General features: G+C 73.3%; 53 protein-coding genes, 2 pseudogenes and 1 riboswitch (1 of these 56 only partly in view). Of the genes and pseudogenes, 31 read left to right on the forward strand and 24 right to left on the reverse strand.

What is annotated here, in order from left to right; all coding sequences use genetic code 11:
* From AB0M99_RS16465 to AB0M99_RS16475, 3 genes and pseudogenes are all read right to left on the reverse strand, one after another.
* A pseudogene (locus tag AB0M99_RS16465) lies at nt 1-212 on the reverse strand (hypothetical protein); the annotation flags it as partial.
* A 182-nt stretch (nt 213-394) separates the two neighbouring features.
* A complete protein-coding gene (locus tag AB0M99_RS16470; protein ID WP_365920829.1) occupies nt 395-649 on the reverse strand; it encodes a hypothetical protein in 255 nt (84 codons plus the stop codon).
* A 195-nt stretch (nt 650-844) separates the two neighbouring features.
* Complete coding sequence (locus tag AB0M99_RS16475; RefSeq protein WP_365920831.1) at nt 845-2,686, reverse strand: endonuclease/exonuclease/phosphatase family protein; 1,842 nt, start codon at nt 2,684-2,686, stop codon at nt 845-847.
* Nucleotides 2,687-2,977: 291 nt separating this feature from the next.
* Between AB0M99_RS16475 and AB0M99_RS16480 the strand changes: the two genes are divergently transcribed.
* Together AB0M99_RS16480 and AB0M99_RS16485 are read left to right on the forward strand one after the other, a co-directional pair.
* A complete protein-coding gene (locus tag AB0M99_RS16480; RefSeq protein ID WP_365920833.1) occupies nt 2,978-4,570 on the forward strand; it encodes a hypothetical protein in 1,593 nt (530 codons plus the stop codon).
* A gap of 165 nt (nt 4,571-4,735) precedes the next feature.
* Nucleotides 4,736-6,175 (forward strand): alkaline phosphatase PhoX, encoded by a 1,440-nt coding sequence (locus AB0M99_RS16485; protein WP_365920835.1) that lies wholly within the window; start codon nt 4,736-4,738, stop codon nt 6,173-6,175.
* A 102-nt stretch (nt 6,176-6,277) separates the two neighbouring features.
* Here AB0M99_RS16485 and AB0M99_RS16490 read toward each other — a convergent pair whose 3' ends face one another.
* The 4 genes from AB0M99_RS16490 to AB0M99_RS16505 all read right to left on the reverse strand — a co-directional run bounded on the left by AB0M99_RS16490 (nt 6,278) and on the right by AB0M99_RS16505 (nt 9,640).
* Entirely contained in the window at nt 6,278-6,454 is a 177-nt protein-coding gene (locus AB0M99_RS16490) for a hypothetical protein (protein WP_365920836.1), read from the reverse strand.
* 102 nt (nt 6,455-6,556) lie between these two features.
* A complete protein-coding gene (locus tag AB0M99_RS16495; RefSeq protein ID WP_365920838.1) occupies nt 6,557-7,732 on the reverse strand; it encodes a TerD family protein in 1,176 nt (391 codons plus the stop codon).
* 53 nt (nt 7,733-7,785) lie between these two features.
* A complete protein-coding gene (locus tag AB0M99_RS16500) occupies nt 7,786-8,007 on the reverse strand; it encodes a hypothetical protein (RefSeq protein WP_365920840.1) in 222 nt (73 codons plus the stop codon).
* Nucleotides 8,008-8,050: 43 nt separating this feature from the next.
* Entirely contained in the window at nt 8,051-9,640 is a 1,590-nt protein-coding gene (locus tag AB0M99_RS16505) for an aldehyde dehydrogenase (NADP(+)) (protein WP_365920842.1), read from the reverse strand.
* Between the two features lie 147 nt (nt 9,641-9,787).
* On the opposite strand from AB0M99_RS16505, the gene AB0M99_RS16510 reads away from it, so the two are divergent.
* From AB0M99_RS16510 to AB0M99_RS16545, 8 genes are all read left to right on the forward strand, one after another.
* Nucleotides 9,788-10,606, forward strand: coding sequence for an IclR family transcriptional regulator (locus AB0M99_RS16510; protein WP_365920844.1), 819 nt, complete (start codon nt 9,788-9,790; stop codon nt 10,604-10,606).
* A gap of 144 nt (nt 10,607-10,750) precedes the next feature.
* Nucleotides 10,751-11,761 carry a hypothetical protein gene (locus AB0M99_RS16515; protein WP_365920846.1) on the forward strand — a complete coding sequence of 337 codons (1,011 nt, stop codon included), beginning with the start codon at nt 10,751-10,753 and terminating at the stop codon, nt 11,759-11,761.
* Nucleotides 11,761-13,086, forward strand: a complete 1,326-nt coding sequence (locus AB0M99_RS16520) for a histidine kinase (protein WP_365920848.1) — start codon at nt 11,761-11,763, stop codon at nt 13,084-13,086. The genes AB0M99_RS16515 and AB0M99_RS16520 overlap by 1 nt, the downstream gene beginning before the upstream one ends.
* Entirely contained in the window at nt 13,083-13,742 is a 660-nt protein-coding gene (locus AB0M99_RS16525) for a response regulator transcription factor (protein WP_365920849.1), read from the forward strand. The genes AB0M99_RS16520 and AB0M99_RS16525 overlap by 4 nt, the downstream gene beginning before the upstream one ends.
* A 73-nt stretch (nt 13,743-13,815) precedes the next feature.
* Nucleotides 13,816-15,273: a penicillin-binding protein 2 gene (locus AB0M99_RS16530; protein ID WP_365920851.1), complete on the forward strand. Its 1,458-nt coding sequence runs from the start codon at nt 13,816-13,818 to the stop codon at nt 15,271-15,273.
* A gap of 52 nt (nt 15,274-15,325) precedes the next feature.
* Nucleotides 15,326-15,847 carry a GNAT family N-acetyltransferase gene (locus AB0M99_RS16535; RefSeq protein ID WP_365920853.1) on the forward strand — a complete coding sequence of 174 codons (522 nt, stop codon included), beginning with the start codon at nt 15,326-15,328 and terminating at the stop codon, nt 15,845-15,847.
* A 53-nt stretch (nt 15,848-15,900) separates the two neighbouring features.
* Nucleotides 15,901-16,620: a DsbA family oxidoreductase gene (locus AB0M99_RS16540; RefSeq protein WP_365920855.1), complete on the forward strand. Its 720-nt coding sequence runs from the start codon at nt 15,901-15,903 to the stop codon at nt 16,618-16,620.
* A 69-nt stretch (nt 16,621-16,689) separates the two neighbouring features.
* On the forward strand, nt 16,690-17,742 hold the full coding sequence (locus AB0M99_RS16545; protein WP_365920857.1) for an aminotransferase class V-fold PLP-dependent enzyme: 1,053 nt from the start codon (nt 16,690-16,692) through the stop codon (nt 17,740-17,742).
* A gap of 23 nt (nt 17,743-17,765) precedes the next feature.
* Here AB0M99_RS16545 and AB0M99_RS16550 read toward each other — a convergent pair whose 3' ends face one another.
* Nucleotides 17,766-18,848 (reverse strand): aminotransferase class V-fold PLP-dependent enzyme, encoded by a 1,083-nt coding sequence (locus tag AB0M99_RS16550; protein ID WP_365920859.1) that lies wholly within the window; start codon nt 18,846-18,848, stop codon nt 17,766-17,768.
* 64 nt (nt 18,849-18,912) lie between these two features.
* Here AB0M99_RS16550 and AB0M99_RS16555 point away from each other — a divergent pair, with 64 nt between their 5' ends.
* From AB0M99_RS16555 to AB0M99_RS16580, 6 genes are all read left to right on the forward strand, one after another.
* On the forward strand, nt 18,913-20,025 hold the full coding sequence (locus AB0M99_RS16555; RefSeq protein WP_365920861.1) for an amidohydrolase family protein: 1,113 nt from the start codon (nt 18,913-18,915) through the stop codon (nt 20,023-20,025).
* Between the two features lie 294 nt (nt 20,026-20,319).
* Complete coding sequence (locus AB0M99_RS16560) at nt 20,320-21,258, forward strand: SCO1860 family LAETG-anchored protein (protein ID WP_365920863.1); 939 nt, start codon at nt 20,320-20,322, stop codon at nt 21,256-21,258.
* Between the two features lie 228 nt (nt 21,259-21,486).
* Entirely contained in the window at nt 21,487-22,671 is a 1,185-nt protein-coding gene (locus AB0M99_RS16565) for a helix-turn-helix transcriptional regulator (protein ID WP_365920865.1), read from the forward strand.
* A gap of 108 nt (nt 22,672-22,779) precedes the next feature.
* Nucleotides 22,780-23,118 (forward strand): hypothetical protein, encoded by a 339-nt coding sequence (locus tag AB0M99_RS16570; RefSeq protein ID WP_365920867.1) that lies wholly within the window; start codon nt 22,780-22,782, stop codon nt 23,116-23,118.
* A 142-nt stretch (nt 23,119-23,260) separates the two neighbouring features.
* Nucleotides 23,261-23,500 (forward strand): hypothetical protein, encoded by a 240-nt coding sequence (locus tag AB0M99_RS16575; protein WP_365920869.1) that lies wholly within the window; start codon nt 23,261-23,263, stop codon nt 23,498-23,500.
* Between the two features lie 170 nt (nt 23,501-23,670).
* Nucleotides 23,671-23,898, forward strand: a complete 228-nt coding sequence (locus AB0M99_RS16580) for a radical SAM protein (RefSeq protein ID WP_365920871.1) — start codon at nt 23,671-23,673, stop codon at nt 23,896-23,898.
* A gap of 2 nt (nt 23,899-23,900) precedes the next feature.
* Here the strand turns inward: AB0M99_RS16580 and cobC are convergent, their stop codons facing one another.
* The gene (gene cobC / locus AB0M99_RS16585) at nt 23,901-25,322 is read right to left on the reverse strand and encodes an Rv2231c family pyridoxal phosphate-dependent protein CobC (protein WP_365920873.1); all 1,422 of its coding nucleotides are present in this window, start codon (nt 25,320-25,322) and stop codon (nt 23,901-23,903) included.
* A 98-nt stretch (nt 25,323-25,420) separates the two neighbouring features.
* Here cobC and AB0M99_RS16590 point away from each other — a divergent pair, with 98 nt between their 5' ends.
* Nucleotides 25,421-26,185, forward strand: coding sequence for a ZIP family metal transporter (locus tag AB0M99_RS16590; RefSeq protein ID WP_365920875.1), 765 nt, complete (start codon nt 25,421-25,423; stop codon nt 26,183-26,185).
* Between the two features lie 56 nt (nt 26,186-26,241).
* On the opposite strand, the gene AB0M99_RS16595 is transcribed toward AB0M99_RS16590, so the two are convergent.
* The 7 genes and pseudogenes from AB0M99_RS16595 to AB0M99_RS16625 all read right to left on the reverse strand — a co-directional run bounded on the left by AB0M99_RS16595 (nt 26,242) and on the right by AB0M99_RS16625 (nt 34,823).
* Nucleotides 26,242-27,639: a cobyrinate a,c-diamide synthase gene (locus AB0M99_RS16595; RefSeq protein ID WP_365920877.1), complete on the reverse strand. Its 1,398-nt coding sequence runs from the start codon at nt 27,637-27,639 to the stop codon at nt 26,242-26,244.
* On the reverse strand, nt 27,633-28,232 hold the full coding sequence (gene cobO, locus AB0M99_RS16600; RefSeq protein WP_365920879.1) for a cob(I)yrinic acid a,c-diamide adenosyltransferase: 600 nt from the start codon (nt 28,230-28,232) through the stop codon (nt 27,633-27,635). Before cobO ends, AB0M99_RS16595 begins: the two co-directional genes overlap by 7 nt.
* Nucleotides 28,232-30,376 carry a putative cobaltochelatase gene (locus AB0M99_RS16605; RefSeq protein ID WP_365920881.1) on the reverse strand — a complete coding sequence of 715 codons (2,145 nt, stop codon included), beginning with the start codon at nt 30,374-30,376 and terminating at the stop codon, nt 28,232-28,234. The genes cobO and AB0M99_RS16605 overlap by 1 nt, the downstream gene beginning before the upstream one ends.
* A 139-nt stretch (nt 30,377-30,515) precedes the next feature.
* Nucleotides 30,516-32,033: pseudogene (locus AB0M99_RS16610) on the reverse strand (cobyric acid synthase); the annotation flags it as partial.
* The gene (locus tag AB0M99_RS16615) at nt 32,030-33,019 is read right to left on the reverse strand and encodes a cobalamin biosynthesis protein (protein ID WP_365920883.1); all 990 of its coding nucleotides are present in this window, start codon (nt 33,017-33,019) and stop codon (nt 32,030-32,032) included. The gene AB0M99_RS16615 and the pseudogene AB0M99_RS16610, both read right to left, overlap by 4 nt.
* A 35-nt stretch (nt 33,020-33,054) precedes the next feature.
* Nucleotides 33,055-33,184: riboswitch (cobalamin riboswitch) on the reverse strand.
* A 114-nt stretch (nt 33,185-33,298) separates the two neighbouring features.
* Nucleotides 33,299-33,520, reverse strand: a complete 222-nt coding sequence (locus AB0M99_RS16620) for a hypothetical protein (RefSeq protein WP_365920885.1) — start codon at nt 33,518-33,520, stop codon at nt 33,299-33,301.
* A 28-nt stretch (nt 33,521-33,548) separates the two neighbouring features.
* A complete protein-coding gene (locus AB0M99_RS16625) occupies nt 33,549-34,823 on the reverse strand; it encodes an inorganic phosphate transporter (RefSeq protein ID WP_365920887.1) in 1,275 nt (424 codons plus the stop codon).
* A 294-nt stretch (nt 34,824-35,117) separates the two neighbouring features.
* On the opposite strand from AB0M99_RS16625, the gene AB0M99_RS16630 reads away from it, so the two are divergent.
* Nucleotides 35,118-36,260, forward strand: a complete 1,143-nt coding sequence (locus AB0M99_RS16630) for an alpha/beta fold hydrolase (RefSeq protein WP_365920889.1) — start codon at nt 35,118-35,120, stop codon at nt 36,258-36,260.
* A gap of 206 nt (nt 36,261-36,466) precedes the next feature.
* A complete protein-coding gene (locus AB0M99_RS16635; protein WP_365920891.1) occupies nt 36,467-37,867 on the forward strand; it encodes a hypothetical protein in 1,401 nt (466 codons plus the stop codon).
* A 77-nt stretch (nt 37,868-37,944) separates the two neighbouring features.
* Here AB0M99_RS16635 and AB0M99_RS16640 read toward each other — a convergent pair whose 3' ends face one another.
* Entirely contained in the window at nt 37,945-38,340 is a 396-nt protein-coding gene (locus AB0M99_RS16640) for a VOC family protein (RefSeq protein WP_365920893.1), read from the reverse strand.
* 84 nt (nt 38,341-38,424) lie between these two features.
* A complete protein-coding gene (locus AB0M99_RS16645; RefSeq protein ID WP_365920895.1) occupies nt 38,425-39,318 on the reverse strand; it encodes a neutral zinc metallopeptidase in 894 nt (297 codons plus the stop codon).
* A gap of 279 nt (nt 39,319-39,597) precedes the next feature.
* Here AB0M99_RS16645 and AB0M99_RS16650 point away from each other — a divergent pair, with 279 nt between their 5' ends.
* The 8 genes from AB0M99_RS16650 to amaP all read left to right on the forward strand — a co-directional run bounded on the left by AB0M99_RS16650 (nt 39,598) and on the right by amaP (nt 45,034).
* Nucleotides 39,598-41,196 (forward strand): ABC-F family ATP-binding cassette domain-containing protein, encoded by a 1,599-nt coding sequence (locus AB0M99_RS16650; RefSeq protein ID WP_365920897.1) that lies wholly within the window; start codon nt 39,598-39,600, stop codon nt 41,194-41,196.
* A gap of 341 nt (nt 41,197-41,537) precedes the next feature.
* Nucleotides 41,538-41,759 carry a helix-turn-helix domain-containing protein gene (locus AB0M99_RS16655; protein ID WP_018518904.1) on the forward strand — a complete coding sequence of 74 codons (222 nt, stop codon included), beginning with the start codon at nt 41,538-41,540 and terminating at the stop codon, nt 41,757-41,759.
* A gap of 153 nt (nt 41,760-41,912) precedes the next feature.
* Complete coding sequence (locus AB0M99_RS16660) at nt 41,913-42,692, forward strand: enoyl-CoA hydratase/isomerase family protein (RefSeq protein ID WP_365920899.1); 780 nt, start codon at nt 41,913-41,915, stop codon at nt 42,690-42,692.
* Nucleotides 42,693-42,825: 133 nt separating this feature from the next.
* Complete coding sequence (locus tag AB0M99_RS16665) at nt 42,826-43,257, forward strand: Asp23/Gls24 family envelope stress response protein (RefSeq protein WP_365920901.1); 432 nt, start codon at nt 42,826-42,828, stop codon at nt 43,255-43,257.
* Nucleotides 43,258-43,317: 60 nt separating this feature from the next.
* A complete protein-coding gene (locus tag AB0M99_RS16670) occupies nt 43,318-43,515 on the forward strand; it encodes a hypothetical protein (protein ID WP_365920903.1) in 198 nt (65 codons plus the stop codon).
* 9 nt (nt 43,516-43,524) lie between these two features.
* The gene (locus AB0M99_RS16675; protein WP_365920905.1) at nt 43,525-43,929 is read left to right on the forward strand and encodes a hypothetical protein; all 405 of its coding nucleotides are present in this window, start codon (nt 43,525-43,527) and stop codon (nt 43,927-43,929) included.
* Entirely contained in the window at nt 43,926-44,471 is a 546-nt protein-coding gene (locus tag AB0M99_RS16680; protein ID WP_365920907.1) for a DUF6286 domain-containing protein, read from the forward strand. The genes AB0M99_RS16675 and AB0M99_RS16680 overlap by 4 nt, the downstream gene beginning before the upstream one ends.
* On the forward strand, nt 44,468-45,034 hold the full coding sequence (gene amaP / locus AB0M99_RS16685) for an alkaline shock response membrane anchor protein AmaP (RefSeq protein ID WP_365920909.1): 567 nt from the start codon (nt 44,468-44,470) through the stop codon (nt 45,032-45,034). Before AB0M99_RS16680 ends, amaP begins: the two co-directional genes overlap by 4 nt.
* 25 nt (nt 45,035-45,059) lie before the next feature.
* Here amaP and AB0M99_RS16690 read toward each other — a convergent pair whose 3' ends face one another.
* From AB0M99_RS16690 to AB0M99_RS16710, 5 genes are all read right to left on the reverse strand, one after another.
* Complete coding sequence (locus AB0M99_RS16690) at nt 45,060-45,815, reverse strand: SDR family oxidoreductase (protein ID WP_365920911.1); 756 nt, start codon at nt 45,813-45,815, stop codon at nt 45,060-45,062.
* Nucleotides 45,816-45,825: 10 nt separating this feature from the next.
* Nucleotides 45,826-46,623, reverse strand: a complete 798-nt coding sequence (locus AB0M99_RS16695; RefSeq protein WP_365920913.1) for an SURF1 family protein — start codon at nt 46,621-46,623, stop codon at nt 45,826-45,828.
* A gap of 136 nt (nt 46,624-46,759) precedes the next feature.
* Nucleotides 46,760-46,993, reverse strand: coding sequence for a hypothetical protein (locus AB0M99_RS16700; RefSeq protein ID WP_112453882.1), 234 nt, complete (start codon nt 46,991-46,993; stop codon nt 46,760-46,762).
* 83 nt (nt 46,994-47,076) lie between these two features.
* The gene (locus AB0M99_RS16705) at nt 47,077-48,054 is read right to left on the reverse strand and encodes a DEDDh family exonuclease (protein WP_365920915.1); all 978 of its coding nucleotides are present in this window, start codon (nt 48,052-48,054) and stop codon (nt 47,077-47,079) included.
* A gap of 43 nt (nt 48,055-48,097) precedes the next feature.
* The gene (locus AB0M99_RS16710; RefSeq protein ID WP_365920917.1) at nt 48,098-48,775 is read right to left on the reverse strand and encodes a TetR family transcriptional regulator; all 678 of its coding nucleotides are present in this window, start codon (nt 48,773-48,775) and stop codon (nt 48,098-48,100) included.
* Nucleotides 48,776-48,900: 125 nt separating this feature from the next.
* On the opposite strand from AB0M99_RS16710, the gene AB0M99_RS16715 reads away from it, so the two are divergent.
* Genes AB0M99_RS16715 through AB0M99_RS16730 form a run of 4 tightly spaced genes read left to right on the forward strand, consistent with a single transcriptional unit; the run spans nt 48,901 to nt 53,099 of the window.
* Nucleotides 48,901-49,698, forward strand: coding sequence for an acetoacetate decarboxylase family protein (locus tag AB0M99_RS16715; protein WP_365920919.1), 798 nt, complete (start codon nt 48,901-48,903; stop codon nt 49,696-49,698).
* A gap of 1 nt (nt 49,699) precedes the next feature.
* A complete protein-coding gene (locus AB0M99_RS16720; RefSeq protein ID WP_365920921.1) occupies nt 49,700-50,584 on the forward strand; it encodes an SDR family NAD(P)-dependent oxidoreductase in 885 nt (294 codons plus the stop codon).
* Between the two features lie 11 nt (nt 50,585-50,595).
* The gene (locus AB0M99_RS16725; RefSeq protein WP_365920923.1) at nt 50,596-51,882 is read left to right on the forward strand and encodes an amidohydrolase family protein; all 1,287 of its coding nucleotides are present in this window, start codon (nt 50,596-50,598) and stop codon (nt 51,880-51,882) included.
* A complete protein-coding gene (locus AB0M99_RS16730) occupies nt 51,879-53,099 on the forward strand; it encodes an amidohydrolase family protein (RefSeq protein WP_365920925.1) in 1,221 nt (406 codons plus the stop codon). The genes AB0M99_RS16725 and AB0M99_RS16730 overlap by 4 nt, the downstream gene beginning before the upstream one ends.
* A gap of 23 nt (nt 53,100-53,122) precedes the next feature.
* On the opposite strand, the gene AB0M99_RS16735 is transcribed toward AB0M99_RS16730, so the two are convergent.
* A protein-coding gene (locus AB0M99_RS16735; protein ID WP_365920927.1) for an NACHT domain-containing protein crosses the window boundary here: on the reverse strand, nt 53,123-55,759 show its 3' portion. The gene runs 447 nt beyond the window's last position; 2,637 of the gene's 3,084 nt are visible here — the last part of the coding sequence; the start codon falls outside the window, past its right edge; its stop codon occupies nt 53,123-53,125.

Raw genomic sequence — 55,759 nt, forward strand, 5'->3', positions numbered from 1 at the left:
TGGTTGTTGGCGGTGGTGCTGCCTCCGGCGACGGTCGCGCACTTCCCGGTCTGGACGTTCACGATCTGGAACGTGCCTTCCGTGATCCGTGCCGCTGCGATGCCGGGCGTCGTCGGCTGCGCCACCGTGGGAGCGGGCAGCAGCATGAGGCCTCCGGCCGCGAAAACCGACGAAGCCGCCAGGAGACGACGTACACGAGTCTTCTTGCGCATGGGAGCGCTCCTCTTGCCTCGATGACGAGGTGGGAGTCGGGAGAGTGGGAGTCGCGGCCCCTTGTCCAGGGGCTCCTGCCGCTGATGATCAAGGTGCGGCCGCTCCTCCCACTATCGGCGCCGGGGACCGGCCCCGCAACCGAGGGTCCCGGATCCCCGCACCGGCGCAGCGGCCCGCGGGATCAGCTCAGGGGGATGGTGCGGATCAGGCCGGCGAAGGCCTGCTGCTCCGCCTCGGTCAGCTCCACCGACTCCATCGGGTGCGCGGCCGAGGTGCGCTGGGCCGGGATGACCGCGAGGCCGTCGAAGGCGCCGGGCTCCGGGTGGTGGAAACGGCTGTCCCACAGCATGTGGCCGAGGCCGACGACCCAGACGAGAGCAGCCACGAGCAGGACGGCGAGGCCGATCTCCTGGGCGAGGGAGATGGAGGGGAACACGCGGTCCTCCAGAGGGTGCGGGCGGTCCGGGGCTGTGCAAGATCGAGCGTGGGGACACTCAACACCAGAACCGGCCGAATGGGTAGCGATGTGGCGAGCCTCACGCCAGGGCCGAAAGTCCCCACGTGGCCCGAGGGCCCGGCCGCCGGGGAGGCGGCCGGGCCCTCGGCCGTGCGCGTGGCTACGCCTGTGTGACTACGGGCGGAAGCGCAGCACCTGCGGGTCGTGGTCGCTGTTCTGGTTCGCGAACTCGGCGTTGATGTGCACGCTGTCGTACGTGAACGACTTGATCGCCGGGCTCGTCAGGATCTGGTCCAGCACCTGCGCGTTGCCCTGGAAGACGTACGAGTACCGCTCCGACTTCGGCAGCGACTTGATCGCCGGGTACAGCGCACCGCCGTCGGCCAGCGCGTTCGTCGTCGCCGAGAACTCGAAGTCGTTGATGTCGCCGAGGACGAGGACGTTCGCGTTCTTGTCCGCCGCCAGGATCTCCTTGACGAAGCCGTTCACGGCCTGCGCCTGGAGCAGGCGCTTCTCCTCCGACTTGCGCACCGGCGGCTGGTGGTGCGAGGCCAGGCCCTCGTCGCCGCCCTTGGAGCCGAAGTGGTTGGCGATCACGAAGACCGTCCGGCCGCGGAAGACGAACTCGCCGGCCAGCGGCTTGCGGCTGTCCGCCCACGCCGGGTTCGCCGGGTCGATGCGGCCGGGGGAGTGGGTCAGGGCGGCCTTGCCGTTCTCCTTGACCACGCCGGTCGCCGTCACCGCGTCGCCCGGGGCGCGCTCGGTGAAGGAGACCCGCGCCGGGTTGAAGAGGAACACCTGGCGGATGTTGCCGCCGGGCTCGCCGCCGTCCTTCTTGTCCTCCGGGTTGACGGTCCGCCACTGGTAGGCCGGGCCGCCCGCCGCGGCGATCGCCGCGGTGAACTTCGTCAGCGTCTGCTCGGCCGAGACGGTGCCGTCGTTCTTGGCGCCGTTGTCGTCCTGGATCTCCTCCAGGGCGAGGATGTCGGGGGAGGCCAGGTTCTCGACGACCGCCTTGGCGAGGTTGTCGAACTTCTCCTGCGGGTCGGTCGGGTCGAGGTTCTCCACGTTGTACGTGGCCACCGCGAGCTCGCCGGGGGACTGCGGCTTGGTCTTCTCGGGGGCCAGGGTGCCCGCCTTGACGGTGCCGAGGGTGCGGGCCACCAGCGTGTAGCCGCCGAACTGGTTGAAGTCCAGCGGGCCTTCGGTGGTGCCGGTCAGCTTGTCGCCGACGTTGGCCACGGGGAAGGGCTGCTGCGCGATCGGCGCGAGCTGCTGGATCTGGAGGCGGCCGGTGTTCTGGGACTCGTACGAGCCGTAGACCGTGCCACCGCGCTTGGCGGCGTTCTCCCAGCCCTTCACCGTGACCCACAGCTCCGAGTACGGGTCGGTGGCGCCGACCACGCGCGAGGTGCCGATCTTGACGTTCATGCCCTCGAGGGACTCGTAGTAGTCCAGGGCGTAGCGCGAGGGGTCCAGGGTCAGGCCGTTGATGCTGCCCGCGGCGGCCGGGTCGCCGGCGGGGGCGTACTCGGCGGGGACCGTGTACTCGTTGACGGCGGTGGCCCCGGGCAGCGCGTTGCCCGAGGAGACGACGGTCACGACCGGCTTGGAGATCTGGGTGGCCGACTGGTTGCCGGAGGCGACGCCGCCCGGGACGTACTCGCCGACCAGGCCGGAGACCTTCACCGCGTCGCCCACGGCGACGGTCGGGACCGAGCTGGTGAAGACGAACACGCCCTCGCTGGTGGCGGCGTTGTCGTCCGCGTCGGGGTCCTGGATCCAGAAGCCGCGCGAGCCGTACGTGCGTACGCCCGTCACGATGCCCTCGACGTCGGCGACCTGCTTGCCGTTGAGCGGGGATATCCGGGTGGTGCCCTGAATGTCGTGGATGCGTATCGGATCGGCCGACGCGGCACCCTCGGCGGCGTCGGCGGAACCGGCGAGCAGGCCGGTGGCCAGCGCGGTGGCGACGAGGGCCGCGACGGCGGCGGAACGGGGATGCGAGGAGCGCATGGGCAGGAACTCCGGTGTGGGATGGGGAAGGCGTATATCTACGCGCGTCAATTTCGTTCCTGGCCTGCAAAGTTGTCAACCCCTCCAGGGGATACGAAAGCTGTCTGTGGGATGAACCAAAGGGGATGGCCCGTCGGGCCCGCCCGAATTGCGTCTACGCTGGGGCGCCGCAAGAAGGTCACGACCGCCTGCCGCCCGGCCGTACGACCGTCGGGCCGACCCGCCGCAGGGCTGTCCGAGGGCCGTCCGGCCGCACGACCGCCCCACCGCGCCCGCGAGGAGAACCGCCCCATGTCCGCTGAGTCGCACCCCACGCTGCCGCCGGTCCGGCTGCTCTCCGACGCGGAGCTGGCCCGAGACGCGCTCGCCGCCCCGCTGTTCGCGCGCGCGGTACGCCTCGCCCGCTGGGCCGGACCCGACACCCGCGTGGACGTCGGCGGCGAACTCGTCGCGGCCCAGCTCCCCGAGGCCGTCGCGGTCCTCGGCCTCGACCCCGCCGACGAGGACTCCCCGGTGTACGCGAGCCAGGCCTGGCGGGTCGCCGTGGACACCGGCCTGGTCGACGTGACGGAGCCGGACGAGGACGAGTACGACCCCGAAGGCACAGTCACGGGCGCGGGCAAGGGAGGCGCGGGCGCGGGCGCGGACGGGAACGCGGCGTCCGGGGCGGACGCGCAGGACCCGCTGGACGCGGCCGACGAGGCGCGCGAGTTCGGCACCGCAGCCGCGGGCGAGGACCTCGCACTGGTGACGGGCGGCGCCCCCGGCGACGTGCTCGACCTGTGGCTCGCGGCCCTGGACACGGTCCTCGCGGACGCGGCGGTACCGGCCCTGGACGACCTCGTGGACGCGCTCGACGCGGGCGGCGAGATCGACTTCGACCAGCTCGACTGGAACCCCGGCCGAGAGGCGGACTTCCTCGACGGGGTCCTCGCCAACCTCTACCTGCTCACCGTCGCCGAGGGCGGATCGGCCGACGGCCCCGTGCCGCTGCCCGTGCTCGCCGCCTCGATGGTGGTGCCCGACGACATGGGCGACCCGACCGACGCCGTCCTGGAGCAGGTCTCGGACGCGATGATGCGCCTCGACGACCAGTTCCGGCAGCTGGAGCCGATCGGGCTCGTCGAGTTCCGTCCCGTCGACGAGGACCTGCTGGCGGAGGCCGGCGAGGAGGAGCCGGCCACCGCTGCGGGCCGGCACGCCGACGAGGACGACGAGGAGGACGTGTCCCGGTACGGCATGGTCCGCCTGACCCCCCTCGGCCTGTACGGCATCCGCGCCCGCATGCTGGAGGCCGGCGTCGAGGCCCCGGCCGTCGGCGAACTGGCCGACAAGGGCGCCGACACACTGCTCGACGCGATCTCCCACTACCCCGAGAGCGCGGCACAGGCCGAGATCGAGCAGTGGCTGGCCGGCCGCGAGCTGCCCACCGCGGTCGCCGAACTGCTCGCCGCCGCCAAGGGCGACGACGAGGGGGCCCCGCTGCGCCGGCTGCGCTGCCAGCAGGCCCTCGCCCCGGCCGGGGCGGAGGCCGAGCAGGCGCTCCGCGCGGTGCTGCACGACGCGGAGCTCGGCGGGCTCGCCCGGGTCTGGCTGGCGGAGCGCGGGGTGGCCGACGTACCGGCGCCGGACGGGCAGATGGTGTTCTGGCTGACGGTCGACACGATCGCGGCGCAGCTCGCCGCGGACGGGGAGACGGAGGAGCTGCCGGTCCTGATGGAGACGCTCACCGCCCATCACACGGGATTCTTCGACCAGGCGTGGCGCGTGGAGCACCCGGCGACGGCGTACGTCCTGGAGGCGATGGGGCGGCTGCACCCGGACAAGAAGATGGCGAAGGAGGCCCGCAAGGCCGCGTTCAAGGCGCGTTCCCGGCACGCGTGAGACGGCTGTAATGAGACGTTCCTGAAGCGGAGTTGGCCATAACCGATCGGGTGAAGGGGTCGCCCTCCGTTCCTGGGTAGTTCAGCGGGCGTTCAGGTGCGGGCGGGAGCGTGTGCGCCGACGACTGCACCGCAGGCGCACCACCTCCCCACCCCAGGAGACCCGATGCCGCTCAGCCGTAGAGATTTCACCGCCCGCACCGTCATCGCCGGTGCCGGCGTCGCGCTCACCGGGGCGGTCGGCGCACTCGCCACCGCCCCCGGAGCGCTGGCGGCCGACGACAGCACGCAGCGCGACGAGCACGGCCGCCCCAAGGGGCCCGGCTACGGCCCGCTCGTCCCCGACCCGGCGGGCATCCTCGCGCTCCCCGCCGGATTCAGCTACCGCGTCATCACGCACAGCGGCGTCACGAAGCTCGACTCCGGCGAGTCCACCCCGTCCAACCACGACGGGACGGCCGCCTTCGAGGGCCGCCGCGGGGTCACCCTCCTCGTCAACAACCACGAGCTGAAGGGGCCGCGGACCGGCTGGGCGCGCCCCGTACCGCTCGCCGAGGGCCTCGTCTACGACCCGGCCGCGGCCGGCGGCTGCACGGTCGTCGAGGTCCGGTGCGGCGGCGAGGTCGCCGAATGGGTGGGCGTCGCCGGTACGTCGACCAACTGCGCGGGCGGTTCCACCCCCTGGGGGACCTGGCTGACCTGCGAGGAGACCGAGGACCTGGCCGGCAAGAACGGCATGACCAAGGACCACGGCTACGTCTTCGAGGTGGACCCGCACGACCGCCGCGCCAACCGCGACCCGAAGCCGGTCAAGGCCTTCGGCCGGTACGCGCACGAGGCGGTGGTCATCGACCCCAGGCACGGCCACGCCTACCTGACCGAGGACGCCTCCGGCCCCAACGGGCTGCTCTACCGGTGGACACCGCCGCGCGGTTTCCACCACGGGCGCGGCAAGCTGCGTACCCTCGCGGACGACGCGGGCGTGCTCGCCGCGGCCAAGTGCTTCGACAGCTCGGGCGTGTTCGTCGACGACCTCTCGCGGGCCACGAAGATCGGCACCGTGTACGGGGTCGACTGGGTGCCGGTCGCGGACCGCGACGCGCGGACGGTCGCGGTGCGCAAGCAGTTCGGGACCGGCGCGGTGACGCGGGGGCGCAAGCTGGAGGGGATGTGGTGGGCCGACGGCGGCGCCTACTTCGTCTCCTCGTTCGCCCGTGAGGAGAGCCCGGGCGCCGCGCACGACGGCCAGGTGTGGTTCTACGACCCCAAGCGGCGGACGATCCGGCTGACGGTCCTGCTCGGGGTGAACGCCGACCCGGCGGCCGACGGCGGCTACGACGGTCCGGACAACATCACGGTCTCCCCGTGCGGCGGCCTGGTCATCGCGGAGGACGGCTCGGGGCTGCAGCACCTCTTCGGCGCGACCGAGTCGGGGCGCACGTACCCGCTGGCGCGCAACGAGATGAACACGGGGACGGCCGAGGAGCCGGAGTACTCGGAGTTCGCCGGCGTCTGCTTCTCGCCGGACGGACGGACGCTCTTCGCCAGCATTCAGGACCCGGGCATCATGCTGGCCATCACGGGTCCGTGGCGGCGTACGCGCTGATGCGCAGGCGCCCGGTATGACTGAGCCGCCGGGTGGTGGCCCCGGCGGCTCTGAGCTCAGCGGCTCATCGAGTGGGGGTCGGCGTCCTGCCGACTCCCCGGCTCATCGGTTCGGACATGCCTCGGCGCGGCTGGCCGCGGCCCACTCCTCCAGCAGGAATTCATACGCGTCGGAGGGCCACTCGCCATCCACCCGAGTCTCGACGAGGTGCCGGATCGCCTCGTTCGCCTCGGCGGCGGACGGGCGCGCGGGACCCGCGGGCTGGAGTGTCTGGTGCATGGGATCCAGGCTACGGGCGGGCACTGACAGCCACCTCCCGATTAAGGGTGGAATCGATCACCCGGAGCGGTGACCGGTGGCTCCATGTGCCCGCCCACCTGCTCAGAGTGCCTGCGAGGCCGGCTTGACCATGCCGCGCACTGTGCGGGACTTCACAAACTCGCCCATGGCCGTCATCTCCCATTCGCCGGAGAACTGCTTGATCAGCTTCGCCATCATCACGCCGGTCTGCGGCTCGGCGCTCGTGAGGTCGAAGCGCACCAGCTCCTCGCCGCTCGCGGCGTCGATCAGGCGGCAGTAGGCCTTGGCCACCTCGGTGAACTTCTGGCCGGAGAAGGAATTGACCGTGAAGACCAGGCCCGTCGCATCGGCGGGGAGCCGGCCGAGGTCCACCACGATGACCTCGTCGTCGCCCGCGCCCTCGCCGGTGAGGTTGTCGCCGGAGTGCTTGATGGCGCCGCCCAGGATGGACAGCTTGCTGAAGTAGCAGCTGTCGATGTGGTTGCGCTGGGGGCCGTACGCGATGACCGAGGCGTCGAGGTCGATGTCCCGTCCGCGGAACGCGGGCTCCCAGCCGAGGCCCATCTTGACCTGGGAGAGCAGCGGGCGGCCGCCCTTGACCAGGGACACGGTCTGGTTCTTCTGGAGGGTGACCCGGCCCTTGTCCAGGTTGACCTTGCCGGTGTCGACGGTGGTGGGGGGCGCCAGGGGCATCTGCGGGAGGACCGGGATCGAGGCCGCGGACGCGGCCGTGGCCAAGGGCGGCGGGGGCGGCTCCTCGTCCACCGAGACCCCGAAGTCGGTCGCGATGCCGGCCAGGCCGTTCGCGTACCCCTGGCCGACCGCGCGCACCTTCCACGCGCCGCCGCGCTGGTAGACCTCGACGACCACGAGGGCGGTCTCGGTGCCGAGCTGCGGCGGGGTGAAGGTCGCGATCACCGAGCCGCTGGCCGCGTCCCGTACGGTCGCGGTCGGCTCGATGCCCTGGAAGGTCTGCCCGGCGGCATCGGGGCTGGCCGTGACCACGATCCGCTCGATGCCGGGCGGCAGCGCGCCGATGTCCACGGTGATCGAGTCCGGTGCCGCACCGCCGCCGGACCGGTAGGTGATACCGGGGCCGGACGGCTGGTTGTAGAAGATGAAGTCGGCGTCGGAGCGCACCTTGCCGTCCGCCGTGAGGAGGAGACCGGACACGTCGAGCCGCACCGGAGCAGCCACGTCCACCGTCACGCGGACGGTATTGAGCGGCAGGTTGGAACCAGGGGTCATAGCGGTCATGCATCCAGAACGACCGACACCGCTTTGCCGTTCCCTTACACTCGCGCGAGATTTCAGCGCCGGTTGCGGGGGTGGTTCTTCGCCGTGCGCTCGTTCCCGAACTTGTACGCGCCGGTCCAGCGGGCCATGACCAGCTGGGCGTCGCCGGATTCCACCTCGGCCAGGAACTTTTCGGCCCGGCCGCCCCGCAGGGTGCCCGCGGTCCGGCCCTGGTGCGTGATGACGACGGTGCTGTCGCCCAGTCGTTCGTACGAGAATCCGTGCGGTTTCGGCATGGACCGCAGCCTGCCCCGCCCGGGGCGGGGCAGGCAACGGAATTTAGCCCTGCCGCTGCTCCGGGCCCGCTTCCGTGACGCGGCGCGGCAGCCCCAGCGGGTTGGCCTCGCGCAGCTCCGGCGGGAGGAGCGGGTCGGGCACCGACTGGTAGGCCACCGGGCGCAGCCAGCGCTCGATCGCGGTCCCGCCGACCGAGGTGGAGTGCGAGGTCGCCGCCGGGTAGGGGCCGCCGTGGTGCTGGGCCGGGGCCACGGCCACGCCGGTGGGCCAGTTGTTCACCACGACCCGCCCGGCCAGCGCCGTGACCTGCGAGAGCAGCTCCGCGGCAGGCCCCGGAGCGCCCCCGGCCTCTGCCGTCGAGAGCTGGAGGGTGGCGCTCAGGTTGCCGGAGAGCCGGTCCAGCACCGCGGCCGCCTCGCCCTGGTCGGCGTACCGGACGACCACGGTGACCGGGCCGAAGCACTCCTCCAGCAGGACCTCGTAGCCGCTGCCGCTGTCGCCGCTGTCGCCGCTGTCGCCGCTGTCGCCGCTGTCGACGCCGACGAGGCTGCGCGCCGCGACGCTCAGGTAGCCCGCGCCGACGGTGTGCTCTCCGCCCGCGCCCGGGGCGACGGGCGCGGTGACCCCTGCCAGCGCGGTCCGCTCGCGGACGCCCGCGACGAAGTTCTCCCGCATCCGGTGGTCCAGCAGCACGCCCGGCTCGGTCTCCCCGAGGGCCTTGGTCAGCGCGCCGGTGACCCGGTCGCCGTCCGCGCCCTCGGGCACCAGCACCAGGCCCGGCTTGACGCAGAACTGGCCGACGCCGAGCGTGACCGAGCCCGCCAGCCCGGCGCCGATCTCCTCGGCGCGCTCGGCGGCGGCCGCGGGGGTGACCACGACGGGGTTGAGGGAGCCGAGCTCCCCGTGGAAGGGGATGGGCACGGGCCGGGCGGCGGCCGCGTCGAAGAGGGCCCGGCCGCCCCGGATCGACCCGGTGAACCCGGCGGCGGAGACGAGCGGGTGGCGGATCAGCTCCAGGCCCGAGTTGAACCCGTGCACCACGGACACCACATCGGCCGGGAGCCCGGCCGCGACGGCCGCCCGGCGCAGCAGTGACGCGCACAGCTCGGAGGTGGCCGGGTGGTCGGGGTGCGCCTTGACGACCACGGGGCAGCCGGCCGCCAGGGCGCTCGCGGTGTCCCCGCCGGGAACGGAGAAGGCGAGCGGGAAGTTCGACGCGGCGTAGACGGCGACCACGCCCAGCGGCACCTTGAAACGGCGCAGTTCGGGGCGCGGCGGCGTGCGGTCGGGGTCGGCGCGGTCGATGCGGATGTCGAGGTAGGCGCCCTCGTCCACGGCGTCCGCGAAGGCCCGCAGCTGGCCGGTGGTGCGGGCGAGCTCGCCGGTGAGGCGGCCCGGGCCGAGCGCGGTCTCGGCGTCCGCGGCCTCGACGACACGGTCGGCCGACTCGTCGAGGAGGTCGGCGGCGCCGCGCAGGAAGGCGGCGCGGGTGGCGGCGTCGGCGAGCGCCCCGCGGGCCGCGTGGGCCGCGCGTACGGCTTCGTCCACCTCGCGGGACGTGGCCTCGACCGCAACCTGTTCGCGCTGCTTCCCGGTGCGGGGGTCCACACTCCAGACTGGTGTTGCTGCCATGGCGCACTGCCTCCTGGATCTACGCTGACCCGCGCGATGTCGTTCAGTATTCTGAACGCCGTTCCGATGGATGAATGATCACATCCATCGTGGACTCTATTTCCACGTCTTCCGGGTTGACAAGGGACAAGAGGGGCACGAAGGCGAATGGCCACAACTGAGTCGGTGGAGCCGGAGGCTTCGCAGGGGCCGGCCGGTCCGGGGGGCGCGGGCGCGTCGGCGGCGGTCAAGTCGGCGGTACGCACGGTCCTGTTGCTGGAGCACTTCGCGGCCCGGCCGGGACTGCACAGCCTGGCCGACATACAGCACGACCTGTCCCTGCCCAAGTCCAGCCTCTACATGCTGCTGCGCACGCTGGTGAACCTGGGCTGGGTGGAGACGGACGCGACCGGGACGAGGTACGGAATCGGCGTACGGGCGCTGCTGGTCGGCAGCTCGTACATCGACGGGGACGAGGTGGTCGCGGCCGCCAGGCCCACCCTCGACCGGCTGTCCGACGACACGACGGAGACCATCCACCTGGCCCGGCTGGACGGGACGAGCGTGGTCTACCTCGCCACCCGGCAGTCCCAGCACTACCTGAGGCCCTTCACCCGGGTCGGACGGCGGCTGCCCGTGCACTCCACGGCGCTCGGCAAGGCGCTGCTGGCCACGCACACGGACGAGGAGGTACGGGCCCTGCTGCCGCGGCGGCTGGAAGCGGTCACCGAACACACCGTCACCGACCGGGAGCGGCTCATCGAGGAGCTGGCCCTGGTGCGCGAGCAGGGGTACGCCGTCGACCGCGAGGAGAACACCCTGGGGCTGCGCTGCTTCGGGGTCGCGCTGCCGTACCGCACGCCGGCGCGGGACGCGGTGAGCTGCTCGGTGCCGGTGGCGCGGCTGACGCCGGGGCACGAACGGGCCATCAAGGCCGCGCTGTTCGAGGCGCGTGACCGGCTGTCGGTGGTGACCCGGCGGATGTGAGCGGCCGATGGGAGCGGGGGATGTGACCGGGGGATGCGACCGGCGGACGTGAGCGGGGGAGTCGGCGGTTCCTCCCCCGGGTGGGGGAGCGGGTTCCCCTTCACGGGGGAGGTGGCGGGGGCGTGGGCGCGGGACCGTTGGGTCATGAGCACGCGAGCCGTTGAAGCGGCGTACGAGACGAGTCCGAAGCGGACGTCGGCCCCCGGCCACCGCCCCGCCCCGGGGCCGGGGGCCGGGCGGCGGATCCTGCGGGCGGTGGCCCTGGCCGCCACCCTGCCGTATCTGGCCCTGAAGGCCGCCTGGCTGTCCGGGAGCCGGATCGGGATACCCGACGGCAGTGTGCTGCTGGAGCCCGGCCCGGGGCTCATCCTGGCCAATTCCGTCACGCTGGCCATGGACGCGAGCGTGATCGTTCTCGTGCTGATGTTCACCCGGCCGTGGGGGCTGCGGGTGCCGTCCTGGCTGCCGGCCGTACCGGCCTTCGTCGCCACCGGGCTGCTCACCCCGATCCTCACCGGGTTCCCCGGCCAACTGCTCGTACGGGCGCTGGACCTGGGGGTGGACGGACCCGCGAAGGCGGCCCGGGAGCCCTTCCTCGACCCGTGGGTCTTCACCGTCGTCTACACCGGCTTCACGATCCAAGGACTCGCCCTCGCCGGGCTGTTCGTGCCCTATGCGCGGGAGCGGTGGGGGTGGCGGTGGCAGGGTGCGATAGGCCGGCGGCTCCCGTCGCCCACGGGGGTGGTGGCGGGAGCCGCGGCGCTGTCGGGCCTGGCGGTGGGGGCGGTGCTCTTCTACTGGGCCTTCGGCGGTGAGGCCGGTATGGGCGCCGACCGGGTGGCGCAGTTCTCCACCGGTGTGGCCGTGGTGACCGCGGTGCACGGGGTGTGCGCGCTCGCCGCCGGGGCGGGGGCGGTGCTCCTGGCCCGGGGCGGGGAGTCGGGGGCGCGGTGGCCGCTGGCCGTCGCCTGGACGGGCTCCGCGGCGGCGATGAGCTGGGGGCTGTGGATGCTGGTCACCTCGATTGGTCCGCAGCTGGACGGCGGTGAAGGGGCCACCGCCGCCACCCGGTTGGCCTACGCTGGCCAGATGATCACCGGACTGCTCGGGGCTGTCGTCCTCACCCGCTTCCTCACCTCCCGCCGAGAGGGGTGATGCGCGGCCGGCTGGGCAGGCTGCTGGGGGTGCGGGCCCGGCTGCGCTGGGTGCACCTGGTACTCGGCGGGGCCCTGCTGATGCCGTACTTCCTGCTCTCGCAGGTGGTGGTCGGCATGGTCGCCGGTGGCGCCAACGTCCTCATCTCCCTCCCGCTGAGCCTCGCCGCGTACGCGGCCGCGCTGCCGCTGGCCGCCGCGACGGCGGTGTCCCCCCTGGTCAGGCCGATGTCGGTGGCCGCGGTCCGGGCCATGTGCGGGGTACCGGGGGAGCGGCTGGCCGAGGGGCCCGCCCGTTCGTGGGCCGCCCGGGGGCGGACCGCGGCCTGGTGGACCCTGCACCTGGGGGTCGGGGCGCTCGTCAGCGCGCTGAGCCTCGGGGTGCCGCCGATGGCGGTGGTGCTGCTCGCGGTCCCGTTCGTGCCGGCGCTGCGGGGGACGGGGCTCGGGGTCGGCTGGTTCAGCACCGAGGCCGAGCCGTACATCGCACCGCTGCTCGGGGCCGGGCTGCTGACCGGGCTGGTGCTGTGCGTCGCCGGGTCCGGGGCGCTGCTGGCCCGGCTGGCACCCGTACTGCTCGGGCCGACGGCGGCGGACCGGCTGGCGGCGGCCGAGGAGCGGGCCGCCGACCTGGCGGTGCGCAACCGGCTGGCGCGGGAGCTGCACGATGCGGTCGGGCACGCGCTGAGCGCCGTCACCCTCCAGGCGAACGCCGCCCGGCGGGTGCTCGACAGCGACCCCGGCTTCGTACGGGAGGCGCTGACGGCGATCGAGGACACCGCCCGGCGCACGGTCGGCGAACTGGACGTGGTCCTCGGCCTGCTGCGGGACGGGGACCCGGCCCGGCCGGACGCCGCGCCCGCGCCGACCCTCGACGCCGACCTCGACGGGCTGCTGGCCCGGACCCGGGCGGCCGGCACCCCGGTCCACGCCGACCTGGACCCGGGGCCGACCGGGGGCTGGGCGCAGCTCCCGGTGATCGTCTCCCGCGAGGCGTACCGGATCGTCCAGGAGGGCCTGAGCAACGCCCTGCGCCACGGCGGGGGCCCGGTGGACGTGCGGATCGCCGTCCGCACCGGACCCGGGGAGGACCCGGCCCACGGGGGCCGGGGCGAGAAGGAACGGAACGGACCCGTTGAACTGGAGATCACCATGACCAACCCGCCGGCCGCCTCCGAGGGCCGGGAGCCCCGGACCACCGGAGGCCGCGGTCTGCGCGGCGCCGCCGAGCGGGCCTCGCTCCTCGGGGGCCGCATCGAGGCCGGCCCCCACGAGGACAGGTGGCGGCTGCGGGCCGTCCTCCCCCTGAGCGCGGGCACCCGATGAGCCGGCCGCCGCTGCGGATCGTGCTCGCCGACGACGAGCGGATGGTCCGCACCGCCCTGCGGGTCATCCTGGAGGCCGAGCCCGACCTGGAGGTGGTCGGGGAGGCGGCCTCCGGTGCCGAGGCCGTGTCCCTGGTCCGGGCGCTGGCCCCCGACGTGGTGCTGATGGACGTCCGGATGCCCGAGGTCGACGGCATCCGTGCCACCGAGCAGATCCTCGCGACCATGGCCGGGCCGCCCCGGATCCTCGTCGTCACCACCTTCGAGAACGACTCCTACGTGTACGGCGCGCTGCGCGCCGGCGCCGCCGGGTTCCTGCTCAAGCGCGCCGATCCGGACGAGCTGATCGGCGCGGTCCGGCTCGTCTCCCGCGGCGACTCGGTGCTCTTCCCGGCCGCGGTCCGCTCCCTGGCCGCCGCCCACGCGCCAGGCGCCCCGGCCGCGCCCTGGGTGGCCCGGCTCACCGACCGCGAGGCCGACGTACTGCGCCTGATGGCCACCGGGCTGTCCAACCACGAGCTGAGCGAGCGCCTCGGCGTCGGGCCGCAGACGGTGAAGACCCACGTGGCAGCGGTCCTGGCCAAGACCGGATCCCGGGACCGCACGCAGGCGGTCATCGCGGCGTACGAGGGAGGGTTCCTGCCGAGGTCCAGATGAGGAAAAGCTGAGAACCCCGCCACAATCGGGGCAGAGCGGAACGCCTGGGGGCCTTGGGACGTCCTTCTGGGGGATGAACAAAACGATCAGGCGTGCGTCGGTCTTCTGTCTCCTCCTGGTGCTGGCCCTTTTGGTGCGGGTCACCTGGGTGCAGGCATACCAAGGCCAGGCCCTCGCAGACGACAAGAACAACCGACGGAACAAGATCGACCAGTTCGCGAACCCGCTCGGGAACATCATCGTGGGCGGAGAGGCGATCACGGGCTCGACGAAGACCACCGAGGACAAGGACTTCGGATACAAGCGGACCTACACCGACGGCCCGCTCTACGCGCCGATCACCGGCCGCAGCTCACAGGTCTACGGCACGAGCATGCTGGAAGGCGTCTACGAGGGCATCCTCAACGGCTCCGACAGCCGGCTGAAGTCGATCATGGACGTGCTGACGAACAAGCGGGCCGCCCCGGGCAACGTCCTGACCACGATCGACAAGGACGTGCAGAAGGCCGCCTACGACGCGCTCAAGGACTACCAGGGCTCCGCCGTCGCCATCGATCCCGCCACCGGCTCGATCCTCGCCGTGGTGAACAACCCGTCCTACGACCCGGGCCGCATCGCGGGCGCCGGCGACGGGGCCGCCTGGAAGGAGTACCTGGGCGAGGACGGCAAGGGCAAGGCCATGGAGAACGACGCCCTGCGCAAGCCGCAGGCGCCGGGCTCCACCTTCAAGCTGGTCACCCTCGCCGCGGCGATCGAGAACGGCCTCGTCACCAACATCGACGCGCCGACCGGGATCCAGGCCCCCTACACGATCCCCGGCACCGTCACCAAGCTGCCCAGCGAGGCCGGCGACGCGGGCTGCAACAACGTTTCGGCGCGCGACGCGCTGAAGAAGTCCTGCAACAACGTCTTCGCGGAGTACGCGCACCGGCTGGGCCAGGACAAGATGCGGGCGATGGCCGAGAAGCTCGGCTTCAACAAGGAGATCGACACCCCGGTCCGCACCACCCCGTCCAGCAAGTACCCGTCGAAGAAGATGTCGGTCGACCAGGTCGCGCAGACGGGTATCGGCCAGTTCGACGTGCAGGCCACGCCGTTCCAGATGGCGATGGTCACCGCCGCGATCGAGAACGGCGGCAAGCTGGTGGCCCCGCACATGGTCTCCGACGTCACCGACTCCAACGGCAACGTGCTGGAGAGCTTCAAGAACCCGAAGTCCGAACAGGTCATGAGCGCCAGGACCGCCTCGATGCTCCAGGACGCCATGCGCACCGTGGCCACGGACGGCGGCGGCAAGACCGCGCAGGTGCCGGGGGCCGAGGTGGGCGGCAAGACCGGCACCGCCCAGCGCGGTGTCAACAACAGCCTCAATCCGCTCGCCTGGTTCACCTCGTACGGAAAGGTGAACGGCAAGCAGATCGCGGTGGCCATCGTGATCGAGAACTCGGACACGGACCGCTCCGAGATCGGCGGCGGCAAGCTGGCCGCGCCGATCGCGCAGAAGATGATGGCGGCCTGGCTGAAGAAGTAGCCGTGCCCAGCGCGCCGGGAACCGACACGGTTCCCGGCGCGTTCCCCTTCCCATGATCAGAACCGCGCGGCCGGCCGACCTCGACGCCATCGCCGCCCTCCACGCCCGGGCCCGCGCCACCTACTACCAGGGCCGCATCCCCGAGGAGGAGTACGGCGGCGCCGCCGAGCTCGCGCGCACCCGCGAGGGCTGGTCCGTGGCCGTCGCGCGGGCCGCCGCCGACGGCGGGGTGCTCTGCGCCGAGCAGGACGGGGAGCTCACGGGGATAGCCGCCTTCCGTACCGCCGACGGCGAGACCACCCTCACCCAGCTCCACGTGGACCCCGTCCACTGGCGCCGCGGCACCGGGGCCGCCCTGCACGCGGCGTGCGTCGAGGCCTGGCGCCGGGCCGGAGTCCGCCGGGTCCGCCTGGAGGTCTACGAGCACAACCTCCGCGCCCAGGCGTTCTACGCCGCCCACGGCTGGCTCCCGGCCCGGTCCGGCCCCCGTCCCGGCTCCCACCGCACCCTCTGGCTCACGCTGGAACCGGCCGCGCCGGCGTCCGGGGAATGGGACGCCGGACCACTTGGTTGAACCCGGAACAGTTCATTCCCCGGAACGTCCCGGACGAGGAGAGAAGAAGGAACATGCGCGTCGAGATCTGGAGCGACATCGCTTGTCCGTGGTGCTACGTCGGCAAGGCCCGGTTCACCAAGGGGCTGGCCGACTTCGCGCACCGTGACGAAGTGGAGGTCGTCTTCCGCTCCTTCGAGCTCGACCCGAACAGCCCCAAGGGCCAGGTGGAGCCGGTCCTGGAGCTGCTGGCCAAGAAGTACGGCCGCACCCTCGACGAGGCGCGCGGCATGGAGGAGCACGTCGCCGCCTCCGCCCGCGCCGAGGGGCTGACGTACCGCACCGAGGGCCGTGACCACGGCAACACCTTCGACGTCCACCGCCTGCTGCACCTGGCCGCCGCGCGCGGCCGGCAGGAGGAACTGCTCGACCTCGCGTACCGGGCCAACTTCGCCGAGGAGCGGTCGGTGTTCGACCCCGAGGTCCTGGTCGCGCTCGCCGTCGAGGCCGGACTGGACGGCGACGAGGCCCGTGCGGTCCTCGCCGACGACTCCGCCTACGCCGCCGAGGTGCGGGCCGACGAGCGCGAGGCGGCCGAACTGGGCGCCAACGCCGTCCCGTTCTTCGTCCTCGACCGCCGCTACGGGATCTCCGGCGGGCAGCCCGCCGAGGTGTTCACCCGGGCGCTGGAGCAGGCGTGGGCCGGGCGCGAGGTCATCGAGCCCGTGCCCGGAACCGGGTCCGAGGCCGGGGCGTGCGAGCCCGACGGTGCGTGCGCCGTCCCGCAGGCATAAGTCTTCCTTTAGGTTGGCGTGTAAAACCAGGTAATGGACTTTGGGTCGGACTCGGCGCAGAGTGGACGCATGGATCTTCTCGTCGAAGCCGCCCGTGCCGAGTTCGCCCATTCCACCACCTACCTGAACACCGCCACCTGCGGCGTTCTCCCGCGTTCCGCCGTCGCCGCCGTACGCGAACTCGCCGAGGCGGCGGGGGCCGGACTTCCCGCCGGATTCGGTGACTTCGACCGCGTGGACCGGGTCCGCGCCGCCTTCGCCCGGCTGGTCGGCGTGGCTGTCGACCGGGTCGCCCTCGGCTCCTCCGTGGCCACCCATGTCGGCCTGGTCTCGGCCTCCCTGCCGTCCGGGGCCGAAGTCCTCTGCCCGGAGGGCGACTTCGCCTCCGTGATCAACCCCTTCGTGGTGCGCGACGACCTCAAGGTCCGCTTCGCGCCGCTGGAGTCCCTCGCCGAAGCCGTCGGCCCGGACACCGCGCTGGTCTCGCTGAGCGCCGTACAGTCCGCGGACGGGCGGACGGCCGACCTCGCCGCGGTGCGCGCGGCGACGACCGCGCACGGGGCCCGCATGCTGGTGGACGCGACCCAGGCGGCGGGCTGGCTGCCCTTCGACGCGTCACCGTACGAGTACACGGTCACCGCCGGCTACAAGTGGCTGCTCGGCGGCCGCGGAGCCTCGTACCTGACCGTGTCGGAGGAGGCCCAGGGCACCCTCACCCCGCTGCACGCCGGCTGGGTCGCGGCCGAATCCATCTGGGACGCCACCTACGGGCCCATGCCGCAACTGGCCCACGGAGCCCGCCGGTTCGACGAGTCCCCCACCTTCCTCGCCTACCACGCGGCCGAGGCCTCGCTGGCCCTGCTGGAGCGGATCGGCATCGAAGCCGTCCACGCCCACGACACCGCCCTCGCCGCCCGCTACCGGGCCGGCCTCGCCCGCCTCGGCCACGAGCCGGTCCCGGGCGATTCGGCCATCGTCTCGCTGCCGGGCCTCGCCGACCGGCAGCCCGCGCTCCTGGCCGCCGGCATCGCCACCTCGGCCCGCGCGGGCGCCCTGCGCGCCTCGTTCCACCTCTACACCACCGAGGCGGACGTGGACCGGCTGCTGGACGCCCTCGCCTGACGCCCTCGCCCGAGACCGGCGCGTCAGCGCAGGTCCGCCGCCCAGGCCGCCGCGGCCGCGTCGAGCGCCGGCGCCGGGTCGGCCGCCAGGGCGGTCGCGAGGGCCGTCAGGGAGGCCCGGACCACGGGCAGCGACGCCGCCGGACCGTAGTGGTTGACCCGGACCATCTCCTGGGCCAGCGCGCCGCCGCCCGCCGCGAGCGGCGCCGCCGGGTCCGCGGCCAGGGCCTTGGCCACCACCAGCGCCGCCTCCGGGAGGCGCAGGGTGGTGGCCACCGGCGCTGCCGCCGACGCGAGGCCGACGTACGGGGAGACGCCCAGCGCCGCCGCCCCCGCGCGGGTCGCCGCGGCCGCGGCCGCGTGGCGGGCCGTCAGCGCGGGCAGCCCCTCGGCCGCGATCCGGTCCAGGCAGGCCTCCAGCGCCAGCATCTCCAGCTGCGCCGGCGCGTGCAGCAGCGTCTTGCGCCCGCCGTCGATCCAGCGCTCCTTCCAGTCCAACAGGGAGAGGTACGAGCGCCGGGGCGCGGCCGGGTTCTCGGCGAAGCGGGCCCAGGCCCGGTCGGAGACCGACACCGCCGAGACGCCCGCCGGGCCGCCCATCGCCTTCTGCGCGCCGATCACGCACAGGTCCACGCCCCACGCGTCGGGCAGCAGCGGCTCGGCGCCCACCGACGCCACCGCGTCGAGCATGAACAGCGCCCCGTGGGCCCGTACGACCTCGCCGATCTCCGCGACCGGGTTGGTGTTGCCGGTGGCGGCCTCCGCGTGGACCAGCGACACGAAGTCGATCTCCGGGTGCGCGGCCAGCGCCGCGGCGACCTGCTGCGCCGTCACCGCCGTGTCGAAGGGGACCGCCAGATCCACCACCGTCGCCCCGCAGTCGCGCAGCCAGTTGCCGAAGGTGGTCCCGTACGGGCCGGTGACGATGTTCAGCGCGGTCGATCCGGGCCGCGCGCCCGACCGGATGCACCCCTCCAGCGGCAGCAGCGCCTCGCCCTGAGTGATCACCACGTCCTGCCGCGTGGAGAGGAGGTCCGCGACGCCCCGCTCGATCGACGCGAAGCGCTCCGCGGTGAGCGGCGGAAGGTCCAGGAGGGGGTGGGTCACGGCACTGCTCTCTTCGTCCGGGGTTACCGCGAAAGCCTAACGACCGCGCACGTAAGGTGCCGACATGAGCGATGTGAGCGGGTTCGGCGAACCGGGTCGGGTGCTGCACGTGAAGGGGCGGGTGCTCATCGGACCCGATGAGGTCCGCGACGAGGTCTGGGTGGTGGGCGGCCGGATCTCGTACGAGCGCCCGCGCGCCGCCCGCGAGGTCACCGAGGTCGCGGGCTGGGTCCTGCCGGGCCTGGTCGACGCGCACTGCCACGTGGGACTCGATGCCCACGGGCCGGTCGACGCACAGACCGCCGAACGCCAGGCGCTGGAGGACCGCGCCGCCGGCACCCTCCTCATCCGCGACGCCGGATCGCCGTCCGACACCCGCTGGATCGACGACCGCGAGGACCTGCCGAAGATCATCCGGGCGGGCCGGCACATCGCACGCACCCGCCGCTACATCCGCAACTACGCCCACGAGATCGAGCCGGCCGACCTCGTCGAGTACGTCGGCCGGGAGGCCCGCCGCGGCGACGGCTGGGTCAAGCTGGTCGGCGACTGGATCGATCGCGAAGCCGGGGACCTGACCGCCTGCTGGCCGCGCGCCGAGGTGGAGGCGGCCATCGCCGAGGCGCACCGGCTGGGCGCCCGGGTCACCGCGCACTGCTTCGCCGAGACCGCGCTGCGGGACCTGGTCGAGGCGGGCATCGACTGCATCGAGCACGCGACCGGGCTGACCGAGGACACCATCCCGCTGTTCGCGGAGCGCGGGGTCGCGATCGTGCCGACCCTGGTGAACATCGCGACCTTCCCGAAGCTGGCAGCCGGCGGCGAGGCGAAGTTCCCCGGCTGGTCGGCGCACATGCGCCGGCTCCACGAGCGCCGCTACGACACCGTCCGCTCGGCCTACGACGCGGGCATCGGGGTCTACGTCGGCACCGACGCGGGCGGCTCCCTGCCGCACGGCCTGGTCGCCGCGGAGGTCGCGGAGCTCGTGAAGGCCGGCATTCCGCCGCTGGAGGCCCTCTCGGCGACCGCGTGGGGCGCCCGCAGCTGGCTCGGCAGGCCCGGCCTGACCGAGGGCGCGCCGGCCGACCTCGTCGTCTACGCGAGCGACCCGCGGGCCGACGTACGGGTGCTGGCGCAGCCGCTGCGCGTCGTCGTGAACGGCCGGGTCGTGGCCTGATCCCGGCTGGTTGACGGCGCGTTACCCCGGCGGCCCGGTGGTCGTTGTGAACGCCATCGCCGCGGATCGCCGGGGGCGGTGCCCGTCACGGGCGGGGGTCTAGGGAACTCCCGTTCCTCGTGAGGCGCAAGAAATCGAATGTATGCATGGAAACCACCCTTTGGGGTGAACTCACGTCGGGTTGCCGCCCGTTCACTCTCAGTGCGTAAAGATTCCGGGGTCGAGGCCGTCGGCGCGCGCAATGTCCCCCATTGGCGGCGCGACGGCTCCCATCTCCCTGGGGGTTCCACCAACTTGAACAGCAACACCTTCCGCATGCCCGCGGCCGCTCTGCTCGCCACGGGAGCGGTCGCCCTGCTCGCCGCTCCGCCCGCCTTCGCCACGGGAGGCGGCCACGCCGGGGGCGAGGGCAAGGCCAGTGCCGTCGTCCTGCGCACCGGACTGGACGTCGGCCTGCTCAACAAGACCCTGCACGTCCCGCTGACCGCCACCCTCAACGAGGTCAGCGCTCCGGCGTCCGCCGAGAAGAAGGCGCTGGCCGTGACCCTGGACGGGGTCGAAGGGGGGAAGCCGGTGAGCGTGCTGCGGGCCGACGTCGCCACGTCCAGGGCGACCGCCGACAAGAACCGAGCCGAGGCGGAGGCCAACCTCGCCAAGGCCCGCGTGCACGTGCCGGGACTGCCCGCGCTGTCCCTCGTCGAGGTGGAGAAGGTCACCTCCAAGGCCGTCTGCGAGGCGGGCCGGGAGCCCGTGGCGAGCTCGAACGTCCTCGGCACCGTGACCGCGCTCGGCAAGAAGGTCACCCTCTCCGCGGGCGGCCCGACCAAGGTCGAGGTGCCGGGCGTGGGCCTGGTCAGCCTGGAGCTGTCCGGTACCGAGACCACCTCCACCACGGCCGCCGCGGCGGCCCTGCGGCTGAAGGTCTCGGTGAACCCGCTGAGCCTGAACGTGGCACAGGTGGAGGGCGAGGTCGTGCTCGCCGAGGCGCGCTGCGAGTCCCCCGCGGGGCCGGCGCCGAGCACGTCCGCCACACCCGGCGCGTCCTCCGGCACCGTCTCCGATGCCAAGCCCCAGACGGCCGCCTCCGGGACCGGGTCGGCCCTCGCCACGGAGGCCAACCTCGCCGAGACCGGCGGCGGTTCGCTCACCCCGTACGTCGCGGGCGGCGCGCTGATCCTGCTCGGCGTCGGCGCGGGCGCGCTGGTGGTGACCCGACGCGGCAGGGCCTCGTAGCGCGGTCGACGGCGGCGTACGCGGCCCGCTCGGCGGCGGGGAGCCCGGGGTCGGAGCCGCGTCGGCGACGCTGGCATCGTAGGCCGCGAGCATCACCAACACCGGCTGGGCGCCCCAGTGGTACGGCCTCTCCCGAACAGCACACCGCCCCTCCCGCCTTTGGGCGGGAGGGGGCGATTTTGTCGTGTACCGGTACCGTTCAGGTGTCGAGTCTGAACGGGAGCCAGTATGCACTCTCTATCGCACGACCACACCGGCGCGCGCATGAAGCGCCTGCGCCTTGAGCGCCACCTCACCCAGCAGGCCGTATCGGACCTTGCCCAGGTCCCGTACAGCACCTATACGAAGACCGAGCAGGGCGTCATCGCAGCGTCACCCCACCTGATCGCAGCGGTCGCTCGGGCGCTGCGCGTATCCGTAGCCACGGTCACCGGCCAGCCGTACACCACCGAACTCCGGGTCGATGAGCTGGACATCCTCATTCGCCCGATCCGCGAAGCGCTAGACGTCTATGAGCTCGGTGCCGACCCGGACATCCTCCCGCGTGCTCACCAGCTCCTCGCCGACGACGCCCAGGCCCTGCTGGTCGCGGTCCGAGCCGGTGAAATCAAGCAGACCGCGCAGGCGCTGCCCGGGCTCATTCAGGAGGCCACCACAGCCGCCCACGCGGCCCTGGGCTGGGACGGCTGGGGGTTGCTGGCCAGCCTGTACCGCACCGCCTACGATGTCTCCTCGAAGCTCGGCTACTACGACCTGGCCGGGCTGGCGCTGGCCCGTATGGACTGGGCGGCGGAGCGCGGCTCAGACGCAGTCGTCGGCGGCATCTACCGCTACATGAGAGCCCTGACGTACCTCCGCGAGGGCGAGTACCGAACCGGGGAGCGACTGGTGCGCCTCGGGTTGCGCACCCTGGCGCAGGCGGAGCCGTCCCGGGAGCGGGAGGTCGTTACCGGGCAGCTCCATCTGGGCGCCGCAGTGATGGCCGGCAGGTCCAGGGACCGCGGTCGCTCGGACGGGCATCTTGCAGAGGCGGAGCGGATCGCCGCCAGTACCGGCGAGGCCGTCAACGTTCACTGGCTCGCGTTCGGCCCAACGAACGTGGCCGTGCACCGGGTTAGCGTGCTGGCCGAGCTGGACGAATACGGGCAGGCCACCCAGGCGGCCCGTGGAGTGACGATTCCCGGCGACTGGCCGAAGTCCCGGAAGTCGCACCACTACGCGGAGCTGGCGAGGTCCCAGATGTGGACGGGTGACCTGGACAGCAGCTTCCAGAACCTGTTGCGGGCGCGGAAGGCGGCGCCGCAGCAGGCCCGTTACCACCAGACGGTGCGGGAGACCTACTCGGGCCTGGAGGCGGCCCGCCGTCAGCTCCCGGATTCGTTCCTGTCGTACGGCTCCTGGCTGGGAGTCTGACCGACTGCAAGGCTCTGGCCCCGACGATCAACATCCCGTGATAGTCGGGGCTTTGTCGTGCTCCCACACTCGTCTCATCACCCGCTGACGACGGTAGGGAGCACCGGTATGACCGACGCGTTTCTGGAGCATCTGAGGGAGGCCGAGGAGTTGTCGGCCGAGGTGCTGGGTCCGTATGGGGCTCGCCCTCCGCGTGAGGACATCGACATCGTGACGGGTGAGCTGATCCGGCTCGGTCTGCCCCTCGCCGCGAAGATCGCCGCGATTCCCGCGGGTGAGCGGTTTCCGCGGGCCGAGGGGGCCGTCGCGGATTGGACGTATTACGTCGCGAAGGGCGTTCTCGGTCCGGGCGACCACCTGGCGTGGAATTACGCGCGCGGCCTGGCCCGCGTGGTGCGGTCCCTGGCCCTCGGCATCCGCGAGCACCAGCCGACGAGCGCGCTGTGACGTACCCGCCGAGGCAGCCGTCCGGGCCGCCGTCGCAGTGTCCGGCGTGCGGCGCCCGGCCGGTCTCCGGGAGCGGTCCTGAGGCCGGTGCCACCGTCCACGAGGAGGGCTGCCCCCGCGGCGGCCCCGACGGGATCACCTGATGGCCGACAGTCTCGACCGGATGCAGCGGCAGGCGTTCGACCTGACGCGGCTCACCCGCGCCGTGACCGAGTCCGACCGGCATCCCGGCGGGGTCTGCGCCCAGGAGTCCGTGCTGTGCTGGGGCTGCCGGATGTCGGCCCCGATCGCCTTCAGGTTCGGCGGCCCGATGGCCGACTGCCGGGTGTGCGGTTACGCCTGGGCCGTGCGGCACGACCCCGAGTACTGCTGGCAGCGCTAGAACATCACCCGCGGCGGGCCCGACGGGATCACCTGACTCCCCACGATCGCCGCCCTGGCCCCCCGAAGCGCCCGCCACCCCCTTGGGTTTCGCCTGGTTGGAGGTGACCGGCAAATGCCAGGAACTGTGCCTGCTACGCCGACTCCTCCCCGCAGGGCACCCACGGCACGATGGCCGTGGCCGACTGGCGGTTGGTCATCGACCAGCTCGCGTCCATGGGCGCCCGGGACGTCCAGTTCATCGGCGGCGAGCCCACGCTCCACCCACACCTGGAGGAGCTGATCGCGCACGCCCACGTCAGGGGGCTCGGGATCGAGGTGTTCTCCAACCTCGTCACCATCCGCACCTCGCTCTGGGACGCGTTCCAGCGCTACGGCGTGAAGCTGGCCACCTCCTAAGGTCAGTGCTCGGCCAGGGCGAGAGCGTGGTCCAGGGCCTGCAACAGCCGCCCCGTCGTGGCCCGGTCCCGGACCGCCAGCCGCAGCCACGAGCGGTCCAGCCCCGGGAAGGTGTCCCCGCGCCGGACGGCGAAGCCGAGCGCACGCAGCCGGGTGCGCACCTCCGCCGCGCCCGGGACCCGGACGAGGACGAACGGGCCCTCGGCCACCCCCGCCACCGTGACCTCGTCGAACTCCGCGAGCCCGGCCAGCAGGTGCGCCCGGTCCACCGCGATCTGCCGGGCCGCCGCCTCCGCCTCCGCCAGCGCCCGCGCGCTCATGCAGGCCTCGGCCGCCACCAGCGCCGGTGTGGAGACCGGCCACAGCGGCTGCGCCGCCGCCAGCTTCGCGATCACCTCCGGCTCCGCCAGCACGTAGCCGATCCGCAGTCCGGCCAGCCCCCAGGTCTTGGTCAGGCTGCGCAGCACCACCAGACCCGGTACGTCCATCCGCCCGGCCAGCGCCTCCCGTTCGCCGGGGACCGCGTCCATGAACGCCTCGTCCACCACCAGGATCCGGCCGGGCCGGGCCAGCGCGGTCAGCGCGGCCGCCGGGTGCAGCACCGAGGTGGGGTTGGTCGGGTTGCCGACGATCACGAGGTCGGCCTCCTCCGGGACCGCCGCCGGGTCCAGCCGGAACCCGTCCGCCGCCCGCAGCACGACCCGCTCCACCTGGTGACCGGCATCCCGCAGGGCGGCCTCCGGCTCGGTGAACTGCGGGTGCACCACCACGGGCCGGACCGCGCCCAGGGCCCGCGCGATCAGTACGAACGCCTCCGCGGCCCCGGCCGTCAACAGCACCCGCTCGACCGGCAGCGAGTGCCGCTCCGCCACCGCCGCGCGGGCCGTCCGGCCGTCCGGGTACGCGGCGAGATCGCCGAGGGACTCCGCGATCCGCTGCTTGAGCCAGTCCGGGGGAGTCTGCGCCCGTACGTTCACCGCGAGGTCGACCAGCGACCCGCCGGCGTCGACCACCTCCGCGTCCCCGTGATGGCGCAGGTCGTGCCCCTGCGCCGTCGCGACGGCGCAGGTCGCCGCCACCGACCGCCGCTTGGGTACGAGCAGTTCCCCGCCCCCTGCGAGCGCCGCGGCCTCCGCCACCGACGGCGTACCCGCGGCCTCACGGGCGGAGTCGGAGGGATGCGGGACCGCTATGGCGGCCAGCCGCTCGGCGGGGTAGGTGAGCAGGGGCACGCCGAAACGTTCCGCCGCGCCCGCGATGCCCGCCTCGGCGGCCTTCGTCTCCACCGTGGCCAGCGCCGTCACCGACCCGGAGGCGAGCCCGGCCCCCCGCAGGGTCTCCTCCACCAGGGCACAGACCTCCGCCACGGAAACCCCCGCGCGGCCGCCGACACCGACCACCAGCTGCGGCGCGTACTCGCCCACCGGGATCACTCCTCTTCCGTCTTCGTCGTCAACAGTCCGTGGCCCGCGGTCCGCGCGGGGAAGTGCGCGCACGGCGAGGAATAGGTATTCAGGGGCACATGGCCGTGATCGTGGCGTTGGGTGCGTTCCTGATGACCCTGGCAGGCGGATGGACGGCGCAGCGCGTCACCGACCGCCGCCACCTCGTGCTGGGCCTGGCCGGCGGCCTGATGCTCGGCGTGGTCGGCCTCGACCTGCTCCCCGAGGCCCTGCGGGCGGCGGGCGAGGAGGTCTTCGGCGTCCCGCTCGCCCTGCTGCTGTTCGTCGGCGGCTTCCTGGTCGCGCACGTCGGGGAACGCGTGCTGGCCGTCCGCCAGGCCGCCCACGGCGGCGCGAACGGAAGCGGCGAGGGCCACGGAGGCGGCGGCGACGGGCACGGGGAGCGGGTCCCGGAGGTCGGCCTGACCGCGGCCGCCGCGATGGTCGCCCACAGCCTCGCCGACGGGGTGGCCCTGGGCGCCGCGTTCCAGGTCGGCGGCGGGATGGGCGTGGCCGTGGCACTGGCCGTCATCACCCACGACTTCGCCGACGGGTTCAACACGTACACGCTGACCCGCCTCTACGGCAACGCCCGCCGCAAGGCACTGATGATGCTCTTCGCGGACGCGCTGGCACCGGTGGTGGGCGCGGCGTCCACTCTGCTGTTCACCCTTCCGGAGGAACCGCTCGGCGCGTACCTCGGCTTCTTCGGCGGGGTGCTGCTGTACCTGGCGGCCGCCGAGATCCTGCCGGAGGCGCACCACAAGCACCCCGCCCTGTCCACGCTGATGTGCACGGTGGGCGGGGTGGCCGGGATCTGGCTGGTCGTGGGCCTCGCGGAATGACCCGGAAGGCCCGGCCGGCCCGGCAGATCCGGCCGGCCCGGCCGGTCCGGCCGACCTCACAGGGTGCTTGCCGCGGCGCGGGCGAACCGGTGCGCCACGGACGGCTCCGCCGCCCAGTGCGTGTGCAGGTAACTCGCGTGCACGCCCTGCTGTACGAAGCCCTCGACGCGCCGCTCCGGATGCGTGAACCCCCACGCGGGCGCGGCTCCGGAGCCGGGCTCCACCACCGTCCGGTGGAACTCGTGGCCGCGCAGCCGGGTGCCGTTGGCCGCGAGCGGGCTGTCGGACACCGCCACCGCCTCGCGGTAGCCGAGCGTGAGCCGCTCCGACATGCGCGCGTCGGCGTCGAGCACCCCGCACATGGGCTTCCCGTCGAGCGACCGGGCCAGGTACAGCAGCCCGGCGCACTCGGCCGCCACCGGCCGGCCGGCGGCGGCGAAGTCGGCCACGGCCTTGCGCAGCGGCTCGTTGGCCGCCAGCTCGGGCGCGTACACCTCCGGGAAGCCGCCGCCTATCACCAGCCCGGCGGCGCCGTCGGGCAGCGCCTCGTCCCGGAGCGGGTCGAAGGCGACGACCTCCGCGCCGGCCGCCCGCAGCAGCTCGGCGTGTTCGGCGTACGAGAACGTGAACGCCGGGCCGCCCGCGACGGCGATGACGGGGCGCCGGCCGGCGCCCTGCCCGAGATCCGGAGCGGTGCCGAGGGCCGCCGCCAGGGCGCCCTCCGGCGACCAGGCCTCGCAGGCCACGGCCGGGGCCGTGCGGGCCAGGGCCATCAGCGCGTCCAGGTCGCAGCCGGTCCGTACCTGGTCGGCCAGCGCCGCCACCGCGGCCAGCGCGTCCGCGCGCCGCTCGGCCACCGGGACCAGGCCCAGGTGCCGCGACGGCGCGGCCACCTGCGGAGCCCGCCGCAGGACGCCCAGCACCGGCATCCCGGCCTCCTCCAGGGCCTCCCGCAGCATCACCTCGTGCCGGTCGGAGCCGACCTTGTTCAGGATCACCCCGCCGAGGCGCACCTGCGGGTCGAACGAGGCGAAGCCGTGCACCAGCGCCGCCACCGACCGCGACTGCGAGGACGCGTCGACGACGAGCACCACCGGCGCCCGCAGCAGCTTCGCGACCTGCGCCGTCGACGCCAGCTCACCCCGCCCCGCGGCCCCGTCGTAGAGCCCCATGACGCCCTCGACGACGGCGAGGTCGCACCCCGCCGCCCCGTGCGCGAACAGCGGGGCCACCAGCTCCGGTCCGCACATGAAGGCGTCGAGGTTGCGCCCGGGCCGGCCGGTGGCAAGCGCGTGGTAGCCGGGGTCGATGTAGTCGGGCCCGGCCTTGTGCGGGGACACGGCGAGGCCGCGCTCCGAGAAGGCCGCCATCAGGCCCGTCGCGACGGTGGTCTTGCCGCTGCCGGAGGACGGCGCGGCGATGACCAGTCTCGGTACGTTGAGCGAAGTCACCACTCGATGCCCTTCTGGCCCTTCTGGCCGGCGTCCATCGGGTGCTTGACCTTGGTCATCTCGGTGACCAGGTCCGCGAACTCCAGCAGCTTCTCCGGCGCGTTGCGGCCGGTGATCACCACGTGCTGGGTGCCGGGGCGGTCGCGCAGCACCTCGATGACCTCGTCCACGTCGATCCAGCCCCAGTGCATCGGGTACGCGAACTCGTCCAGCACGTACAGCTTGTGCGTCTCGGCGGCCAGGTCGCGCTTGACCTGCTCCCAGCCCTCCTTGGCCGCCTGCTCGTTGTCGAGCTGCGCGTCGCGCTGGACCCAGGACCAGCCCTCGCCCATCTTGTGCCAGGCCACCGGGCCGCCCTCGCCGGAGGCGCCGAGAACCTTGAGGGCGTTCTCCTCGCCGACCTTCCACTTCGCCGACTTGACGAACTGGAACACTCCGATCGACCAGCCCTGGTTCCAGGCGCGCAGCGCCAGCCCGAAGGCGGCGGTCGACTTGCCCTTGCCCGGTCCGGTGTGGACGAAGACGAGCGGGCGGTTGCGGCGCTGACGCGTCGTGAGTCCGTCTTCGGGAACGACGGACGGCTGTCCCTGAGGCATTACGCGGCCCTCCTGTTGCTGCTGTGCGGAGCATGGGATGCGACGGATGTACGTACGTTCTTGACGAGCCCGGCCAGCGAGTCGGCCCGCAGCCCGTCGAGGCTGACGGCGGGCCCGCCCAGGTCGGCGGCGAGCACCCCGGCCAGCCCCAGCCGGACCGGACCGGCCTCGCAGTCCACGACCACCGACGCGACCCCCTCGGACGCGAGGAGCCGGGCGCTGCGGCCCGCGAGGGCCCGGGGATCGCCGCCGAGGGCGCCGGCCGAGGTGGCCCGCCCGTCGGTGACGACCACGAGCAGCGGCCTGCGCGAGGGGTCGCGCAGCCGCTCGATGCGCAGCACCTCGTGGGCCTTGAGCAGCCCGGCGGCCAGCGGTGTGCGGCCGCCGGTCGGCAGCCGCTCCAGCCGCGCCGCGGCGGTGTCGACGGACGAGGTGGGCGGCAGGGCCAGTTCGGCGCCCGCACCGCGGAAGGTGACCAGGCCGACCTTGTCGCGGCGCTGGTAGGCGTCCAGCAGGAGCGAGAGGACGGCGCCCTTGACGGCGCTCATGCGCTGCCGGGCGGCCATCGAGCCCGAGGCGTCGACCGCGAACAGCACGAGGTTGCCCTCGCGCCCTTCGCGCGTGGCCTGCCGCAGGTCGTCCCCCCGCACGACCAGCCCGCGCCCGGTGCGCCCGCGCGCCTTCTGGTGCGGGGCGGCCGCCTGGATGGTCGCGGCGAGGTGGAGCTTCGTCAGGTGGCCCCGGGGGCGGACGGCGCCGGTGGTGCGGCCGTGGGCGGTGCGGGCGCGCGAACGGCGTCCGGCCGCGCCCTCGCCGAGCCCGGGCACGCTGAGCATCTTGGTGCGGAACGGCTCGGCGGCCGCCACCGCGGCCTGCGTGGGTGCCTCCGCTCCGGACCGGCCCCGGGGGTCGGCGGGATCGGGGGCCTCGGCCCGCGCGGGGGCCGGTTCCTCGACGGGCGCCCGGGGCGGCTCCTCGGCCGGCGCTTCCGCGGGGCCGTCCGGGGCGTCGGACTCCGGTGCCCCGGGGCCGCCGTCGGGGCCTTCGCCCTGCGGGGGCTCGCCGCCGTCGTCGGGGCCGCCGCCGTCGTCCGGGCCCTCGGGCTCGGGGTCGGGTTCGTGGTCCGGCTCCTCGTCGGGGAAGCGGTCCAGGATCTCGTCGAGCTTGTCCTCGTCGAGGCCGGGCGCGTCGAAGGGGTTGCGCCGCCGCCGGTGGGGGAGGGCCAGCAGCGCGGCCTGCCGTACGTCCTCCTTGCGTACGGCGGTCCGCCCGGCCCACGCGGCCAGCGCGGTGGCGGTACGGGCCATCACGATGTCGGCGCGCATGCCGTCGACCTCGAAGCCGGCGCAGGTCGCGGCGATCTGCAGCAGCGAGGTGTCCCCGAGGACGACCTTCGGCAGCAGCGACCGCGCGGCCACCACCCGGGCCCGGACCTCGTGCTCGTCCCCGGCCCAACGGCTCGCGAAGCCCGCGGGGTCGTCCTCGTACGCGAGCCGGCGGCGCACCACCTCCACGCGCTGGGCCGGCTCGCGCGACGCGGCGACCTCGACGGTCAGCCCGAACCGGTCCAGGAGCTGCGGCCGGAGCTCGCCCTCCTCGGGGTTCATCGTGCCGACGAGGAGGAAGCGGGCGGCGTGGCGGACGGAGACGCCCTCGCGCTCGACGTAGGACGCGCCCATGGCAGCGGCGTCGAGGAGCAGGTCGATCAGGTGGTCGTGGAGGAGGTTGACCTCGTCGACGTACAGGATCCCGCGGTGCGCGTCGGCCAGCAGGCCGGGCTCGAAGGCCTTCACGCCCTCGGCCAGGGCCCGTTCGATGTCGAGGGCGCCGACGAGGCGGTCCTCGGAGGCGCCGACGGGCAGCTCCACCATGCGGGCGGGGCGGCCCTGGCCCGGCCCGGGCTCGTGCGGGCCGTCGGGGCAGGCGGGATCCGGCGCGCCGGGCGCGCACGAGAACCGGCAGCCGGGCACGACGTCCACCTGCGGCAGCAGCGCGGACAGCGCGCGGACGGCGGTGGACTTGGCGGTCCCCTTCTCGCCGCGCACGAGCACGCCGCCGACCGCGGGGCTCACCGCGTTGAGCAGGAGAGCGAGCCGCAGGTCGGTCTGGCCGACCAGTGCGGTGAACGGGTAGGGCGTGCTCATGCGTTCACTCCTTCTGGCGGGCTGGATTGCCGTGCAGCGGCAATTTCAGCCTCGCCGGCGTTTGAGGCGCGGGTCCGGGCGGAGCCCGGTTCGGGAAGGGGCGGGGTGGGGAAGGCCGCCCGCAGGGCCGCGGCCGTCACGGCGCGCCCGGGGGCAGGAAGGGGAGCCCGGCGGGCGCGCCCGACTCGATCAGCCCCAGCAGCGCAGCGGTGTCGGCGTGCTCCTCGATCAGGTCGCCCAGCAGGTCCAGCTGTTCCTCTCGCAGCGCCGCGAAGGACGTGTCCGGCGCGGGGACGAACCGCCGCCCGGCGGCCGAGGCCACCTCGCGCAGGAACGCCCGGCGGAAGCCGTCCGACTCCAGCGAGCCGTGCCAGTGGGTGCCCCAGACCGCGCCGACCCGGCACCCGTCCAGGAAGGGGGTCCCGCCGAGGACTTCCGCCACGCCGTGGTGGATCTCGTACCCCTCGACCGGCTCGCCGAGCGCCGAACCCACCGGCCGCGCGAGGGTCTTCTCCCGCTCGAAGCGGATGCGTACGGGCAGCAGGCCGAGGCCGTCCACGTCCCCCGCCCGGGATTCGACCTCGTCGGAGATCCGCTCGCCCAGCACCTGGAACCCGCCGCAGATCCCGAGCACCGGCCGGCCCTCCGCGGCCCGCCGGACCAGCGCGTCGGCCAGGCCCCGCTCGCGCAGCCAGGCCAGGGCCTTGACCGTGCCCCGGGTGCCGGGCACGACGACCAGGTCCGCGTCGGCCAGCTCCTCCGCCCGGTCCACGAACCGCACCACGACCCCCGGCTCCGCCGCGAGCGCGTCGACGTCCGTGAAGTTCGACATCAGCGGCACCGCGCACACCGCGACCCGCAGCACGTCCTCGCCGACCGGCGGGGCGACCACGGACTCCCGTACCGCGCCGCGCAGCGAGACCCGCAGCCCGTCCTCCTCGTCGATGCCCAGTCCGTGCTGGAAGGGCAGCACCCCGTACGTCCCCCGCCCGGTGAGCCCGCGCAGCATCTCCATGCCGGGCTCCAGCAGGGAGACGTCGCCGCGGAACTTGTTCACCATGTACCCGGCGATCAGCGACTGGTCCTCGGGCGAGAGCAGCGCCGTCGTCCCGAAGAAGGACGCGAAGACCCCGCCCCGGTCGATGTCCCCGACCACGACGACCGGGAACCGCGCGGCCCGCGCGATGCCCATGTTCACGATGTCGGTCCGGCGCAGGTTGATCTCGGCCGGACTCCCCGCCCCCTCGCAGATCACGGCGTCATACGTGCCCCGCAGCTGCTCCAGGCAGTCCGTGACGATGCCGAGCAACTGCTCCTGCCGCCCGCCGTGGTAGCCGCGGGCGCTCATCTCGCCCACCGGCTTGCCCAGCAGCACCACCTGGCTGCTGCGGTCGCTGCCGGGCTTGAGCAGCACCGGGTTCATCAGCGCGGTCGGCTCCACGCGCGCGGCCTGCGCCTGCATCGCCTGCGCTCGCCCGATCTCGGCGCCCTCGCGGGTCACGAAGGAGTTCAGCGACATGTTCTGCGCCTTGAACGGGGCCACCTTCACGCCCTGCCGGGCCAGCCAGCGGCAGATGCCCGCCGTGACCACGCTCTTGCCCGCGTCCGATGTCGTACCGGCGACGAGCAGTCCGCCGCCGCGCTTCGCGCCGCTCATGCGCGCCGCCCCTTCCTCGTCCTGCGGGAGACCCCGGAGCCCAGGGAGACCCGGGCCACCAGCAGCCGGGCCGATACGCAGGCGCCCAGCGCCAGCCACGTCACCTGCCGCGACAGCCGTACCGCCCGCTCGATGTCCGCGACCTCCACCGGCCGCCCCTGCGCGCCGTTCAGGACGGCCCGGTGCTCGACCCGGCCGCCGTACGCGAGGGTGCCGCCGAGGCGTACGCCGAGCGCACCGGCGAACGAGGCCTCCACGGGCCCGGCGTTCGGGCTCGGATGGGCGGCGGCGTCGGCGCGCCAGGCCCGTACGGCCCCCCGCCGGTCGGGACCGGCCAGTACGGCGGCGAGCGCGGTCAGCCGGGCGCCCGGCCAGCCCGCGACGTCGTCCAGCCGGGCCGAGGCCCAGCCGTAGCGCAGGTAGCGGGGGGACTTGTGGCCGACCATCGCGTCCAGGGTGTTCACGGCGCGGAAGGCCAGCAGCCCGGGGACGCCGGCGACGGCTCCCCAGACCAGGGCCCCGACCACCGCGTCGGAGGTGTTCTCGGCGACCGACTCCACGACGGCGCGGGCCATCTGCTGCTCGTCGAGGGAGTGCGGGTCGCGCCCGCACAGGTGCGGCAGCCGCTCCCGGGCCACCTCTGCGTCCCCGGCGGCGAGCGCGCCGCCGATGGCGCGGGCCTCCCGGCCCAGCGAGGTGCCGCCCACGACGGCCCAGGTGGCGGCGGCGGTCAGAGCGATACGGGCGGCCGCGGGCCGGGAGCGCACGGCCCGTGCGCCCAGCGCGCCGACAACGGCCGCGCCCCCGGCGCACACCAGGGTGTGCAGGACGCCCCGGGCGCGGTCGTCGCGCCACAGGGCACGCTCGACGGCGGCGGCGGTCCGTCCGAAGGCGGCCACGGGGTGCCCGCGGCGAGGATCACCGAGGATCCGGTCGCCGATCAGGCCGGCCGTGGCGCCGTACGCGAAAACGCGATCGGCACGCATGGTGGCAGGTATGTCCTCACTCAGGGTCCGCGCCCTGGTTCGACGTGACCGGCGGCGAGAGTTCCTGGCTCCCGGATCCGCTCGGCAGAGCGTCCGGTGACAGTGGCGGGACCGCGCCGGATTCGCACCGGACTTCCTCTCCATGCCGCCGTATTGGCTCGGGCAGTCCACCACGCACCGCGAACGCCCGTCAACTCGCCGTTGACCTGCGACGGCGTACGCGAAAGCTCCCTCCGGGAGAAACCCGGAGGGAGCCCTGACGCGTGGTGTGCGAGTGCCTCAGCTGACGATCAGGTAGATGGCGTAGGTCACGGCCGCCGCGCACAGCGCGAAGCAGGCGTACGCGCCGCTGCGGGCCAGGGTGGCGGCGCCGCCCTGCTCGGTGGCGGCCTCGTGCTTGGAGAGGCCCACGAGGCCCAGGGTGAAGAGGGCCACGAGCGCGACGGTGGCGGAGAGGCTGACCCCGAAGACGGAGCCGAGTGCTGCCCAGTCGATCTTCATACTGCCGTTTCCTCTGTCGTTCTCGGGGTCAGACCGCGGCGGCCGGAGCCGCAGGGGTCGCCGGGGTGGCCGTCGTGGCCGGGATGGTGGCCTTGAGGGCGTCGTCCGTCACCGCGGCGGTCGTGCCCGCGGTCGGCGGGACGGCGACGGCGGCCATGGCGGTGGTGACCACACCGGGCTGCTCGGCTTCGGCGCCGGCCGGCGCCACGTCGTTGACGTTGTTGTGGTCGACGACCTGGCGGCGGGAGATGACCCAGATGGCGATGCACGAGGCGACCAGGAAGACCGCCACGCCGGCGACGCCGACGTCACCGGTGCGCATGACCAGCTCGGCGCCGGAGGCGACGAGGGCGGCGGCCGGCAGGGTCAGGCCCCACGCGATGAACATGCGGGTGGCGGTGGACCAGCGGACCACACCGCCCTTGCGGCCCAGGCCCGCACCCATGACCGCGCCGGAGCAGGCGTGGGTGGTGGAGAGGGAGAAGCCGAGGCTGGAGGAGGCCAGGATGACGCTGGCGGCCGAGGTCTGGGCGGCGAAGCCCTGCTGCGGCTGCAGGTCGGTCAGGCCGCTGCCCATGGTGCGGATGATGCGCCAGCCGCCGAGGTAGGTGCCCATCGCGATGGCCAGGCCGGCGGAGACGATGACCCAGACCGGCGGGTTGGACCCGGGGGCGAGCGCACCGCCGGCGACCAGCGCCAGGGTGATGATGCCCATCGTCTTCTGCGCGTCGTTGGTGCCGTGCGCGAGGGAGACGAGACCGGCCGAGGCGATCTGACCGGCGCGGTAGCCCTTGGTGGAGGTCTTCTCGCCGACCTTGTTGCCGAGCTTGTAGGTGAGCTTGGCGGCCAGCATCGCGGCGATGCCGGCGACCAGGGGCGCGGCGATCGCGGGGATGAGCACCTTGGTGACGACGACGCTGCCGTTGACGGCGTCCAGGCCGGCGGAGGCGACCGCGGCGCCGATCAGGCCGCCCATCAGGGCGTGGGAGGAGCTGGAGGGGAGCCCGACGAGCCAGGTGACGAGGTTCCAGAGGATCGCGCCGACCAGGGCCGCGAAGATCACTTCTGGCTGAATGCCCTCTTCGTTGACCAGGCCCTTGGAGATCGTCTTGGCGACCTCCACGGACATGAACGCGCCGACGAGGTTCAGGACGGCGGACATGGCCACCGCAGTCTTGGGCTTGAGGGCGCCGGTCGAGATGGTGGTGGCCATCGCGTTGGCCGTGTCGTGAAAACCGTTCGTGAAGTCGAACACGAGAGCGGTGATGATCACGATCCCGAGGAGAAGCGTTATGTGCTCCATTTACCCAGGCTTCTGTTTGACGTCAGTGGCTCGTGGACCGTAAGCAACCTGGATGAACGGAAGGTGAACTGAGACGGGCGAAGCGGTGTCTCGCCCCGGCATGCCATCGGGACGTTTGTCCCGCTACAGCGGTAGATATATCGATTGACGCACGTCAGAGCCGGGTGAACGGAACCCCTCGCGGGAGACCTCCGGCACCCCGGACCCCCCGAGCGGTCCCCCGGAAGAGATCCAGATCACCCTCCGCCGGCCCGCCCGGTGGCCCGCCGGGGCCCCCGCACCGACACTGGAGCGGTGCGCACCGCTACGGCGACGGCAGCGGCCGTCACGACGACCATCCTGGGTGCCGGCGCGGCCGCGGTGGCGACCGCCGTCGCCGCCGGCCGGTACGCCGCCGACGCGGCCCTGCGCCCCGAACCGGGGCGCCCCCTGCCCGGCGGGCCCCGGCTCAGCGTCCACTCCACCGCCGCCGGCCGGGTCGAACTGACCCGCTCCCTGGCCTCCCTGCGCGACGGCACGTACGGACTGACCGCGCCCGGGGTGCACGCGGTGGTCGGCCCGGTGATCGCCGACGCCCCGCACGGCCCGGACACCGTCGTACGCCGGCTGCTCGCCGTCACCCACGGCAGCCTCGACCCCGGCACCCGCGTCACCCTGACCCCGCAGGTCCACCTCGGCAACCCGCGCACCGCCCTCGGGCTCGACCACGCCGACGTGGACATCCCCGGCGAGCTCGGGGCGCTGCCCGCCTGGTTCGTACCCGCCGCCCGCGACACCTGGGTGATCACCGTCCACGGGCTCGGCGCCACCCGCGAGCACCCGATGGTGGTGCTGCCCTTCCTGCACCGCCACCGGCTGCCCGTCCTGGACGTGGCCTACCGCGGCGACCTCGGCGCCCCCGCCTCCCCGGACGGCCTCGGCCACCTCGGCGAGTCGGAGTGGCGCGACCTCGACGCCGCCATCCGCTACGCCCTGCGCTACGGAGCCCGCCGCGTGGTCCTGCACGGCTGGTCCGCCGGCGCGGCCATGGCCCTGCGCGCGGTCGAGCGCTCGGCGCTGTCCGACCGGATCTCCGGACTGGTGCTGGACTCGCCCGTGCTCGACTGGCACGCCACCCTGCGCGCGCTCGTCGCCGCGCGCCGCACCCCCGCCGCGCTGCTGCCGTTCGCGGTGCGGGCGGCCGAGGGGCGGGCCGGGCTGCGCGCCGACCACCGCGCGCCGGGGGCCGACCCCGGTGCGCTGAAGGTCCCCATCCTGATCTTCCACGGCCCGGACGACGCGCTCGCCCCCTGGGAGCCCGCCCGCCGGCTCGCCGCCGCGCGCCCGGACCTGGTCACCCTGCACCCGGTCCGCGAGGCGGCGCACGGGGCGATGTGGAACGCCGATCCGGCCGGGTACGAGGAGGCTCTGCGCCGCTTCCTGACCCCTCTTATGTGAAGGCCGTGTGCCGCAGGGGACGGGGCGGGCGTTTTGTCCCGTTGTTCCCCGTGGCGGCAGGTGGAAAGGGCCGGTTCCGTTTGGGCTTTCGGCCGGTGACGGGCGAGACTGCTTCCGTGACGTCCCGAAAGCCTGATGAGCAGTTGGCTCGCGACTCCAGACTCCGACTCGTCTCCCCGCGGTCCGTTGCCACGGCCCGTAAGGCGGTGACCGACCGGCGAACCCGGACCACCCCAAGGCCTCCGGCGGGCACCCCCGCCACGGCCGAACTCGCGAGCAGAGCCCGCGCCTCGCTCGCCGACGCCGTACGCCTCGCCCGCTGGGCCGAGCGCAACCTCGGCGCCGGGGACGGCGGCCGGCCCGCACCCGCGGCCGCCCTGCCGGCCGTCGACGTCGAACGGGCCGCCGCCGAGCTGCGCCTGACGCACGGCCAGATCCGGGTCGGCTGGGACCGGTCCCGGCTCGCCGGCCTGGTCGAGGTACACGGCGGCCAGGCCCGTCCCGGCTGGCGGCTGCGCGCCTGGGACCGCGACGACACCGCGGTGCTGCGCGGCTGGGTCGCCCTCTTCGACGCCTGGTCGCTGGTCCACCCGGCCCCCGCCGACATCGCCGCCGCGGCCGTCGCCGAGGTCGTCGAGGCCATGCCCCAGCTGCTCTCGCTGCTCCAGCTGTCCGCCGGACCCGTGACCGTCCCGGACCTGCTGGACCTGCTCGGCCAGCGCGTCGACGAACTGCGCGACGAGCGCTGCGAGATCCCCTACGACGCCGCCGCGCCGGACAGCGCCGCGGACGGCGTCGCGGACGGCGTCGCGGACAGCGTCGCCGACACCGCTTCGGACACCGCTTCGGACACCGCTTCGGACACCGCGCCCGCCGTGGCCCCCGTGCCGCTCGCCCGGCTGCTGCGCTGGGCGCTCGGCGGACTCGCCGCGGTCGACGCCGTCACCCTCGGGCCGGCGCAGGCCACGCTCACCCCGCTCGGCAGCTGGGCCGTGTGGGTCAAGCTGGAGCAGATCTGCGTCGCCGCGCAGAGCCCGGCCGGGAACATCGAGCAGTCCGCCGCCGCCATGCTGCACGGCTGCGCGCGGCTCACCCCCGGCCCGGCCAGGGCCGAGTACCAGGCCTGGCTCGCCGCCCGGCCGGTCGGCCACGCCGTCTCCGAGCTGCTGCAGGCGGCCCGCGGCGAGGACGCCCTACTGCGCGGCCTGGCCTTCGAGGCCCTGCGCGTGGTCGGAGCCCCCGCCGAGCCCGATGTGCGCGCGGCCTCCCGAGAGGCCACGCTGCGCCCCTACGCGCTGCTCTGGCTCGCCGAGCACGACGGGGTCGACCCGGACGAGGCCCCGGACGTCCTGACCGCCGAGGAGTCGACCTGGCTCTGGGTGGACACCGCGGCCGCCATCGCCGACCACGGCGAGGCCGAGCTGCTGGCCCGCCACCTGGACTCGGCCGTGCGCACCACCGTCCCGCGGCTGCTGGACGAGGTCCGCGCGGTCGGCCACCCCCGCACCGTGCAGGTGCTGGTCGCGCTCGCCGCCGCGCACCCCGACCCGGCGCTCGCCAAGGCGCTGCGCCGGGCGGCCTTCCAGGTGCACACCGGCGGCGCGTAGCGCCCGTACGGCCGAGGAAGCGGCGGCGGAAGCGGAATCGCAAGCGGAATCCGGAACGCCGAAGCGCCGCGGGTCGCTCAGACCTGCGGCGCGTAGGTCCCGAAGCTCCAGATGTTGCCCTCCGCGTCCTTGGCCATGTAGTCCCGCGACCCGTACTCCTGGTCGGTCGGCTCCATGAGGATCTCCACCCCGTGCTCGACGGCCCGGCGGTGGTGCGCGTCCACGTCGTCGACCACGACATAGACCCCGGCCGGGCCCGCGCCCTCCATGGCCTTGTCATAGGCGCCGCCGCGGCCCTTGCTGCCGAGCATCACCGCGCCGTTCCCGTATGACAGCTCCGCGTGCATCACGGTGCCGTCGTCCCCCTCGTACACCGCCACCTGGGTGAAGCCGAATGCCTCGGTCAGCTGCTGGATCGCTGCCTTGGCGTTGCCGTAGAGCAGCGTCGGGTAAATGGACGGAACACCTGCCATGACGATCACTCCCTCTCGTGCAGTGCGGATCGGTCAATGGGTGGGCTGTGACCCGCACCACAGCATGGCAGGCGCCGCCGACAGTCAGCGGAAGGTGTTGCACTGGGCCATGTCGCCCGTCCGGTAGCCCTGGTAGAACCACTGCTGGCGCTGCTCGGCACTGCCGTGGGTCCAGGACTCCGGCGTCACCCGGCCCTGGAACTTCTCCTGGATCCGGTCGTCGCCGACCGCGGCCGCCGCGTCCAGGCCGTCCCTGATGTCCTGCTCGGTCAGGCTGGTGATCAGCGGCCGGCCCGTGGCCGGGTCGGGGGTCGTCGTCGCGTGGTGCGCCCAGACGCCCGCGTAGCAGTCGGCCTGGAGCTCGACCTTGACCGCGTTGCTGTTCGCGCCCTGCTGCCCGTCCTGGGCCCGCTGGAGGGTGCCGGTCAGGTTCTGGATGTGGTGCCCGTACTCGTGGGCGACCACGTACGCCTGGGCGAAGGGTCCGCCGGACGCCCCGAACTTGGTCCGCAGCTCGTCGAAGAAGCCGAGGTCCAGATAGACCTGCCGGTCGCCGGGGCAGTAGAAGGGGCCGACCGCCGAGGTGGCGGCCCCGCAGGCCGTGTTCACCCGGCCGGTGAAGAACACCGTCTGCGCCGGGCTGTACTGGCCCTTGCGCCGCTGGAATTCCTGCTTCCAGAAGTCCTGGACGCTGTTGACCACCGCGACCAGCCGGCAGTCCTCCCGCTCGTTCGCGTCCTTCCCGGTCTTGCACGTCTGCTGCACCTGCGCGACGGAGGACGAGGTCGCCACGGGCTCCGGGCTCCCGTCGGACAGGCCCAGCTGCTCCGGGCCGACACCGAACAGGAGCCCCATGATCAGTGCGATGAAACCGACGATGCCGCCGCCGATCGTGGCCCTGCCGCCCGGGATGCGGCCGCTGCCGCGCACGTCCTTGACCTCGGAAGTGTCCAGATTGGCGTTGTCGTCGAACTGCATCCCGCACCGCCCTCCCATCGTGAAGAAGGCGCGGCCCCGTGGCCGCCCCTGCGGCGAGTATCAACCTGTTCATCCTGATACGCCCCCCGGCCGCCCGGCGTGGTCCATGAGCCGAACGGGGGACACGGGGGAGGGGAGCCGGCCGTCCGGCGGCCCGGAAAGTAGTTGCGCACCCCCGGTAGAATGACTGTCATGGCAAATCTCCTCGCGGATTAGCGGCGTCGAAGCTTCGCGTCCTGCCCCCCTTCCGCCGTCCCCATCCCGCCCTGGAGTATTTCCGTGATCACCGCCACCGGCGTCGAGCTGCGCGCCGGCGCCCGCGTCCTCATCGAGTCCGCCTCCTTCCGCATCGCCAAGGGCGACCGCATCGGCCTGGTCGGCCGCAACGGAGCGGGCAAGACCACCCTCACCAAGTGCCTCGCCGGCGAGGGCCAGCCCGCCGCCGGCTCGATCACCCGCTCGGGCGAGGTCGGCTACCTCCCGCAGGACCCGCGCACCGGCGACCTCGACGTCCTGGCCAGCGACCGGATCCTGTCCGCGCGCGGCCTCGACGTCCTGCTCAAGAAGATGCGCATGAACGAGGAGCGCATCTCCTCCGGCTCCGGCGCCACCCGTGAGAAGGCGCTGCGCCAGTACGAGCGCCAGGAGACCGAGTTCCTGACCAAGGGCGGGTACGCCGCCGAGTCCGAGGCCGCGACCATCTCGGCCGCCCTCGGCCTGCCCGACCGGGTGCTCGGCCAGCCGCTGCACACCCTCTCCGGCGGTCAGCGCCGCCGCGTGGAGCTCGCCCGGATCCTCTTCTCGGACGCCGACACCCTGCTCCTCGACGAGCCGACCAACCACCTCGACGCCGACTCGATCGTGTGGCTGCGCGACTACCTGAAGACCTACCGCGGCGGCTTCGTCGTGATCTCCCACGACGTCGACCTGGTCGAGACCGTCGTGAACAAGGTCTTCTACCTGGACGCCAACCGGTCCCAGATCGACGTCTACAACATGGGCTGGAAGCTCTACCAGCAGCAGCGCGAGGCCGACGAGAAGCGCCGCAAGCGCGAGCGCCAGAACGCCGAGAAGAAGGCCGCGGCCCTGAACTCGCAGGCCGACAAGATGCGCGCCAAGGCGACCAAGACCGTCGCCGCCCAGAACATGGCCAAGCGCGCCGACCGGCTGCTCGCGGGCCTGGAGGCCGTCCGCGTCTCCGACAAGGTCGCCAAGCTGCGCTTCCCCGACCCGGCGCCCTGCGGCAAGACCCCGCTGACCGCCGAGGGCCTGTCGAAGTCGTACGGCTCGCTGGAGATCTTCACCGACGTCGACCTGGCCATCGACAAGGGCTCCCGCGTCGTCATCCTGGGCCTCAACGGCGCCGGCAAGACCACCCTGCTGCGCCTGCTGTCGGGCACCGAGAAGCCCGACACCGGCACGGTCGTCCCCGGTCACGGCCTCAAGCTCGGCTACTACGCCCAGGAGCACGAGACCCTGGACCCCGAGCGCACGGTGCTGGAGAACATGCGCTCCTCCGCGCCGGACCTGGACCTGGTCGCCGTCCGCAAGACCCTCGGCTCGTTCCTGTTCTCCGGCGACGACGTGGACAAGCCCGCGGGCGTGCTCTCCGGCGGTGAGAAGACCCGTCTGGCGCTGGCCACCCTGGTCGTCTCCTCCGCCAACGTGCTGCTGCTCGACGAGCCCACCAACAACCTCGACCCGGCCAGCCGCGAGGAGATCCTGGGCGCGCTGCGCACGTACAAGGGTGCGGTCATCCTCGTCACGCACGACGAGGGCGCCGTCGAGGCGCTGGAGCCGGAGCGGATCATCCTGCTTCCGGACGGCGTGGAGGACCTGTGGGGACCGGACTACCGGGACCTCGTGGCACTCGCCTGAGATGTGATCCAGTTCCTTATGGATCATTCGGCTCAGGCGTGATCCATCATCTGAGTGAGACGGTCTCGTACCGTTGCACGCTGTTCGACGGCCCCGGCCGCATCCGCACGGATGTGTGACCGGGGCCGCTCGTTTTCCGCGTTCGGCCCCTGACCTGGTGATTCCCGTCGAGTGCGGAGGAGTGTGACGGAGGTCATGTGGCGGAAGAGGAGATTCCGTTCTGCTCGTGCGTCCACTCCTCGGGAAATGCCGTCGTACCGACCTTGCTGAATGGGTGGCCAGGAAGCGTGGGAGGGGTGATCATGAGAAGTCCAGAGCGCACTTCCCATGAGGAGGCACGGGTGGCCGAGACTCTGAAGAAGGGCAGCCGGGTAACCGGCGCCGCGCGCGACAAGCTCGCGGCAGACCTGAAGAAGAAGTACGACTCCGGTGCGAGTATCCGGGCGCTGGCCGAAGAGACCGGCCGGTCCTACGGATTCGTCCACCGGATGCTCAGCGAGTCCGGAGTCACGCTGCGCGGTCGCGGTGGCGCGACGCGCGGCAAGAAGGCGGCTACGGCCTGACCCACCGGTTCCACACTTGGTTCCAATGGACCCAGCGGTTTCAGCTCCGACGGTTCCTTCGGTGACCCCCGGTCGGCCCCGTGGTCGGCTGGGTGGTTACTGTGCAGTCACTTAGGCCGAGAATGCGGCCGCCTGCACACCGGAGGCATACAGATGGCTCTGCTCGACAAGGACGGCGTACGGCTCACCGTCGACGACACGGTCGCCACGGTGACACTGACCAATCCGGCCAAGCGAAACGCTCAATCCCCCGCGCTCTGGCGGGCGTTGACGGAGGCTGGAAGGTCGTTGCCGGGCACCGTCCGGGTCGTCGTGCTGCGCGGCGAGGGCCAGTCCTTCTCCGCAGGGCTCGACCGGCAGGCCTTCACCCCCGAGGGCTTCGAGGGTGAGCCTTCCTTCCTTGATCTGGCACGCGGTTCCGACGAACTGCTCGACTCCACCATCGCCGAGTACCAGGAAGCATTCACCTGGTGGCGGCGCAACGACATCATCTCCATCGCAGCGGTGCAGGGGCACGCGATCGGTGCCGGCTTCCAGCTCGCGCTCGCGTGCGATCTGCGCGTCGTCGCCGACGACGTGCAGTTCGCCATGCGCGAGACCAGCCTGGGCCTGGTCCCCGACCTCGCAGGCACCCAGCCGCTGACCTCCCTGGTCGGCTACGCCCGCGCGCTCGAAATCTGCGCCACGGGCCGCTTCGTGCACGCCGAGGAGGCCGAGCGCGTCGGCCTCGCCAACCTGGTCGTCCCCGCCGATGAACTCGACGCCGCCGTCCAGGACCTCACCACGGCCCTGCTGGCCCCGCCGCGGGACGCCGTGATCGAGACCAAGGCGCTGCTGCGCGCCGCCGGGTCCCGCCCGTACGACGAACAGCGCACCGCCGAGCGCGCGGCGCAGGCCCGCCGTCTGCGCGACCTGGCCGGCGTCTCCGACTGAACCGCGGCGCCGTGTCCCGGGCCGGACCGCCCGCCGGGCGGTCCGGCCCGGCCGGCGGGCGGCCGGGTCCCGCGCGCCGTCGGGCCCGCCGCCTTACGGTGGTCGGGAGCCCGCACGCGCGAAGGGACACCCGATGACCGAATCCGCTCCAGGGAGCGCCGCCAAGGCCCCTGCCGACCGGGGCCGCACCTCCATCGCCGACGGAGTGGTCGAGAAGATCGCCGGGCTGGCCGCCCGCGAGGTGGTCGGCGTCCACGCCATGGGCAGCGGCAGCGGCCTCTCCCGCACCTTCGGCGCCGTCCGCGACCGGGTGCCCGGCGGGTCCAAGGCAGCCGTGAGCCGGGGCGTCAAGGCCGAGGTCGGCGAGGTCCAGACGGCCCTCGACCTGGAGATCGTCGTGGATTACGGCGTGTCGATCCGGGACGTGGCCCGGGCCGTCCGTGAGAACGTCGTCTCGGCGGTGGAGCGGATGACCGGTCTGGAAGTCGTCGAGGTCAACATCGCGGTCAGCGACGTGAAACTGCCGGACGAGGAAGACGAGGAGCCGGAGTCCCGGCTCCAGTAGCCGCCCCAGCCGTTCCTCCAGCCGTTTCTCCAGCCGTTCCTTTTGCCGAAGGGAGCCCGCATGAGCATGGCGGTCGCCGGCCTGTTGGCCGGCATGGCACTGGGGTTCGCCGGGTACTTCGGCGGCTTCGGGGCCTTTCTGCTGGTGGCCGCGCTCGGCGCCATCGGCTTCGTCGTCGGCCGGTTCCTCGACGGCGACCTCGAACCGGGCGACTTCTTCCGCCCCCGCGACCGCGACCGCGACGACCGGCGCGGGTGAGGGGCTCCGATGAGCACACCGCGCACACCGGGCGCCGCGCCGCCGCCCCGGTCCACCCCGCCCCGGGTGGCCGCCGCCGACCGGGGGGCCACCCGTATCGCCGACCGGGTCGTGGCCAAGATCGCCGCGCAGGCCGCCCGGGAGGCGCTCGCCGCGCAGCGCGGGGGGCGTCCGGCACCGGCCCCGCCGCACGCCGCCGTCACGGTGCACCACGACATCGCACGCGTACGGGTCAGCCTGGAGCTCGACTACCCCTCCGACCTAGCCGCCCAGTGCGCGGCCGTGCGCAAGCAGGTCGCCGACCGCATCGAGGCGTGTGCGGCGATGGCCGTGCCCGAGGTGGACATCGACATCGAGCACCTCCACGCCCCGCAGACGGGACCCGCCACCGGCCGGGTCCGGCGGCTGCGGTGACGGCCCGGTTCCGCTCCGCCCGGCGGGTCCCGGCCGCCCTGACCGCACTCGCGGTGCTGGGAGCGGCGGGCCTGTTCCTCTACGACCTGGCCGCCGTACGGGCTGACCGGCCCGGGATGCACTGGCGCCGCGAGCTCGCCCGCCGGCTGGAGCTCCACACCCCGGCGGACCTCGGAGTGCTGGTCGCGGGCGGGGCCCTCGCCGTGGCCGGGGCCGTACTCCTGGCGCTCGCCGCCACCCCGGGCCTGCGCGGGGTGCTGCCGATGCGCACCGCGAACGCCGGGGTCCGCGCCGGGCTGGAGCGCAAGGCCGCCGCGCAGGTGCTGCGGGACCGGGCCATGGAGGTGTCCGGGGTCCGCTCGGTACGGGTCAGCGTGGGCCGGGCCCACATCGCGGTCCGGGCCGCGTCGCACTTCCGCGAGCTGGAGGACGTACGGGCGGACCTGGACGCGGTGCTCGCCGTCGGCATCGAGGAGCTCGGGCTGGCGCACCCGGTGGAGCCCCGGGTACGGGTGGACCGCGCCGCCGGAGGCACGGGGTGAACGGGCTGCTCGGAGCCGTGAACAGGGCGCTGCTGGCACTGTGCGGGCTCGTCCTGCTGGCGGCCGGGGTGTCGCTGCTGACGGCTTCGTGGCCGCTCGGCGGCCGCCACGCACCGCTGCTGGGCGCCGGGACGCGGCGGCGGTACTGGCACGCCGAGGGCTGGTGGGCGTGGGCGGTGCTGGCCGGGCTCGCGCTGTGCGTGCTGCTGGCGCTCTGGTGGCTGCTGTCCCAGCTGCGCCGCTCCAGGTCGGCCGCGGTGGTGGTGGACACCGGGGACGGGGCCTTCGCGGTGCTGCGGGGCCGGGCGCTGGAGGAGGCGGTGGCGGCGGAGGCGGGCGCCCTGGACGGGGTCGCGCGGTGCCGGGTCGCGCTGCTGGGCCGCCGGGGCGCGCCGCACCTGCGGGTGGCGCTGGAGCTGGAGCCCCACGCGGTACCGGCCGACGCGCTGGCCGGGCTGGCGGGTCCGGTGCTCGACCACGCCCGCACCTCGGCGGGCCTGGCCGAGCTGCCGGTGGAGGCCCGCCTGGAGGTCACCGCCCACCGGGCGCAGCGGGTCACGTAACCTGCGCCCGGCGGTGGAGGCCGCGTCAGAAGCCGTGCCGGGCGCCGCCGTCGACCGGGAGCATCAGGCCCGTCAGGTAGGAGGCCGCGGGGGAGAGCACGAAGGCGGCGGTGCGGCCGAATTCCTCCGGGGTGCCGTAGCGGCGCAGCGGGATGCGGGACTCGTTCCCCGCGCGGGCAGCCTGCGCGTCGCCGGACAGGGCGTCGAGCTCCCGGACCCGGTCGGTGTCGATCCGGGCCGGCAGCAGGCCGACCACCCGGATCCCGCGCGGGCCGAGCTCCGCCGCGAGGGACTTCGCGAAGCCGGCGAGGCCGGGGCGCAGTCCGTTGGAGATGGTGAGGCCCGGGATCGGCTCGTGGACCGAACCCGACAGGACGAAGCCGATGACCCCGCCCTCGCCCAGCTCGGCCGCCGCCGCACGGGCGAGGCGGACCGCCCCGAGGAAGACCGACTCGAAGGCGGCCTCCCACTGCTCGTCGGTGTTGTCCGCGGCGGAGCCGGGGGCCGGGCCGCCGACGCTGATGAGGATCCCGTCGAAGCGGCCGAAGCGTTCGCGGGCCGTGGCGATCAGCCGGGCGGCCGCCGCCGGGTCGGCGTTGTCCGCCGCCAGGCCGAGCGCCTCGGGGCCCAGGGAGGCGGCCGCGCGCTCGGCGCGTTCCGCGTCCCGGCCGGTCACGATCACCTTCGCGCCGTCCGCCGCCAGTTCGCGGGCGGAGGCGTAGCCGAGTCCCCGGGTGGCGCCGGTGACGACGTAGACGCGGTCTTTCAGTCCAAGATCCATGCGGCCAACGCTACGCGGTCGTCGGCTCCAGGTCCGCGGAAGCCGCCGCCTCCTTCGCGGCCGCCTCCTCGCGGTCGCGCTTCTCCCGGCGGACCAGGACCACCCAGCCCGCGGGGACGCCCAGGGTGAACAGCCACCACTGGACGGCGTACGCCATGTGCGGGCCGATGGAGTCGTGGTCGGGTTCGGCGACCGCCTCGGGGCCGCCGTCCGACGGGACCGGAGCGGTGAGCTCCAGGTAACCGCCCAGGACCGGCTTGCCCAGGGAAGCCTGCTGCTGCTCGCTGTTGATGAGCATCACCTGGCGGTCGGGCAGGCCCTTGCGGTCCTTGATGCCGCTGCCGCCGCTGGTCTCGTCGGCCTTCAGCCGTCCGGTCACCGTCACCTCGCCCGAGGGCGCGGCGGGGACCGGCGGGTAGGCGCGCGGGTCGTCGCCGCCGGGCACCCAGCCGCGGTTGACCAGCACCGCCCGGCCGTCGGCGAGCACGAGCGGGGTGATGACCTGGAAGCCGACCTTGTCGTCGTTGGAGGTGCGCATCCGTACGACGACCTCGTGCGCGGGGTCGTACGTGCCGGTGGCGGTGACGGCGCGCCAGAAGTCTGCGCGCGGGACCCGGTGGCCGGGGGAGGTGATCTCGGTCATGGGGACCGGCTTCGCGGACAGGTTCGCGGCGATCAGCTCGTTCTGGGCGACCCGGTGCTCATGGCGGTGGAACTGCCAGAACCCCAGCTTGATCATCGCGGGGACGAGGGCGAGGCCGATGAGGGTGAGGCACACCCACTGCCGGGTCAGCACAAAGCGGTACACGCCCACGACGGTACCCCCAGCGGCGAGGACCCCGGCGGCCGGGTGGCCGTCCGGGGTCGCGTGGGCGGAAGAGGGGGAGAGGGGAGGGGAGGGGAGGGGAGGGGAGGGGAGGACGGGGAGCGCCGGGCGGCGGGGGTCAGACGCGGTCGGTGATGCCCACCTTCCCCTCCGCGCGGGCGCAGTGCCCGCCGCAGAACCACTGGCCCTCGACCTCGACACCCTGTCCGATGATCTGGACCCGGCAGTGCTCGCAGATGGGCGCCATGCGGTGAATGGCGCAGGAGAAGCAGTCGAAGACGTGCACGGCGCCCTGCGCGTGCACCTCGAAGGACATGCCGTAGTCGTTCCCGCAGACTTCGCAACGTGCCATGCGCCGCATGCTGCGCAGGGCGGCCGACCGGAACAAGATCCACCGGGGTGAGTCGCCCCGCCTGCACCCGGCCGGCCCAACGCTCAGTCCTGAGCCGGGGCCACGTCCCGCAGCAGCTGGGTGAAGGCGGCCTCGTCCACGACCGGCGTGCCGAACGACTTCGCCTTGACCGTCTTCGAGGTGGCCGAGTCCGGGTCGTTGGTCACCAGCAGGCTCGTGAGCCGCGACACACTCGTCGCGATGTGCAGTCCCGCCTCCACCGCGCGGTCCTCCAGCAGCTCCCGGTCCACCGAGGTGTCGCCGGAGAAGGCGATCCGCATGCCCTGCTTGAGCGGCTTGCCGTCCTCGAAGCGTCCCGGGTTCGGGTGGGGGCACGGCGGGCGCTTGCGCGAGGGCCGCCAGCTGCCGCTCCCGTACGACGCCTGGTACCCGACGCGCGGGGCGGCGGGGGAGTCCGACCACTCCGTCAGCGGCCGGCACTCCAGCAGCGGCAGCCGTACGCCGTCCCGCGCGGCCGCGTGCAGCGACGGCCGGAACGCCTCCGCCAGGACCCGGGCGTCGTCGAGCGCGTGGTGCGCGCGCTGCTGGACCACGCCGAAGTGCGCGGCGAGCGACTCCAGCTTGTGGTTGGGCAGCGGGAGGTTGAGCTCCTTCGACAGGGCGATGGTGCACAGCCGCTGACGGACCGGCGCGGTCTCGGCGGCCCTCGCGTACTCCCGGGCGATCATCTGCCAGTCGAAGATCGCGTTGTGCGCGACGAGCACACGGTCCGCGAGCCGGCCGGCGAACTCCTCGGCGATGTCCTTGAAGAGCGGCGCGCCCTGGAGCATGTCGCTGGTCAGCCCGTGGATCCACACCGGTCCGGGGTCCCGCTGCGGGTTGACCAGGGTGTACCAGTGGTCCTCCACATTGCCCTGGGCGTCGAGCCGGTAGACGGCGGCAGAGACTATCCGGTCGTCACGAGCGAGCCCGGTGGTCTCCACGTCGACGACCGCGTACCCCTGTGGGTAGGCGGTCGGCCACGTCGTCTCTGCGGTCGTACGGTCGGCGAGCATGGTCACAGAGGATATCGGCCCGGACCGACAGCCGGGGCCCGATGCCCCGTCACGGGCGTCCGGCCGGGGGCGGGCGGTCGGCTCCGGACCGGAGCAGGGACGCGACCAGGGCCCGTACCGAGAGCTGGAAGAGGTGCTCGGGATCCGCCGGGCGGGCCAGGGCGCGGGCGAGCGGCGGGTCGTGGGGGGCGTTGGCCGGGTCCCAGAGTTCGCTCTCGGCGGGGGACTGCGCGGGGGAGCGTTCGCGATTGCGCTCCACCAGCACGAACCCGATGATCTGGAACTGGATCGCGCGCACCGCGTCGGCGGCGCGGGCGCCGCGCAGTCCGGCCCCGTGCACCTCGTGGACCAGCGCCTGCTGCGCGGGCAGGAACATCCGGTCGGTGAGCCCCCGTTCGTGGACCATCGCGATCAGGTGCGGGCGATCGCGCAGCTCGCGCCGCAGGATCCCGGCCACCGAGAGGATCCGCTCGGCGGGGGTGCGGCCGGCCCCGGGGGTCCCCCCGGACGGAGTCTGGGGGAGGATGGCGCCCATCTCCTGCACGGTCCGCTCCACGAGGGCGTCGAGCAGGGACTCGCGGTTGCCGACGTGCCAGTAGATCGAGGTCACCGCCGTGCCCAGCTCGGCGGCCAGCTTGCGCATGGTCAGGGCGGCCGGACCGTGCTGCTTGACGAGGAGGGCGGCTGCGTCCAGCACCTCGCCGCGGGTTAGGGTGGTTCTGGCCATGGCATCCGCCCTACGTTTCTGTCGGTCCGTCAGTTCTCGTCGGTGCAGGGGTCTTTACCCTTCATCGGTGTCGGTGTAACTGTGTTACAGACCTGACCCCGCTCAAGACGAGGGTGGTGCGATTCATGGCACGCATACGGTACGGAGCGCGCACCGAGGCCGAGATCGCGGCGTCGCGCGAGAAGAGTTCCAAGCTCCCCGACATCTGGTCCACCGGTGTGGTGGCCGTGTGGGAGAGCGACCCGGACGTGGTGGCGGCGGTGCTGCCGCCGCCGCTCAAGCCGGCCGAACGGCCCCTCGTGCGGGCCAACATCAGCAAGGTGGACCTGCCCGGCTATCCGCTCGGCGCCGGCTCGGTGGCCGTCGCCGCCCAGCACGACGGGGTCGAGGGCTGGTACCCGCTGGTCATGCCGATGACCCACGAGCGCGCCCTCGTCGGCGGCCGCGAGGTCTTCGGCGAGCCGAAGAAGCTGGGCGAGGTCACCGTCGAGCGCGACGGGCTCGTCGTACGGGCCGCCCTGGCCCGGCACGGGATCGCCTTCGTGGAGGTGCGCGGGGCGGTGGACCGCGAACTGCCGGCGCCCGAGCCGACGGTGAAGACCGACTTCTACTTCAAGTTCCTTCCCGCGGTGGACGGTTCGGGCTTCGACTCCGACCCGGTGCTCGTGCACTGCACGCGCAACGAGAAGGTCCGCAAGCTGGAGCACATCACCGGCGACGTGGTGCTCCGGGAGTCGATGTTCGACCCCGTCGCCGACCTCCCCGTACGCAGGATCGTGGAGATCACCATCGGCGAGAAGACCACCGACCAGAAGGGCAGGGTCGTCGAGCGGGTCAGCGCCCAGGCCCTGCTCCCCTACATCCACCAGCGCTACGACGACCCCATGCAGATCATGGACGGGCCGCCCGAGGGGAGCGTGTGAGATGCGCCTCGAATCCGGACAGGTGGCCGTGGTCACCGGAGCCGCGAGCGGCATCGGCCTCGCCATGGCCCGCCGCTTCGCCGCCGAGGGCCTGCGGGTCGTCCTCGCCGACGTGGAGGAGGGCGCCCTGCGCAAGGCGGCCGACGAGCTCACCGCCGACGGGGCGCAGGTGCTGGCCCGGCTCGTCGACGTGAGCGACCGCGGTTCCGTGCTCTCCCTCGCGGACGCCGCGTACGAGACCTTCGGCGCCGTGCACGTCCTGTGCAACAACGCGGGCGTCGGCTCCGGCGCCGAGGGCCGGATGTGGGAGCACGAGCCCAACGACTGGAAGTGGGCCTTCTCCGTCAACGTCTGGGGCGTCTTCCACGGCATCCAGGCCTTCGTGCCCCGCATGATCGCGGCCGGCGGCCCCGGCCACGTCGTCAACACCTCCTCCGGCGACGGCGGGATCGCCCCGCTGCCCACCGCCTCCGTGTACGCCGTCACCAAGGCGGCCGTGGTCACCATGACCGAATCCCTCTACGCCCACCTCAAGGCGGAGGGCGCGGACATCGGCGCCTCCGTCCTCTTCCCCGGACCGCACATGCTGCGCACCGGGCTGTGGGAGTCGCACCGCAACCGGCCCGACCGCTATGCGAAGGAGCGGCCGCGCAAGACCCCGTACCGCAGCCTCGACCAGTACGAGGCCGCGATGAAGCGGGCCGGACACGAGGTGAACTTCACTCCGGTCGAGGAGGTCGCCGAACACGTCGTGGACGGCATCCGCGCCGACCGCTTCTGGATGCTCCCGGCCAGCGAGCACAGCGACCGGCAGATCCGCGCCAGGTCGCAGTCGATGCTCGACCGCGCCAACCCCGCCTACCTGGAAAGCTTCATCCTCGACTGAGGAGCCTCGCAGTGAACGCGTACGAAGACCCGTACCTGATCATCTCCTCCGACTGCCACGCGGGCCTGCCGACCGAGCAGTACCGCCCCTACCTCGACTCCCGTTTCCACCCCCAGTTCGACGAGTTCCTCGGCCAGCGCGACGCCCGCCGCGAGGAGGCCACCCGCCTGGGCGTGCGCAACGAGGCCTTCGCCGAGAAGTGGTTCCACGACCACGAGGAGGGCCTCAAGGGCGGCTGGGACTCCACCCAGCGGCTCAAGGAACTCGACGGCGACGGCGTGGCCGCCGAGGTCGTCTTCCCGGACGCGGACGCCGTCGACAGCCAGACCGCCGCCCCCTTCGGGGTGGGCCTCGGGCTCTCCGGCGACCAGGACCCGGAGCTCGGCATGGCGGGCGCCCAGGCGCACAACCGCTGGCTCTCGGAGTTCGTCTCCGCCAACCCCGAGCGCCACTGCGGGGTGGCCCTGCTGCCCATCACCGGCGAGCCGTCGAAGGTCGTCGCCGAGATCCACCGGGCCAAGGAGTCCGGGCTGGGCGCGCTGATGATCCCCTCGATGTGGGTGGACAAGGCGCCCTACCACGACCGCCGCTACGACCCGGTCTGGGCGGCGGCGGCCGAGACCGCGATGCCGATCGTCACCCACTCGGGGGCCGCGCCCCGCCACGAGTACGGGGACCACCTCGGCATCTACGTCTCCGAGGTCACCTGGTGGCCGGCCCGGCCGCTGTGGTTCCTGCTCTGGTCCGGGGTCTTCGAGCGGCACCCCGGCCTGAAGTTCGGCGTCGCGGAGTCGGGCTGCTGGTGGCTGCCGAACCAGCTGTGGTTCATGGACCGGCTCTACCTCGGCGCGCACGGCGGCAAGAAGCTCTCGCCGTTCGCGGAGCTGAAGCGGCCGCCGAGCGAGTACCTGGACCGCCAGGTCTTCGTCTGCGCGACGAACACCAAGCGCCGGGAACTCGCCCAGCGCTACGAGATCGGCGTGGACAACATCCTGTGGGGCTCGGACTTCCCGCACCCCGAGGGCACCTGGCCCAACACCCGCACCTGGCTCAAGAACACCTTCCACGACATCCCGGTCGGCGAGACCCGCCGGATGCTGGGCCTGGCGGCGGCGGACGTCTTCGGCTTCGACACCGCGAAGCTGGCCCCGATCGCCCGCCGGATCGGCCCCACACCGGCCGAGCTGGGCCAGAGCCCGGACCAGGCGGCGGTGGAGGCCTCCTGGGCCCGCTCGCGTGACGTGGGACGCCACTGGCTGACGGAGAACGACTTCCCGGTGCTGGGGGTCTCGCAGTGACCGAGGACCGCTACACCGTCATCTCGGCGGACTGCCACGCGGGCGCCGACCTGCTGGACTACAAGCCGTACCTGGAGAAGCGGTACCACGACGAGTTCGACGCCTGGGCCGCCACCTACGTGAACCCGTACGAGGACCTCCTCGCGGACACGGCGGACCGCAACTGGAACTCGGCGCGACGGCTGGCGGAGCTGGAGGCGGACGGCATCGTCGCCGAGGTCCTCTTCCCCAACACCATCCCGCCGTTCTTCCCCAAGGCCTCCCTGATGGCCCAGCCCCCGACGGCTGCGGAGTACACGATGCGGTGGGCCGGGCTCCAGGCCCACAACCGCTGGCTGGCGGACTTCTGCGCGGACGCGCCGGGGCGGCGCGCGGGCGTGGTGCAGATCCTGCTGAACGACGTGGACGCGGCGGTGAAGGAGATCCGCCGTACGAGGGAGGCGGGCCTCACGGGCGGCATCCTGCTGCCCGGCGTACCGCCCGGCTCCACCGTCCCGGAGCTCTACTCGGCCGTGTACGACCCGATCTGGGCGGTGTGCGATGAGCTCGACGTCCCGGTCAACCACCACGGCGGCTCGGCCTCGCCCCCGCTCGGGGACGAACCCGCGGCGCGGGCGGTCTTCATGGTGGAGACGACCTGGTTCTCGCACCGCGCCCTGTGGCACCTCGTCTTCGGCGGAGCCTTCCACCGCCACCCGGGCCTCAAGCTGGTCCTGACGGAGCAGGGCTCCGGCTGGATCCCGGGCGTGATGGAGATGCTGGACTACTACCACGGCCGCCTGGTGGCGGCCTCGGCCACGGCGGAGTCCAAGTTCGGCGCGGGCCTCGCCGCTTCGATGGGCCGGGGCCCGAGCGAGGTCTGGCGGGACAACTGCTTCGTCGGCGCGAGCTTCATGCGTCCGCACGAGGTCCCGCTGCGGGAGCGGATCGGACTCGACAAGATCATGTGGGGCAGCGACTACCCCCATGACGAGGGCACGACCCCCTACTCCCGGGAGGGCCTGCGCATCGCCTACGCGGGCCTCCCGCGCGAGGAGGTGGCCGCCATGGTCGGCGGCAACGCCGCCCGGGTCTACGGCTTCGACCTGACCCTGCTGGACGCGGTCGCGGCCAAGTACGGGCCGCTGGTCTCGGAGATCGCCGAGCCCCTCACCGAGGTCCCGCCCGAGGCCACCAGCCCGGCCTTCGCCCGAGGGGGCTCGGTCCGGGTCTGGTAGCCCGGTTCCCCGCCCGGGGCGGCTCAGCTCATGTACACGAGCCGCTCCGGCGGGAACAGGTCGGCGCCGATCAGCGTGTTCGGTCCGTACACCTCGATGACCAGGTTCTCGGCGGTCGCCAGCGGGGACAGGTCGACGGGTCCGGCGGAGTGACTGACAGTGAGGCGGGTCAGGCGGGGCAGTTCCAGCAGGGGCTCCAGCCCCGTAGCCAGGGTGCACCTGAACATGGTGAGCTGGGTCAGCTGCTCGTGCCGGACCAGTGCCCGGGGATCGACGGGCATGGTCTGCAGTTGCAGAAGGTCCAGAGCCGGCGCGGACCGCTGCCCCGCGAGCTGATCGACCTGCCGCCCACTGCAGAGGGTCAGGACCCTGATGTCCGGCCACCGTTCGAGCCCGTGCAGTTCCATGTGGGACGCCTCCTCGGACAGCCCCAGTGAGCGCAGACCGTCCATTGCGGGCAGGGCCGCGACATCGGGAAGGCCGGTGGCGAAGCCCAGGGACAAGCCGGTGAGGGAGTCCATGGAGGACAGCGGGGTCAGTGACAGGCCTGCGCGCATGCGCCACAGGCTCAGGGACTGGATGGGCAGCCCCATCAGCGGCGCGAGACTGCCGACGCCCGGGCATTCGTCCAGGTTCATATAGGCGAGACGTTCGAGCCGCGACAGCGGGGACAAGTCGGCGAGCAACCCGTTCCGTTGAAGGGCGAGCCCCTCAAGGTCGACCATGCCCCTCACCGGAGCGGGTATCCCGTACCCTCCCCGCAAGGACAGGAACCTGAGCCCCGGGAGCCGGTCCAGCAGGGCCAGTTCCTCGCCCGATTCCACCCTCAGGTACGTGGTCGACAGATCGACCTCGGCCAGGACCGCTTCGAGGTACTCGGCACGGTCGAAATACTGCCAGCCGTGCGCGAGCTGGACCTTGACACCGAACCGGGTATCGGTCCGGAACCTTGCGATGACACCCAGAGCCTGCGGCCCGCCCACGAGGTAAGCCGTTTGGACGACCGCCGCCGCCTCCCGGTCCGACAGGCCGCGCGGCCCGGGCAGGAGGTCGAGGACCAGTTCCCCGGCCTTCGCCAGTTCCTCGGCCTGCGAGAACCGCTGCGGCGGCAGCAGATCGGCCGTGCGGGTCTCGATCTCCCGGCGCACCTCGCGGTCCAGTTCCGGGGCGTGTTCCAGGCAGGCCGCTGCCAGGAGGACCAGACGGCTGCGGGCACCCTTCACCTTGTCGGCCCGGCGCAGCAGGCCGCGCAGCAGGCGGGACCGCTCGTCCGGACGGGCGTGGCCCACCGCCATGCGGACCACGTCGTCCCAGGTGTCGTCATGGGCGTTCCTCACCAGGACGCCGAGGTCCCGTGCCTCCACCGCGGCCTTGGCGGCCAGGTAGTCCTGGAAGGTGCGGTGCACGAAGTCCACCGAGCCCGTCACCGGCTCGCGCAGCAGCCCGCTGCGGATCAGCAGGTGGGAGAAGACCTGCTCGGCGCCGCCGGGCGCCCGCACCTGCGGCATCGCGTCGAGCCATTCGCCCAGCAGCGCCACGGCCTCGTACCGGCTCGCCTCCATCTGCCCGTTGCGGATCAGCCAGTACGCGAACCGCTGGAGCAGGGCGATCTGCTCGTCGCGGGTCAGGTACACCCCCTCGACCCCGCAGATCTCCCGCTCGGTGTCCCGCCGGACCAGCAGCATGTCCAGCGCCGCGTCGTACAGCTCCTTGCGGGCCCGCGGGAGTTGCATCCGCCGGTCGCGGTTCAGGGCGCAGAGCAGCGCGCACATCAGCGGGTTGGTCGCCAGCCGGGCCAGGTCGCGGCGGCTGCCCACCGCCTCCAGCAGAGAGGCCTCGTGCGCGTCGACGTCCTCCCCGGCCCCCGCGTCCTGCGCGCGGGCCGCCGCGTGCCAGTGCGCGACGAACGCCCGGATGTCCTCGTGCTCCATCGCCAGCATGGAGTGGGTGGTGAACCCCTGGCCCGCGAGCCAGTCCTCCGGCACCGCCGACGGGCGGGTGGTCACCACGTACCGGGCCTTCGGGAAGGCGGCGAGGAGCGAGCGCAGCCAGGACTGCGTACGGGCGCGCAGCCGCAGCGGGACCTCGTCCACGCCGTCGACCAGGACCAGCGCCCGGCCGCTGACCATGAGCTCCTCCACCCAGCCGGGCGGCGCGGAGAGGGGGACGCCGCAGGCGCGCAGGAAGTCCTCGGGAAGCGGCAGGCTGTCGGACGAGGTGAAGGAGCGCAGGCGCAGCACGAACGGGACGCAGGTGCTCCACGCCCCGTCCGCCTGCCGGGCCGCGTTCAGGGCGAGCCACTGCAACAGCGTGCTCTTGCCCGAGCCCGCCGGGCCGCGCAGCAGCACCCGCTCGGCGGCTGCGAGGGCCTGCTCGGCTCGCACCGGGGTCTGGTGCGCCTCGGGCACGCCCGGCAGCAGCGGCTGCTCGCCGCTCACCGTCAGGCTGATGTAGGCCACGTCCAGCGGCCATTCCTGCCGGGCGCGGCTGAGGGTGAGGCCGAAGAGCTGGACGCGGCCGTGGGTGTCGGCGACGTACTGCGCGTAGCGCTGCTCGAAGGCGTACGCGGCCCCGTCGGGGCGGTCCGCCGCCAGCCGGTCCACCGCCCGGGCCAACTGGCCGGTGCGGCGCACCAGTTCCACGTCCGCCCGGGCGCCGAA

The organism is Streptomyces sp. NPDC051183 (assembly GCF_040682455.1).
GTDB lineage: Bacteria > Actinomycetota > Actinomycetes > Streptomycetales > Streptomycetaceae > Streptomyces.

Excerpts from the sequence above, each read along its gene's own strand:
- AB0M99_RS16475 (WP_365920831.1), bottom strand. The coding sequence starts at position 2,686 with ATGCGCTCCTCGCATCCCCGTTCCGCCGCCGTCGCGGCCCTCGTCGCC.
- AB0M99_RS16480 (WP_365920833.1), top strand. The coding sequence starts at position 2,978 with ATGTCCGCTGAGTCGCACCCCACGCTGCCGCCGGTCCGGCTGCTCTCC.
- AB0M99_RS16485 (WP_365920835.1), top strand. The coding sequence starts at position 4,736 with ATGCCGCTCAGCCGTAGAGATTTCACCGCCCGCACCGTCATCGCCGGT.
- AB0M99_RS16490 (WP_365920836.1), bottom strand. The coding sequence starts at position 6,454 with ATGCACCAGACACTCCAGCCCGCGGGTCCCGCGCGCCCGTCCGCCGCC.
- AB0M99_RS16495 (WP_365920838.1), bottom strand. The coding sequence starts at position 7,732 with ATGACCGCTATGACCCCTGGTTCCAACCTGCCGCTCAATACCGTCCGC.
- AB0M99_RS16500 (WP_365920840.1), bottom strand. The coding sequence starts at position 8,007 with ATGCCGAAACCGCACGGATTCTCGTACGAACGACTGGGCGACAGCACC.
- AB0M99_RS16505 (WP_365920842.1), bottom strand. The coding sequence starts at position 9,640 with ATGGCAGCAACACCAGTCTGGAGTGTGGACCCCCGCACCGGGAAGCAG.
- AB0M99_RS16510 (WP_365920844.1), top strand. The coding sequence starts at position 9,788 with ATGGCCACAACTGAGTCGGTGGAGCCGGAGGCTTCGCAGGGGCCGGCC.
- AB0M99_RS16515 (WP_365920846.1), top strand. The coding sequence starts at position 10,751 with ATGAGCACGCGAGCCGTTGAAGCGGCGTACGAGACGAGTCCGAAGCGG.
- AB0M99_RS16520 (WP_365920848.1), top strand. The coding sequence starts at position 11,761 with ATGCGCGGCCGGCTGGGCAGGCTGCTGGGGGTGCGGGCCCGGCTGCGC.
- AB0M99_RS16525 (WP_365920849.1), top strand. The coding sequence starts at position 13,083 with ATGAGCCGGCCGCCGCTGCGGATCGTGCTCGCCGACGACGAGCGGATG.
- AB0M99_RS16530 (WP_365920851.1), top strand. The coding sequence starts at position 13,816 with ATGAACAAAACGATCAGGCGTGCGTCGGTCTTCTGTCTCCTCCTGGTG.
- AB0M99_RS16535 (WP_365920853.1), top strand. The coding sequence starts at position 15,326 with ATGATCAGAACCGCGCGGCCGGCCGACCTCGACGCCATCGCCGCCCTC.
- AB0M99_RS16540 (WP_365920855.1), top strand. The coding sequence starts at position 15,901 with ATGCGCGTCGAGATCTGGAGCGACATCGCTTGTCCGTGGTGCTACGTC.
- AB0M99_RS16545 (WP_365920857.1), top strand. The coding sequence starts at position 16,690 with ATGGATCTTCTCGTCGAAGCCGCCCGTGCCGAGTTCGCCCATTCCACC.
- AB0M99_RS16555 (WP_365920861.1), top strand. The coding sequence starts at position 18,913 with ATGAGCGATGTGAGCGGGTTCGGCGAACCGGGTCGGGTGCTGCACGTG.
- AB0M99_RS16565 (WP_365920865.1), top strand. The coding sequence starts at position 21,487 with ATGCACTCTCTATCGCACGACCACACCGGCGCGCGCATGAAGCGCCTG.
- AB0M99_RS16570 (WP_365920867.1), top strand. The coding sequence starts at position 22,780 with ATGACCGACGCGTTTCTGGAGCATCTGAGGGAGGCCGAGGAGTTGTCG.
- AB0M99_RS16575 (WP_365920869.1), top strand. The coding sequence starts at position 23,261 with ATGGCCGACAGTCTCGACCGGATGCAGCGGCAGGCGTTCGACCTGACG.
- AB0M99_RS16580 (WP_365920871.1), top strand. The coding sequence starts at position 23,671 with ATGGCCGTGGCCGACTGGCGGTTGGTCATCGACCAGCTCGCGTCCATG.
- AB0M99_RS16590 (WP_365920875.1), top strand. The coding sequence starts at position 25,421 with ATGGCCGTGATCGTGGCGTTGGGTGCGTTCCTGATGACCCTGGCAGGC.
- cobO (WP_365920879.1), bottom strand. The coding sequence starts at position 28,232 with ATGCCTCAGGGACAGCCGTCCGTCGTTCCCGAAGACGGACTCACGACG.
- AB0M99_RS16605 (WP_365920881.1), bottom strand. The coding sequence starts at position 30,376 with ATGAGCACGCCCTACCCGTTCACCGCACTGGTCGGCCAGACCGACCTG.
- AB0M99_RS16615 (WP_365920883.1), bottom strand. The coding sequence starts at position 33,019 with ATGCGTGCCGATCGCGTTTTCGCGTACGGCGCCACGGCCGGCCTGATC.
- AB0M99_RS16620 (WP_365920885.1), bottom strand. The coding sequence starts at position 33,520 with ATGAAGATCGACTGGGCAGCACTCGGCTCCGTCTTCGGGGTCAGCCTC.
- AB0M99_RS16625 (WP_365920887.1), bottom strand. The coding sequence starts at position 34,823 with ATGGAGCACATAACGCTTCTCCTCGGGATCGTGATCATCACCGCTCTC.
- AB0M99_RS16640 (WP_365920893.1), bottom strand. The coding sequence starts at position 38,340 with ATGGCAGGTGTTCCGTCCATTTACCCGACGCTGCTCTACGGCAACGCC.
- AB0M99_RS16645 (WP_365920895.1), bottom strand. The coding sequence starts at position 39,318 with ATGCAGTTCGACGACAACGCCAATCTGGACACTTCCGAGGTCAAGGAC.
- AB0M99_RS16660 (WP_365920899.1), top strand. The coding sequence starts at position 41,913 with ATGGCTCTGCTCGACAAGGACGGCGTACGGCTCACCGTCGACGACACG.
- AB0M99_RS16665 (WP_365920901.1), top strand. The coding sequence starts at position 42,826 with ATGACCGAATCCGCTCCAGGGAGCGCCGCCAAGGCCCCTGCCGACCGG.
- AB0M99_RS16670 (WP_365920903.1), top strand. The coding sequence starts at position 43,318 with ATGAGCATGGCGGTCGCCGGCCTGTTGGCCGGCATGGCACTGGGGTTC.
- AB0M99_RS16675 (WP_365920905.1), top strand. The coding sequence starts at position 43,525 with ATGAGCACACCGCGCACACCGGGCGCCGCGCCGCCGCCCCGGTCCACC.
- AB0M99_RS16690 (WP_365920911.1), bottom strand. The coding sequence starts at position 45,815 with ATGGATCTTGGACTGAAAGACCGCGTCTACGTCGTCACCGGCGCCACC.
- AB0M99_RS16700 (WP_112453882.1), bottom strand. The coding sequence starts at position 46,993 with ATGGCACGTTGCGAAGTCTGCGGGAACGACTACGGCATGTCCTTCGAG.
- AB0M99_RS16710 (WP_365920917.1), bottom strand. The coding sequence starts at position 48,775 with ATGGCCAGAACCACCCTAACCCGCGGCGAGGTGCTGGACGCAGCCGCC.
- AB0M99_RS16715 (WP_365920919.1), top strand. The coding sequence starts at position 48,901 with ATGGCACGCATACGGTACGGAGCGCGCACCGAGGCCGAGATCGCGGCG.
- AB0M99_RS16720 (WP_365920921.1), top strand. The coding sequence starts at position 49,700 with ATGCGCCTCGAATCCGGACAGGTGGCCGTGGTCACCGGAGCCGCGAGC.